Source organism: Rhodobacter viridis, from assembly GCF_003217355.1.
Lineage (GTDB): Bacteria > Pseudomonadota > Alphaproteobacteria > Rhodobacterales > Rhodobacteraceae > Rhodobacter > Rhodobacter viridis.
The window spans coordinates 1-57,671 of the sequence record NZ_QJTK01000017.1 but is presented as its reverse complement, the minus strand read 5'-3'; the positions used below and the strand labels follow the sequence as shown (position 1 = coordinate 57,671).

Below are 57,671 nucleotides of genomic sequence, written 5' to 3'. Positions count from 1 at the left end.
CTTGCAACGGCACAGCTTGCCGCCCTCAGCATCGATCAGGTCGCGGCGCTGGCCAGCGCGGCGGTGGGCGGTCTGGGCTCGCTGCAGATCGTGGCCCTTGATACCGCACAGATCGCGGCCCTTTCGACCGCAAGCTTCGCAGCCCTCAGCACGCTTGCGCTGAAGGGCCTGTCGACCGCCGATATCGTCGCGCTGACCGGCGATCAGATGGCCGCGATGACCTCGAAACAGCTCGCCGCACTGAGCACGGCGCAACTGCAGGCGATTGAGGTCGACGATCTGATCCGGCTCTCGACCTCGGCACTGGTCGGACTGGGCTCGACGCAGTTGCACAGCCTGAGCGGGGCGCAGATCGGCGTTCTCGGCACGGATCTCATCGCCAGCCTGTCGAGCACCGCCATCGCCGGTCTCAGCACCGGCCAGATTTCGGGCCTGACCACAGATCAGATCGCCGCAGTCTCAAGCGCGGCCGCTGTCGCGCTGACCTCCGGGCAGATCGCGGCGCTGAGCACCGCGCAGATCGCGGCCTTCAGCACTGACGCGCTGGCGGCGTTGGGAACCTCGGCGCTGAAGGGCCTCGGCACGGCGGCCATCGCGGCGCTGACCGGCGCTCAGGCGGGCGCGATGACGCTTGCACAAGTGGCCGCGCTGAGTTCGACGCAAATTGCGGCGCTGGAGACCAGCGATCTCGCACAGCTGTCGACCGCTGCCATTCCGGGGCTTGGGTCGAACCAGGTCAAGGGCTTGAGTCTGGCGCAGATCGCGGCCCTCGGCACGGAACAGGTAGCCTTGCTGAGCGGCACCGCCATCGGCGCGCTGAGCACGACGCAATTCGCGGGCTTCAGCGCCGATCAGCTCGCCGCTCTGTCCAGCAACGCGGGCACGGGCATCGATTCCGCCCAGATCAACGCCCTTTCCACGACGCAGATCGCGGCGCTGTCGACCGCTGCCCTCGCCGCCCTGGCCACGACGGCTCTGGCCGGGTTCGAAACGTCGGATATTGTCGCCCTGACCGTCGACGAGGCCGCGGCTCTCGGCTCGCGGCAGATCGCGGCCCTGACGACCCAGCAGATCGCAGCTTTCGCGACCGACGATCTGGCACAGGTGTCGAGCACGGCGATCCGCGGTCTGACCTCGGCACAGGCGCAAGTGCTGTCGATCGCGCAACTCGACTGTCTGTCGAACGATCAGATTGCCGCGCTGGCCAGTGCGGCCCTTGCCGGGCTCAGCACGGCGCAATTCGCCAGCCTGTCAGGGGATCAACTGGGGGCGCTGTCCTCGGCGGCGGCGGCTGGCCTGACTTCGGCGCAGATCGCGGCCCTCTCGACCACGCAGATCGCGGCCTTCTCGACCGCCGCGCTGAGCCGCCTTGGCACCGCCGCGCTGGCCGGGCTGGCGACGACAGATATCGTCGCGCTGAGCGGCGAAGCCGTGGCCGCGCTCACCTCCTCGCAGATCGCGGCCCTGAGCAATGCGCAGATCGGCGCGATCGAGACGACGGATCTCGGCCAGCTGTCCGCCACGGCCATCGCTGGTCTGGGGTCGCGCCAGATCGCCGGGCTGAGCACAGCCCAGATTGCCGCCCTGACCGAAGATCAGGTGGCCCGGCTGAGCACCGCGGCCATCTCCGGGATGAGCACCGCACAGCTGGCTGCGCTGTCGATCGAGCAGATCGGCGCGCTCTCGACCGCGGCGGCCCGGACGCTGAGCGCGCTGCAACTCTCGGGGCTCACGACCGATCAGATTGCGGCACTCGGCGCGCTCGCCGTCGGGGCGCTGGGGACCGCCGCCCTGGCCGGTCTTGGCACGGCCGCCATGGTCGCGCTGAACGACAGCGCGGTTGCGGCGCTGACCTCGAGCCAGCTCGCGGCGCTCAGCGCCACCCAGATCGGAGCGCTCGAAATCGACGACTTCGGACGATTGTCCAGCACGGCGGTGGCCGGGATCGGCTCGGCGCAGGTGGCGGGGCTGAGCACCGCACAGATCGTCGCTCTGGGGGCCGCCCGGTTCGAACGCCTGTCAACATCGGCGGTCGCGGCGCTTTCGACACAACAGCTTGCGGCCCTGACGACGGATCAGGTGCAACTGCTCTCCGGCGTGGCGGCAAAAATGCTTGGCTCGAGCCAGATTGCAGCTCTCACCTCCGCGCAGATCGCCGCGCTGAGCACCTCGGCCATCACCGCGCTGACCACGACCGCGCTGCAGGGTCTTGCCACCGAAGACATCGCCAGCCTGACAACGGCACAGGTGGGGCGACTGACCTCGACGCAGCTGGCGGCGCTTTCGACCACCCAGATTGCGGCCTTCGAGGCAGAGGATGTCACGCAGATCGCCTCTTCGGCGCTGCTGGCCCTGAGCTCGACGCAGGTGGCCGCGCTCTCGACCGAACAGGTGGCCGCGATATCGACCGCAGCCTTTGGCGCGCTGACGACCGCGGCCCTGCGCGGCCTTGCGACCGAGGATATCGCCGCGCTGACCACGGCCCAGGCGGCGCGATTGAGTTCGCTGCAGCTCGCCGCACTCAGCACGACGCAATTGGCGGCCCTTGAAACCGCGGATATCGCGCAGCTTTCGCTCTCGGCGATCAGCGGGATCACCTCGACGCAGATGGCAAGCCTTGCCACGACGCAGCTGCGGGCGCTGACCTCCGCCCAAAGCGCGCGCCTGACGACAGCCGCGATCCGCGGATTGACGACGCAGCAGATCCTGGCGCTGACAACGGGGCAGATTGCGGCGCTTTCCAGCGTCGCTGTCTCGGCGCTCGGATCGGCGCAGATCGCCGCCTTCCGCAGCAACCAGATTGCCGCCCTGAGCACGACCGCGATTGCCGCCCTGAGCACGACCGCGCTGGCCGGGCTCACCACCGCGGATATGGTCGCCCTGACCGGCGCACAGCTCGGGCGCCTGACCTCGACGCAGATCGCCGCGCTGACCACAGCACAGATCGCCGCGATCGAAAGCGCGGACATCCCGGAGATCTCGGACGCGGCGATGCCGGGTTTCGGGTCGGCCCAGATCGCAAGCCTGTCGACCGCCCTCCTGGCCGGTCTGACCGAAACCCAGATCGCGCGGCTCTCGCTGGCCGCGATCTCGGGCCTGAGCACGGCGCAGATCGCGGTTCTGACGACGGGGCAAGTGCGGGCGATCGCCGCCTCCTCGGTGCAGGCCCTCACCTCGACGCAGCTGGCCGCTTTCGGCACGGCGCAGATTGCAGTGCTTGCCAGCAATGCGATCCCGTCCTTGTCGACGCTGGCTCTGCAAGGCCTCTCGCCGGCGCAGATCGCGGCGCTGACCCCCTCGCAGACCGCGGCGATCACCTCGCAGCAGCTCGCGGCGCTGAGCACGGCGCAGGTCGCCGCCATCGAAGCCGAAGATCTGGCACAGGTGTCTGCGGCGGCTTTTGCGGGTCTCGGCTCGGCGCAGATCGCCTGCCTCGACACAGCGCAGATCGCGGCCATCACTGTGACACAGATGAACCGGCTCGGCGTGGCGGCGATCACCGGATTGACGACCCGACAAGCGGCGGCCTTGAGCACGGATCAGGTGCGGGCGGTCGCGGCCACCACGATCCGTGCCATGAGTTCGGCGCAGCTTGCCGCCTTCTCGACCGCTCAGATCGCCGCGATCGGCACGGGGGCCATTTCCTCCTTGACCACGCAGGCGCTGATGGGCCTCTCGACCGCCGATGTGACCGCCCTGACCACGGCACAGGTCGGCTGCCTGACCGCAAGCCAGCTCGCGGCCTTCTCGACGCAGCAGGTGCGCGCGATCGAGACCGAGGACATCTCGCGGATCACCGCCTCGGCGATCACCGCGCTTGGAACGGCGCAGATCGGGTCGCTGGCCAGTGCGCAGGCCGCCGCCCTGCTCACGTCGCAGGTCGCAAGCCTGACCACGGCGCAGATTCATGCGCTGAGCACAAGTTCCGTCGCCGCGCTGAGCACGCAGGCGATCTGGGCCTTGCGGACCAACCAGATGGTCGGCCTGACGACGTCGCAAATCGCGGCCTTCACCCTCGATCAGGTCGCGGCGCTCGAAACGGCCGATATCAAGGCCCTGAGCGGCACGCAGGTCGCGGCCTTCTCCGACACCCAGCGCGCCGTGATGACGACGGCGCAGATCGCGGCGCTTTCGATGTAAGGGGATGCCTCAGACCACCGGACAGGCGACCTGCGCAAGCCGCCCCAGCAGGTAGCGATGCCGCTTGCGATCGAACCCGAGGATCGTCAGCCCGGCGTCAAAGGCGGTCTGCAGGCTGGCACGCAGCTGCAACCGCTCGGTCAGCGCCCGTTCCGGATCGGCGAGCAAGAGCGCGTCTATATCAGCCGGGATCACCGCCTCGAGATTGGCAAAGGGCGTCGGCAGCACTTGCCCGGCCGCCCGGGCGACGACCCGCGGTGCGTCGAGCTGCCAGACCGCCATCACGCGATCGGAGGGCAGCCCCGCATTGATCCCCGGCATTTCACCATAGTAATCCGGCAGATACTCGCGCGCTGTCGCGCCCAGAACCGCGATGTTCAGCCCCGCATTGATCGCGCGCAAAGGATCATAGGTCCAGCGCACGAGCCGGATGCCGCGCGCCAGACACCAGTCGCGCTGAAACCACTTCAGCCGCGCGCCAAGCCCCAGCCCGCGCGCCTTTTCCGACACGGCCAGCCGGTGCGAATGCTGCACCCCGGGCGTGGCACTCGGAAAGCCGAAAAGAAAGCCGAGCATCTGATCGCCCGCGAAAGCCCCCGCCACCAGCGCGCCTTCGTGCTGCAGCGCCAGCATGATGTCGCTGTTGTCGGGTCGCTCGCCCTCGCCCCAGACCTCGACCTGAAAGCGCTCGGCCTGCTGCAATTCCGCGACGCCGTTCAGCTCGCGCAGGATCACCCCGGAGGTCATGGGCGAAACTCCTCGGTCGAACGGGTGACACTGTCGAGGAACGGCCGATCGAGCGTGACCCCGATTCCCGCACCGTTCCGCGGCACCGGCATCAGCCCCTCCGTCGCTTCCAGCGGTTCGGCGATGATGTCGCGATGGAAATAGCGGCTGGCCGAGGAGGTATCGCCCGGTTTGGTGAAATTCGGCAGCGTCGCCAGATGGATGTTATGCGCCCGCCCGATCCCGCTTTCGAGCATGCCGCCGCACCAGACCGGGGCGCCGAACGCCTCGGACACGTCATGGATCGCCTTGGCCGCGGTGTAGCCACCGACCCGGCCAACCTTGATGTTGATCACCCGCGCCGCCCCCGCCGCAAGCGCCTTGCGGCAATCGGCAGGCGTTCGGATCGATTCATCAAGGCAGATCGCGGTCGCAATCTCGCGCTGCACCAGCGCATGATCGTGGATATCGTCGACGGCGAGCGGCTGCTCGATGTAATCGAGATCGAAGCGGTCCATCGCCCGCAGCGTCGCCAGATCGGCCAGACCATAGGCCGTATTCGCATCCACCGTCAGCTTGACGGCGGGAAAATCGCGCCGGACCGCTTCGAGAAGCTTCAGGTCATGGCCCTGCGCCACCTTCAGCTTGATGCGCTTGTAGCCCGCAGCCTCGGCCTCGGCGATGCGCGCAAGCGTGCGGTCGATCGGCGTGATGCCCAGCGACACCCCCACCGGCACGGCATCGCGCACGCCACCCAAAGCCGCGCAAAGCGGCAGGTTCAGCGCCTTCGTCCACAGATCCCAGAACGCCAGCTCGACCAGCGCCTTGCTCATCCTGTGCCCGCGCCAGGGCGCCAGCAGCGCCGTCAGCTCGGCCGGGTTGCCGATCCGCTTGCCGACGATCTGCGGCAGGATCAGATCACGCAGGAAGGCGAGGGCCCCGGGCAGGGTTTCCTCGAGATAGTCGGGATAGGGATCCATCACCCCCTCGCCATAGCCCTCGATGCCGTCGGCGCGCAGCGTCAGCAGCGGAAAGGTCTTGTCGGTCAGGGTCTGGTTCGACACGGTGAAGGGGGTGATCAGCGGCAGGTGCACGACGCGCAGCTCGGCGCTGTCGATCGTCACCCCGGGAAAGGCTTGGGTCATGCGAAGTCTCGGCGGGTTTTGGAGATGAAACGGGCGAACACCTCGGTTTCGGGGTGGTCAAACAGCTTCTCGGGCGGGCCCTGTTCGGCGATCCGGCCCTCGTTCAGGAAGACGACCTCGGTCGAGACGTCGCGGGCGAAGGCCATTTCATGGGTGACGACGATCATCGTGCGCCCCTCGGCGGCCAGATCCTGCATCACCTTCAAGACCTCGCCCACCAGTTCCGGGTCGAGCGCCGAGGTCGGCTCGTCAAACAGGATCACGTCGGGCTCCATCGCCAGCGCGCGCGCAATCGCCACGCGCTGCTGCTGCCCACCCGAGAGCATCGCCGGATAATGGCCCATCCGGTCGGCCAGACCGACGCGGGCCAAAAGCCCCTCGGCCAGATCGCGGGCCTCGGCTTTCGGCATCCGCTTGACCTGCACCGGGCCTTCCATGACGTTTTCCAGCACGGTGCGATGAGTCCAGAGGTTGAACTGTTGAAACACCATGCCCAGATGGCGGCGCAACCGTTCGATCTGCCGCTGATCGCCGATGCGGCCATTGCGAAAGACGATTTCCTCGCCGTGCACAGCGACGGAACCGGAATTCGGAACTTCCAGACAGTTCAGGCAGCGCAGAAAAGTTGATTTTCCGGATCCGGAAGTGCCGAGGATCGAGATCACATCATGATTGCGCGCGCCAAGGGTAATGCCCTTCAGCACCTCCTGCGCACCGAAGCTCTTGTGAATGTCCTGCGCGCTCAGCACCAGATCGGTTGCGATTTTCGGGGGCATGGCTCAGCTTCCTTGCGTGCGGCGCATGTGGCGGGTCAGGCGGCGTTCGATCTGCCGCCACAGAAAGACGAAGACGACGGTGATCAGCAGATAGAGGGCCGCGGCTTCGAAATAGACCGAGAATTCGAAGCTGCGCGAAAAGATCTGCCGCGTGCGCCCCATCAGGTCGAAGACGGTGACGATCGACGCCAAAGCCGAGGCTTTCATCAGCAAGATCACCTCGTTGCCAAGCGCCGGCCAGGCGATGCGATAGGCATGCGGGAAGATCACCCGGGCCAGCACCCGTGCACGGGTCATGCCGATGGCGCGGGCGGCCTCGATCTCGCCCGGGGGGACGGCTTCGATCCCGCCGCGCAGGATTTCGGTCTGATAGGCGCAGGAGTTGATCACGAAGACCAGCACCGCGCAGTTGAACGGATCGCGGAAAAAGGACCAGAGGCCAAGCCCGGTCAATTCGGCGCGGAACTGCCCCGAGCCATAGAAGACAAGGAAAAGTTGCGCCAGAAGCGGCGTGCCGCGCACGAAGGAGATATAGGCGCGCAACAGCATCTTGGCCGGGGTCGGACCGAACAGGCGGATCAGCGCCAGACCGGGCGAAAAGACGGCGGCCAGCGCCGCGCCCAATCCGGTCAGGATCAAGGTCGTTTCCGCACCGTCGAGCAGTTTCGGCAGATTGGTTGAGAGGCTTTCGATCAGGCTCATCTCAGGCTCTCCGCACGCCACGGTTCGCCCGTGCTTCAAGCCGGGTCAGCACCAGCTCCGAGCCAAGACAGAGCCCCCAATAGATCAGGCAGGCGGCCAGATAGAAGGTGAAGGGCTGCTTCGTCACGCCGACCGCGACCTTCGTCGCCCGCATCAGATCATCGAGCGCGATGACCGAAACGAGCGCCGTGTCCTTGAGCAGGTTGAGCCAGAGGTTCCCCATGCCCGGCAACGCAAAGCGCCACAATTGCGGCAACTTGATGCGCCAGAACACCTGCCGCCCGGTCATGCCGATGGCCAGCCCGGCCAGCACCTGCCCCTCGGGCACGGCCTGAAAGGCGCCGCGCAAGACCTCGGCCGCGAAGGCAGCAAAGACAAGCGCCAGCGCGATCACCCCGGCGGCGAAAGGGGGGAAATCAACCGCGCCGATCTGCGGTGCGAAATGGTCGAGGAGGCGGTTCAGCCCCAGCCCGAGCCCGTTGTAGACGATGAAGAGCGTCAGGATTTCCGGCATCCCGCGCATCACCGTCGTGTACCCCCAGCCCATCGCCCGCAAGACGGGACGGCGCGACAGCGAAGCCGCCGCCACCACGAAGCCCAGCAATAGCCCCACGGGAAGGGTGGCCGCGGCAAGCCGCAGCGTCACCCAAACCCCCGCAAGGAGTTCGTCGCCCCAGCCTTGGGGGCCATATGAGAACAGCGTTTCCATCATCTGCCGCCTCGGCCGGGGCCGCGATCACTTCATCGAATAGATGTCGATCGAGAAGTATTTGTCGTTGATCTTCTTGTAGGTGCCGTCGGCGCGGATCTCTGCCAGCGCCTTGTTCAGCCGCTCGCGCAGATCATTGTCTTCCTGCCGCACGGCGATGCCCACACCTTCGCCGACAAAGGCCGGATCGGTGATCGGCTCACCGGCGAGCTTGCAGCACTTGCCGTCCTCGGTCTTTTGCACGAAATCGAGCAGCGGCAGCATGTCGCCCACCATCACGTCAAGCCGCCCCGAGGCCATGTCGAGGCTTGCCTCGTCCTGCGTCGGGTAAAGCCGCACGTCGGCATCGGGATACATCTTCACCGCATAATCGGCTTGCGTCGTCCCCGATTGCGCGCCGACCACCTTGCCCGCAAGCGTTTCATTCGTAAATTCGGTAATTTCCGAATCTTTCGGAACGACATGCGTCATCGCCGCCTTGTAGTAGGGGTCGGTGAAGGACACCTGCTTCTTGCGTTCCTCGGTAATGAACATCGAGGCGATGATGAAGTCATATTTGTTCGCGATCAGCCCGGGGATGATGCCATCCCAATCCTGCGCGACGACCTCGCAGTCGGCGCCGATGCGCTTGCACAGCTCCAGCCCGATATCGAGATCGAAGCCCGCGATCGTGCCGTCAGGCTGCACGAAGTTGAAGGGCGGATAGGCGCCCTCGGTGCCAAGGCGCAGTTTCTCGGCCTGCGCGGTGCCCGCCATTGTCAGAAGGGCGATCGCACAGGCCAGAAGTTTCGAACGAAGTGTCATGTCTTTCCCCTGTTGGTGGTGATTATTGCGCGACCGGTGTCAGCGGATTGCCGACATGGCCACTAAACGCGCCGTAAAGCCGCGCGATTTCGTTCAGACGGGTCTCGGCCCCCTCGCCGAGCGTCAGGAAGATGTCGTTGATCATCAGATTTCCGAGCAGCGCGAGATGCGCGGTCGAGTCCCAGAACTGGTTCACCTCGGTCGCCACCATGAAAACCTCGTCGGCGTGATCGGCGCCCCAGTTGCAATAGCGGTCGGTGAAGAGCGTCACCGCAATGCCGCGCGCCTGCGCCTCGCGGGCCAGCACGAGCGCCTGCCGCGCATAGCGACGCGCTTCGAAAATCGCGAGACAGGTCTCCTCCGGCACAACCGGCTCCGTCAGCACTTCCGAGAAATTGCCCGCCGACAGGTCCACGACCTGCACGCCCGGGCGGACATATTGCATCTGCGCCGCGAAATATTGCGCGAGGCCCCGCTCGGTCTGAAACCCCGCCACCAGCACCCGCCGCGCCCGGGCAAACCGTTCCGCCACCCGTTGCCAATCCTCGGTCCGGGCCAGTTCGTAAACGCCCACCAGCGCCGCGATCTCGGCCTTCAGCCCCTGCGACAGCCGTTCGTCGCGCTGATCCGGGGCGCGGCGCAGCGCATCCAGCCGATCCTTGATCAGCCAGGGTTGATCGCCGATGTCATCCTTCAGATGCTCTTTCAGGTCCTTGAAATTCGCGTAGCCGATCGCCCGGCAGAACCGCCCGATGCTGACCTCGCTGACCTGCACCTTGGCCGCCAGCGTCGCCGCCGTCTCGAAGGGCAGATCCTGAAACTGCGCCAGCATGAAATGCGCAATCGCCCGCATCGACGGCGAGCCGGTCTCGGCGGCCGTGGCAAGCCGCGCACGCAGGGGCTGTTGGTCGGTGTCGCTCAGGATCGGCTCCGCGAATCAATGTCAGCTTTCTGTCACAGAGACCCGGATTGCATTTATCTTGCAAGCGCCAAGCCGGAACCGGGGTCAAAAAACCGGGATCATCCGCGGCCTGTGCCGCGATTGCGGGCAACGACACAGCATTTCGCGCAACCGCCGCAGCCGGTTCTCCCGCACAGGGCGAGGAGAAAATATCGCAAGCGGCGGAGGTTGACCTTCCGACGCATGCCTCCGATGCTCTCGGCCGGGCCGCGGCGCGGAGCCCCTCGCTTCCGATCCAGACCGCAGGACCCGACCGGGATGGTTTCCACCCCGCTTTTCCCGGCCTGCCGCACCGCAGCGACGGCCGGTCCGACACGAAAGGAAGGCAGATGCCCGCACTCGATCACCCGGCATCCGCGATGCTCGACCTCGATTCCGCCCGCCGACTGGCCTGCGGACTGGTCGCGCCGCTCAGCGGCATCGAAACGCTCGATCTGGCGCATGTGGCGGGGCGGACCTCTGCCACCAGCCTGCGCGCCGAAATCGCCCTGCCCCGCGCCGCGCGCTCGGCGATGGATGGCTTTGCCCTGCGCTCGGCCGATCTGGCCGCAGGTCTGACGCTGCCCATTGTCGGCACGGTTGCCGCCGGAATGCAGGCCCCCGCCCTGCCCGAAGGCGCCGCGCTGCGCATCTTTACCGGGGCGCAGATCCCCGAGGGCGCCGATGCCGTCGTGCCGGTCGAAGACGTGACCGAGACCGGAACTGAGGTGCAGCTGACGACCGTCCCCGCGCCGGGAACGCATATCCGCGCGGTGGGGTCGGAACAGCCCGAAGGCGGGCTGCTGCTGCGCCGCGGCACGCGCATCCGGGCGCATCACATTGGCCTGCTTGCCTCGAATGGCGTGACGCAGCTTGAGGTCGTGCGCCGCCCGCGTCTGGCGATCCTCTCGACCGGCGACGAGTTGCACCGGCCCGGCGCCGAGAGCGGCTCCGCGGACACGATGCCCGATGTGAACCGGCCGATGCTGATCGCGCTGGCCCGCGGTGCCGGGGCCGAGGTCGATGATCACGGCATCCTGCCCGACGATGCCGAGGCGACGTTGGCGAAGTTCCTCAGCCTGCAGGGCCAGTATGATCTGATCGTGACCTCGGGCGCGGTGTCGATGGGCGGGCGGGATCACCTGCGCCCGGCCCTGCTCGCCGCGGGGGGCCAGATCGACGGCTGGAAAGTCGCGCTCAAACCCGGCAAGCCGGTGATGTTCGGACGTCTGGGCAATGCCGCGGTGACCGGGCTGCCGGGCAATCCCTTCTCGGCGCTGGTCGGCTTCACGCTGTTCGTTTCGGCGCAGATCGCCCGGTTGAAGGGCGCGGTTCCGGTGCCGCTCTTCCATTGCGCCGGGCGGGCTGGCTTCGACTGGACCCGCAAGCCGGGCCGCGCCGAGATCTTCCCGATCCGGCTTGGCAACCGCGAGATCGATGGCCTGCCGGTGGTGCATCGCCTGGGCGAAGGCGCATCGGCGACGCTGTTCCCGCTGGCCGAAGCCGATGGTCTGGGCTTCGTCTCGGCCGAGACAACACGGGTCGGGGTCGGCTCGCCGATCTGCTGGCAGACGTTCGAGGCGGGCGCGCGCTGACCCCTCAGCCCGCCCGACGCAAGGCCCGGGCGGCGGCGGCCATCAGCGGCAGGTCAAGACGCGCCAGCGCGCCTTGACCGGGGCCGGGGCTGGTCAGGGACAGGCTGCCGCCCAGCGCCGCAAGCGTATTCGCGCACCAATGCAGGCCCAGCCCGCCGCGCTTGTCGGTGCGGGTCGAAAAGCCACGCTCGAAAAGTCGCGCCCCGGTCGGCTCGTCGAAGCCGTCACCATCGTCGCGCACCAGCACCACGCAGCGCCCAGTCCCCTCGGTCGGGCTTGCCGTGATATCGATCCGGCCCGCCGTGCGTCCGGTGGCCCTGATCGCCTCGGTCGCGTTGACGACAAGATTTTCCAGCACCTGCGCCAACAGAACCCTGTTGCCACAGACCTGCAGATCGGGCGGGCATTCGATCGTCAGGTCGATCTTCGGACCATCGGCAAACCGCGCCGCCGTCGCCGCATGAGCCAGCGCCCGCGACAGATCGCACTCCTCGTTGCGGTTCACCTTCTCCGGGTCGCGCGGCGCGCGCATCGCTTCGAGTGCCTCGGACAGGCAACGCCCGGCCTCCTGCAACAAAGCCCGCGCCTGTCCGGACCGGTCCGCGCGATCGGCTTCAAGCGCGTCGAGATAGGCCACCAATCGGCGCCGACGCTCGGCGGCGGTTTGCGGATCGGCCAATTCGGCGCGGGCCCGCTCGGCCTCGGCCGGCAGGATCGCGCCCAGATGGCGTTCGAGATCGGACAGGATCACCCGCACCGGGCTGAGACTGTTGCGCAAATTGTGCAAAAGCCCGATCGCATTCTGCTCGCGGCCGAGCGCAAAGGATTGCGCAGCATGGCTGAGCCGCAGCGCCTCGAGCTCGGCGGCCATCGCATTGAATTCCCATTGCAGCGCGCCGATTTCGTCTTCGCGCGGCGGCCCCGAAAGCGGCACCAGCTCACCCTCGTGCCGGATCCGACCCACATGTTCCCGAAAGGCAAGCAGCGGGACCATGACCTGGGTGGACAGCCTGCGCCCCAAAAGGGCAAGCAGCGCGGCGAGCAGAGCGAGCATCGCCAGAACCGTCAGATCGCGCAGACGCTCGCCCGCCACCAGCATCTGCCGCGGCAAGTCGAAACGCAGCATGGCAACGGGCGGGCCGGTCGTCGTCGCCACCGGAACCGAGACGTGCAGGACCTTGCCCGCCTCGACAAGCTGCGGCGTCGCGCTCAATTCGGCAAAGTCCAGCCTGACCGGAACCTGCAGGGCTTCGGCCAGGGGAAGCGCGTCGATCCGATGCAGAAAGGCCAGCTTACCTTCGGGAGAGCCGGACCCGTCGCTGCGCAGCACCGGCGTGCTGGCAACGGCGAAAAGCTGCCCGTCATGGGACCAATAACCCACCCGCGAGCCCTTGCGATTGCGTGACGCTTGCAACGGGATCGCCCTGAAACTGCGGGCAAACGCTGCGGCCAGTTCCGGGTCGGGCTCGTCACTGTCGGCGTCGAAGCAGAAGCTGCGCTGCCCGCCGCCATCGAATCGCATATAGGCGGCGCAACTGATTTCGGCATTGACGAAAGAGCCGGCATTGAAGTTCCGCGCTTCGTAGCCGGCGTTGAAATCTTTCAGATAGTCATAGGTCTCGTCCCAGATTCCCCAGTCGAGCACATGCGCTTCGGTTGCGGCAAGATCGGCGGCGAGAGCGGCACGGGTCCGGTCGACGTTGCGGGCGACATCGGCAGCTTCCAGATCACCGAAGCTGTGCCGGATCATCAGGCTGACCACCGCAAAGATCAGCGCCGCGGCACTGACACCGATCACCGCCAGATCGAAGATCAGCGCGGCACGCAGGCTTGTCGGGCGGAGCCGGGGCAGGCGCATGTCGCCCCCTCAGCCCGCCACGCTGCGGGCCGGTGCCACCGCGATCGCGCTGGTCGACAGCACATGCTCGATCGACTCACCATGTCCGAACAGGAAACCTTGCAGATGCGAACAGCCGAGTTGGCGCAACACATCGCGTTGCGAGACGCGCTCCACGCCCTCAGCCACGATGTCAAGTCCGAGACCGGAGGCGAGATGCGACAGCGCGGTGACGATCGCCGCCGAAGGCCGGTCGCTGTCCATGCCGTCGATGAAACTGCGGTCGATCTTGATCGCGTCGACCGCCAGATCCTTGAGATTGGCGATGCTCGAGGCGCCAGTGCCGAAATCGTCGATCGCGACCCGGAAGCCCTGCGCGCGCAGATCATCGACGATCTTGCGACTTTGCCGGGCATGCGAGCGCAGCGTGCTTTCGGTCACCTCGATCTGGATGTGCGCGGGCGGAATGCCGTTCTGACGTGCCTCGGACACGAGCCGTGTCACGAAATCAAGGCGTTGGAACTGGCGGGGCGAGAAGTTGATCGCGGTGAACTTGTCGGGCCAGCCGCGGGCGTCGCGCAGCACCCGTTCAACGACCCAATCGCCCAGAAGCAGCGTCACCGGGCTTTCCTCGGCGATCGGCATGAAGACGCCGGGCGGAACGGCGCCGTAATCGCGGCTGTTCCAGCGCAAGAGCGCCTCGTATCCCGCGACTTCCAACGTATCCGAGGTGACGATGGGCTGGTAATGGATCGACAGTTCCTCGCTTGCCAAAGCGTAGAACAGACCGGCCTCGATCCGCTGTCGGAACTGCTGGCTGGCGTCGAGTTGCTTGTCGAAGACCCGCACGGTCTGGCCGCCATCCTGCTTTGCGGCGAACAGCGCCAGATCGGCGAAGCGCATCAGGTCGGCGGCGTCGCAATCGGGGTGGCAGGAGCAATCGACCAAACCGCAGGAGGCCCCGATGAAGACCGAATTGCCGAAAACCGAGAAATCCCCCGAGCAGGTTTCGAGCATCCCGTGACAGGTGGCCAAAGCCGCGTCCCGGTCCATCCCCGTCAGCAGCACGCCGAATTCATCCCCGCCGAGCCGGGCGACCATCGTGCCCTCGGGCGCGCGGGCAACGAAGGCGGCGCAGGCCATCTTGATCACCTCGTCCCCGGCATCATGGCCGAAGGTGTCGTTCACATGCTTGAAGTGGTCGAGATCGAGAAAGGCCACGAACAGATCGCCGGCCCCGGCGTCGAGCCGTTCGATCAGCGCGTTCTGAAAGGCCATCCGGTTCGCGGCCCCGGTCAGGAAATCATGATTGGCGATGTGCTGGGCACGGGCTTCGCTCGCCGCAAGCTCGGCGACCTTCGCGCGCAGAAAGCTCAGCTGCCGGGTGTCATTGTCCCACCGTTCGCTGAGCGCCCGGGCCATCTGGCGCACTTCGTCGGGTTCGAAGGGCTTGCAGATATAAAAGATCTTGTCCGCCGGACCGGCGACGGCGGCAATGTCGGTCACCGAATGATCCGACCAGGCCGAGACGATGACGATATGCAGGTCGGGGTCGATCGCGCGCAACCGACGCGCGGTTTCCTTGCCGTCGATGCCGGGCGGCATCCGGACATCGACAAAGGCGACCTTGAAGGGGGTTCCCGCCTGCAAGGCGCGGGCGGCAAGCTCGACCCCTTCCAGCCCCTGCGCGGCGAAGCTGACCTCGAATCCCGTTGCGGCTTCGGTCCGTGGCTGCACGGGTGCAGCGCCGAACAGCTCCTCTGCCAAAGCATCGGCGCGCGACACCGGGCGGGTGGTCTCGGGACCGGAGAAGAGCAGGCGATAGGCATCGCGAACGCTGGATTCGTCATCGATGACGAGAATGGTCATGCGGCCCTCCCGAAGGGTTTGGGCCGAAACTAGCCGCAAGTCGTTAAGGATCGGTTTTTCCGATTAAGCCCCTAACCGGCGAGAACCTTGCGAAACCGGGCCAGAACGATCGTCACGGCCACCGTCGCCATGCCCGCCATCATCGCCATTTCCGGCCAAACGAGCTCCAGCCCCGCGCCGCGATAGAGCACCGCCTGCGCGAAGATCACGAAATGCGTCGCGGGCGAGACCGTGCGCATCAGCACCTGTAGCCAGTCGGGCATCGATTCGAGCGGCGTCATCCCCCCCGAGAGCAGGATCATCAGCACGATCACCGGAATGACCAGAAGTCCGAATTGCCCCATCGTCCGGGTGAAGGAGGCGAGAAGCAGCCCAAGGCTCGCCACCGCCACGACATAGATCGCGGCCCCCCCGGCATAAAGCGCCAGCGAGCCCGCCACCGGCACGCCCATCGCCCCTTCGACCACCACGACCAGACTGAAGAGCGAGGCCGCAAGGATCACCGCCCCCGAGGCGAGGATCTTGGCCGCGACGATCTCGTGCGGGCGGACCGGCATCACCAGCACATGTTCGATCGTGCCATGCTCGCGTTCGCGGATCATCGAGGCCCCGGAGAGGATCAGCATCAGGATGGTGACATTGTTCATCAGCTGCATCACCGCGCTGAACCAGCTCGAGGTCAGGTTCGGATTGAAGGCGTTACGAAAGACCACCGTGACCGGATCGGAACTGACGGCCCGCGGCGCGAGCGCGGCGGAAAGCTCCTGCGCCAGCGTCTGGCGCAGGAAACTGGCGCCATTGCCCGCCTGCGCCACCGCCGTCGCATCGACAAGGATCTGCAAGGTCGTCTGATGCCCGGCGTGCAGGTCGCGCTCGAAATCGGGCGGGATCGTCAGGACAAGAATGGCCTTGCCCGCCCGTTGCGCCGCCGCGGCCTCGGGGGCGGTCATCGGCACCGGCTCGGCGAAAAGCGGCGGGCGGATCGCATCGGTCAGCCGGGCGGAAAGCTGGCTGCGATCCTCGTCCACCACGGCGGTGGCCAGATGATCGACCTCGGTGCTGGCGGCATCCGAGACCAGCCAGACCGCCAGCGTGAAGACATAGGCGATCAGCACCAGCATCACCCGGTCGCCGCGGATCGCCCGCAGCTCCTTGCCGGTCAGCCACAGGATGTTGCGAAGACTGCGCATTCACCGCTCCTGCTTCGGAAGGGAAAGGATCGCCAGAGCCAGATAGCCAAGGGCGAAGACGCCAAGCACGGCGGCGGCCGAAAGTGCCTCGGGCCAGCCGAAGCCCTTCAGGAAGGCTCCGACCGAGACCGGCTGGAACCACGCGCCGGGGAAGGCCAGACCGAAGATCCGCCCGCCCTCGCCCAGCGAGGAGACCGGAACGACCAAGCCGGAAAAGTTCACTGTGGGGATGATCGCGACGACGGCGGTGGCAAAGACCGCCGCCACCTGCGTGCGGGTGAAGGCCGAGATCAGCTGGCCAAAGCCGGTCGTGGCCGTGACATAGACCAGCGCGGCAAAGGCCAGCGCGGCAAGGCTGCCCGACAGCGGCACGGCAAAGACCGTCACCCCAAGCGCGATCAGCACCCAGAAACTGACCCAGGCCAGCGCCAGATAGGGCAGTTGCTTGCCCAGCAGAAACTCGATCCGGCTGACCGGGGTGGCGTGGAAGTTCGCGATCGTGCCGGTTTCCTTTTCCCGCACGACACTGACCGCCGCCATCACCGCCGGCACCAGCATCAGGATCAGCATCAGAACCGAGGGCACCATCGCATTCGCACTCTCAAACGCCTGATTGAACAGGTAGCGGGTCTCGAAGCCCACCTTGCTGGTGGTGCCGATCCCCTCCTCAGCTGCGATCTTTTCGGTGAAATCCTGCAGCACGCCAAGGGCATAGCCCTGCGCGGTCTGGGCGCGAAACGGCATCGCCCCGTCAAAGGTCAGACCGATTTCCGGCACGTCCCCACGGTGCAGATCGCGCCCGAAGCCCTCGGGGATATCGAGCGCCAGCGTCACGCCCCCCAGCCCCATCCGGGTCTGCAACTCGGTCGGGCTGGCAAAGGGGGCGGTTTCGCCAAATTGCGGGATCGCGCTGAACCCCTCGGTCAGGCGGCGGCTTTCGGCGCTTTGATCCTGATCCATCACGGCAAAGGAGAGCCGATCGACGTCAAAGGAAATCCCGAACCCCATCGCCAGCATCAGGATCACCGGACCCAGAAGCGCGAAGAACAGCCGAATCGGATCGCGGGCCAATTCCAGCGTCTCGCGCCAGGAATAGGCATAGGCCCGGGTGAGCGCCGCCGAAAGCCTGCCCCGCGGGGGGCCGGGTGCGGGCACGGGCACATCGGCGCCGCTCTCGACACTCTCGGCCTCGGCCTCCAGCGCGGCGATGAAGGCAGCCTCCAGACTGTCGGCGCCGCGCCGGGTGACGATTTCCGCGGGCGTGCCCACCTCCAGCACCCGGCCCGCATGCATGAGCGAGATCCGGTCGCACCGCGCCGCCTCGTTCATGAAATGGGTCGAGATGAAGATCGTCACGCCCTTCTCGCGCGAGAGCCGCATCAGCACCGCCCAGAACCCGTCGCGCGCCACCGGATCGACGCCCGAAGTCGGCTCGTCCAAAATCAGGATCGGCGGTTCGTGGATCATCGCGACCGCCAATTGCAGCCGCTGCCGGATGCCCAAAGGCAGGCTTTCGGGCATCGCCTCGGCCACCTCGGCCAGATCGAATTCGGCCATCACCTCGGCCAAACGGGCCAGCCGCCGCTCCGGCGCGACCCCGTAGAGCCGCGCATGCAGGATCAGGTTTTGCCGCACCGTCAGCTCGCCATAAAGCGAAAACGCCTGCGACATGTAGCCGATGCCAAGCCGCGCCGTCATGTCGGAGCGGCCGAGTTCGCGCCCGAAGAGCCGCGTCACCCCCTCGGTCGGGTCCAAGAGCCCGGTCAGCATCTTCATCGTCGTCGTCTTGCCGCAACCGTTCGAGCCCAGAAAGCCGAAGATCTCGCCCTCGGGGATCGAAAAGCCGACATGATCGACCGCGGTAAAGGCGCCGAAGCGTTTCACCAGCCCCTCGGCCTCGATGGCGATGCGGCCGCCGGTGTCGCGCCGGGGCAGGACCGGCACGGCGGCGTGACCGGCGCGGACGGCCGCGGGCAAAAGCGCGACGAAGGCCTCTTCAAGGCTCGCCGCCCCGGTGCGGGCGCGCAGATCGGCCGGGCTGCCGGTGGCGATGACCCGGCCCGCCTCCATCGCGGCGATCCAGTCGAAGCGGTCGGCCTCCTCCATATAGGCGGTGGCGGTCAGCACGCTCATGCCCGGCCGGGTGGCGCGGACGCGGGCGATCAATTCCCAGAACTGCCGCCGCGACAAGGGATCGACGCCGGTCGTGGGCTCATCGAGGATCAGAAGATCCGGGTCATGGATCAGCGCCGCGCACAGGCCGAGCTTCTGTTTCATCCCCCCCGACAGCTTGCCCGCCGGACGGTCGGGAAAGGGCGCAAGGTCGGTGGCGTCCAGCAGCATGGCGATGCGGGCATCACGCTCGGCCGCGCTTTGGCCAAAGAGTCGTCCGAAGAACTGCAGGTTCTCGACCACGCTCAGCGTCGGGTAAAGGTTCCGCCCCAACCCCTGCGGCATGTAGGCGATGCGCGGGGCCACGGCAGCGCGGTGATGGCGCTCGGCCATCGGCCCGCCCAGAACCTCGACCGCGCCCGCCTGCCCGCGCCGGACCCCGGCCACAAGGGCGAGCAAGCTTGATTTGCCGACCCCATCCGGCCCGATCAGCCCGGCCATCACGCCTGCGGGGATCTCAAGGCTCACCGCGTCAAGCGCCGTCACCGCGCCGTAGCGATGCGAAACACCACTGAGGCGGGCCACCGGTTGCATCGGTCTACTCGGGCAGCTTCACCGCCAGATCGGCGGGCCAAGGTGTTTCGGGCGTCGCCCGCACGAAGCCGATGCCGCGCACGCCGACCTTGACCCGATCGGCAAAACGCACCAGCAGATCGCGCGGGATCGCCAGCTTGACGCGGAACACCAGATCGGCGCGCTCGGTGCTGGTTTCGACCGATTTCGGGGTGAACTGCGCCTGCGGGGCGACGAAACTGATGCGCGCGGGCACGACATATTGCGGCACCGGATCGAGCACCAGCCGCGCCGCGTCATTCAGCGCCAAAGTGCCCACGACCGAAGCGGGCAGATACAGCACCATGTAAACGTCGGTCAGATCGAGCAGCGTCACGACGGGGGTGCCCGCCGCGATCACCTCGCCCGGTTCGTGCAGCCGATAAAGCACCCGACCCCGGATCGGCGCCCGGATCACCAGATCCTCAAGCGCGTTTTGCGCCTGTACCCGGTTTGCCTCGGCCGCGGCGATCAGCGCTGCCCCGTTCTGCACCTGCGCCTTCGCCGAGGCGAGCGCGGCCTCCGCCGCCGTCGCCGCATTCACCGCATCATCAAGCTGCGCCTGCGCCGCATGGCCTTCGCCATGCAGCACCGTCACCCGGTCTCGGCTGGTCCTGGCCACATCAAGCGCGCTTTGCGCCTGCATCACCGCCGCTTCCGCCTCGGCCTTCGCCGCTTGCGCCTGCAGGACCGAGGCCTCGGCCGCCAGCAATTGCGCCTGCGCGTCGCGATCATCGAGCCGGGCCAGCACCGCGCCCGCCTCCACCATCTGCCCCTCGGAGGCCGTGACCTCGGTCAGGCGTCCGGCATATTTCCCGGCCACATCGATGCTTTGTGCCTCAAGCCGCCCGTTCGAGGCCGTCACGCCGGTCTGATCCCCCGCCCCCTCGATCCGCGCCAGAAGCCCGGCAAAGGGCGATTCCGCCGCAACAGGCGCGGCCAGCGCGACAAGCACGGCGAGCGACAGCAAAGGGACAGACGGCAGGGACATCGCGGACCTCCGGATCGAGTCTGAACCGAATGGTTCACCTTTGCCGGACGAAGGTCAAGCGCTACCCGCGGGGCGCCCATCGCAACCGCGTGATCCGACGGCGGTCAGAGCGCCTTGATCCCCTGCCGCAGCGTCTCGGCCGCGCGCGCCAGAAGCCCCGCATCGATGCCGATGCCCAGAAAATCGACGCCGATCTCCAGCGCCATCTTCTGCATCACCGGATCGGTGGTCAGGATGCCCGCAGGCTTGCCCGCCGCCTGAATGCGCTTGAGGGTCTCAAGCACCTTCGCCCGCGCATCGGGATGGGCCTGATTGTCGCCAAAGCCAAGCGAGGCCGACAGGTCCGCAGGCCCGACGAACAGCGCATCGATCCCCGGCACGGCGGCAATGTCCTCCAAAGCGTCCAGCGCCGCGACGGTCTCGATCTGCGCGATGACGCAAAGCTCGTCCGCACAGCGCGCCATGTAATTCTCGATCCGGCCAAAGCGGGTCGCCCGGGTCAGGCCCGACACGCCGCGCACGCCCTCGGGCGGGTAGCGGGTGGCGGCCACGGCCGCCTGCGCCTCGGCCACGCTGTTCACCATCGGAATGAGCAGCGTCTGCGCCCCGGCATCCAGCATCCGCTTGATCAGCGCGGTGTCATTGACCGCCGGGCGAACCCAGGCCGAGACCTCGGGGTAGCCGCCAAGGCATTGAAGCTGCGGCAGGATCGTCAGCGGATCCCCGGGGCTGTGTTCGGTATCAAGGCAGAGCCAGTCATAGCCCGCGCCCGCGACAACCTCGAGCGCGAAGCTGGTCGAAAGCGTCGTCCAAAGCCCGATCTGGCAGCGCCCGGTGCCCAATGCCCGTTTGAAGCGGTTCTCGATCATGCTGGCCCCCTTGACGTGAAAAGGGCGACGGCGAAGCCTGCGCCCAAGCCGGGCTTAGCACGTCGCCGTCGCCGATGTCGACCGCCGCGGGCGGAGGGGTCAGGCCGCCCCCGCCTTGCGCCGGGAAAAGGCCGCATTCGTCAGCCGGAAGAAGAGCGGCACGAAGAAGATCGCCAGCCCCGTCCCCGAAAGCGTGCCGAAGAGCGTCGTGTAGCCGATCGCCTCGCGCGCCCCCGCGCCTGCGCCCGTCGACAGAAGCAGCGGCACGACGCCCAAGGTGAAGGCGAGCGAGGTCATCAGGATCGGGCGGAACCGGAGCCGCGCGGCCTCGACCGCCGCCGTCAGGGCATCTTCGCCAAGCGTCCGCATCCGCTCGCGGGCGAATTCGACGATCATGATGCCGTTCTTGCCGGTCAGACCGACGACAGTCAGCAGTCCGACCTGAAAATAGACCCCGTTCGCCTGCCCACCGAGCCACGAGCCGACGAGCGCGCCGATGATGCCCACGGGCATCGCCAGAATGACCGCGATCGGGATCACCCAGCTTTCATACAGCGCCGCAAGGCACAGGAAGACTGCGGCCAGCGAGAGCGCATAAAGCGCCATGGCGCCGTTGCCCGCTTCCTTTTCCTCCAGCGACAGGCCCGACCATTGCAGGGCAAAGCCGGGCGGCAGTTGCGCGGCAAGGCTTTCCATTTCCGTCATCGCCGCGCCCGAGGACAGACCCGGCACCGGCGAGCCCTGAATCTCCATCGCGGGCAGCGCGTCATAGCGCACGATCTGCTGCGGGCCGTAGACCCATTTCTCGGTCGCGAAGGTGGACAGCGAAACGAAATCGCCATTCGCATTCGGAACCCGCCAGAGCGCGAAATCGGCGGGCGTCGAGCGCGCCCAGGGCTCGCCCTGCACATAAACGCGCTTGACGCGGCCTTCGTGCAGGAAGTCGTTGACGTAAGCCGAGGACCAGATCGTGGACAGGAAATCACCGACATCCGCCGCCGTCAGGCCAACGGCCCCGGCCTTGGCCCAGTCGATATTCAGCCGGAACTGTGCCGCATCTTCGACCCCGTTCGGGCGCACGGCCATCAGTTTGCCGCTTTGCCCCGCCATGCCCAGAAGCTGGTTGCGGGCGGCCAGCAGTTCCTCATGCGTCTGGCCCGAGCGCGCCTGCAGGAAGGCGGTGAAACCGTTCGAGTTGCCCAGCTCCAGCACCGGCGGCGGCACGATCGGGATCACGATCGCTTCCTTGATGCCGCCCATCAGCGGCCCGAAGGCCCGGCCCGCAATCGCCTGCGCGCCGTTCTGCGGCCCCTGCCGCTCCTCCCAATCCTTCAGCTTGATGAACATCATCGCCATGTTCTGGCCTTGGCCCGCAAAGGAGAAGCCGACGACCGAAAACAGCGCGTCGATATTGTCGGCTTCCGCCTTGCGCCAATAGCCCTCGACCTGCTCGACGACCTTCTTCGTTTCCGCCGCGGTGGTGCCCGAGGGGGTCTGAATGAGCGTCATCAGCACGCCCTGATCCTCGTCGGGCAGGAAGGCGGTCGGCGTGCGGACGTAAAGCACCCCCATCGCGGCGACGAGGCAGGCATAGACGACCAGCCCCTTGACCGGATTGGCCACCACCCAGCGCGTGATGCCGCCATAGCCATTCGTCAGCCGCCCGAAACGGCTTTCAAACCGCGCCCCGAACCAGTTCGCAAAGCCGCCCTTGGCCTCGGCATGGGGTTTCAGGATCGTCGCGCAGAGCGCGGGCGTGAAGACCAGCGCCACCAGAACCGAGAGCACCATGGCCGAAACGATGGTGACCGAGAACTGCTTGTAGATTTCCCCGGTCGAGCCGCCAAAGAAGGCCATCGGCACGAAAACGGCGGACAGCACCAGCGCGATGCCGACCAGCGCCCCCGAGATTTCCCCCATCGACTTGCGGGTGGCCTCGCGCGGGGACAGGTGTTCCTCGGCCATGATCCGCTCGACGTTTTCGACCACCACGATGGCGTCATCGACCAGAAGCCCGATGGCCAGAACCATGGCGAGCATGGTGAGCGTGTTGATCGAGAAGCCAAAGGCCGCCATCACCCCGAAAGTGCCCAGAAGCACCACCGGCACGGCGAGCGTCGGGATCAGCGTCGCGCGCAGATTGTGCAGGAAGACGAGCATCACCAGCACCACCAGCACGATCGCCTCGAAGAGGGTCTTGATCACTTCCTCGATCGACAGCGTGACAAAGGGCGTCGTGTCATAGGGAATGACGTAATCCATCCCCTTCGGCAAATAGGGGGCGAGTTCCGCCAACCGGTCCTTGACCAGCTTTGCGGTATCGAGCGCATTCGCCCCCGAGGCCAGCTGGATCGCCATCCCCGCGGACGGCGTGCCGTTGTAGAAGGCATCGATGTCGTAGCTTTCGGCGCCCAGTTCGACTCGCGCCACATCGCGCAACAGCACCAGACCGCCATCGGTATCGGCGCGCAGCACGATGCGCTCGAAATCCTCGGGCGTCGTCAGCAGCGATTGCGCGGTGATCGTGGCGTTCAGAAGCTGCCCCTCGGGCGCAGGCAGTGCGCCGAACGACCCGGCCGAGATCTGCGCATTCTGCCCCTTCACCGCGGCGATCACTGCGGCCGGGGACATGTCATAGGCCTTCAGCTTGCGCGGATCGAGCCAGATCCGCATCGCATGTTCCGAGCCGAAGACGGTCACAGCCCCCACCCCCTTGAGGCGCGAGAAACTCTCGACCATCGAGGCGTTCATGTAGTCCGAAAGCTCGACCGAAGACCGCGACTTGTCGGGCGAAATCAGCGCCGCGACCATCAGGAAGCCAGTCGTCGATTTCTCGACCGTGACGCCTTGCCGGGTGACGGTTTCGGGCAGGCTCGCCTCGGCCTGCGCGAGCTTGTTCTGCACTTGCACCTGCGCGATGTCGGGATCGGTGCCAAGCGCGAAGGTCAGGGTGATCGTCGCCCGCCCGGTCGCGGTGGTGTCGGATTTGATGTAGCGCAGCCCGTCAAGGCCGGTCATCTGCTTTTCGATCACCTGCACCACGGTATCGGTGACGGTCTCGGCCGAAGCGCCGGGATAGGCCGCGGAAATCACCACGGCGGGCGAGGCGATCGAGGGATATTGCGACACCGGCAGGCGCAGGATCGAGAGCGCCCCCACCCCCATGATCACCAGCGCGATGACCCAGGCGAAGATCGGCCGGTCAATGAAGAAACGCGCCATGTTACTGCGCCTCCGCCGGAACGACGGCGCCCGGAACGACGGCCACCGGCGCCCCCGGCCCGGTCTTCTGGAAGCCCGAGGTGATCACCTGATCACCCTCCTTAAGCCCCGAGGTCACGATCCAGTCCGTCCCCGAAGAGGTGGCGACCGTCACCGGCTTTTGCGCCACCTTGCCCGCTTCGACGACCCAGACATAGGCTCCGCCCGAAGGCTCGCGCATCACCACATTCTGCGGCAGCGCGAAGGCGCCCTTGGCCAAAGCCTGCGGCAGGTCGACCTCGACATACATGCCGGGCAGAAGGATGTGATCGGGGTTCGGGAAGCTCATGCGCAGTGTCACCATGCCGGTCGTCGGCTCGACGCGCGGCTCAGCCGCCTGCAACCGGCCCTTCATCGGATAGGCGGAACCATCGGCGAGGATCAGCCCCGCCTCGCCCACGGCCCGCATCGCCCGCCCCTCGGGGGTCGAGGTCAGGCGCAGGATGTCGGTCGCCGATTGCGTCACGTCGACATAGACCGGATCAAGGGCGCGGATCGTCGTCAGCGCCGTGGTCTGCTGCGCCGCGACCAGCGCGCCGGTCGTGGCCTGCGTCAGCCCGATCACCCCGGCGATGGGCGCGCGGATCGTGGTGCGATCGAGCTCGATCGTCGCGCTTTTCAGCTGCGCTTCGGCCGCCTGCACCGCCGCATCGGCCGCCGCCCGCGTCGCCACCGCGGAATCGCGGTTCTGCGCCGATCCGGCATTCGAAGCGAAGAGGTTCAGCGCCCGCTTCTCTTCCAGCACCGCCAGATCCCGGTTGGCCTTCGCCTGCGCCACGGCCGCCTTTGACGCGGCGACAGCCGCCTGATAGGTCTCGTCTTCGATCTTGTAGAGCGGCTGGTCCTGCGTCACCGGCGCGCCTTCCTCGAACAGCCGACCGCGCAGGATGCCCGAGACCTGCGGGCGCACCTCGGCTTCGATCGAGGCCTTGATCCGGCCGGGCAGACGCGCCGTCAGCGGCACGTCCTTGGCATGGGCGACAACAACGGTGACAGGCGACGGCCCCTGCGGGCCTTGCTGCGCGACGGCGGGCAGCGGAAGAAGCAGAGCGATCAGCCCGAGAGTTTTCGACAAAGACATGGGAAACCTGTCTGAAAGGGGGAGGGTCAGCGAATCCCGCCTGCGGCGGCAACGCTGAGGGTGATGAAATCGACGGCGCGCTGACGTTCGGCCGCGGCCTGACTTTGTTGTGCGGACAGATAGCTGCGCTCGGCATCGAGGACGGTCATGAAGTCGCCCTCGCCCAAGCTGTAATTGGTACGCGACAGCTCCAGAGTTCCGGCGCTGGTCTCGACCAGATGCGCTTGCGCGGCGATGTTGCGGCCATCGCGGTTATAGGCGGCCAGCGCGCTTTCGACATCGTCGATGGCGGTCAGCACGGCCTGCTCCCAGGCGAGCTTCGCCGCAACCGCCCGCGCCTCGGCACCGCGCAGGTTCGCGCGATTGGCGCCGCCGGTGAAGATCGGCAGGTTGATCGAGGGACCGACTGCCCAATAGCGGATGTTGCTCGCATCGCGCACATGCGTCGGGGTGACCGACCCCGAGAGCGTGACGGAGGGATAGAAGGCCGCTTTCGCGACGCCGATGTCATAGACCGCGGCAGCATAGCTGCGCTCGGCCTTGCGCACGTCGGGGCGGGCGCGCAGCACATCGGCGGGCACGCCGACACTGGCCTTGTAACGCGGCCGCAGCTGGCCTGCGCCCCTTGCGACCTGCGCCCGCAGCGCCGAGACCGGCTGCGCGGTCAGCGTGGCAAGCGTCACCAGCGCCTGATCATAGCCGGTCTCATAGCCCGGCAATTGCGCCTCGCCCTCGGCCACCAGCTGCTCGGCCTGCAACAGTTCGAGCCGCCCGGCGGTGCCGCTGTCGACCTGGGCGCGCGTGAGGTCCAGGCTCTTGCGGCGGCTTTCGAGGGACTTGCGGGTGAGCGCGATCGACGCCTGCTGATAGCGCAGATCGGCATAGGCTTGCGCGATCGCGCCCTCCATCACCAGCCGCGCCACATCGACCGAGGCATAGGCCGCATCGAGCCGCGCCGAAGCCGCCGCACGGCTGGCGCGGTTCGCCCCGAACAGATCGGCCGTCCAGCCCACGGCGAGCGCGCCGGAACTGGTCTCGCGAATGCCCGCGCCGGTGGTGTCGCCCCGCGTCGCGCTGGCCGTGCCCGTCAGCTGCGGCAGATCGGCCGCGCCCGTTGCCGAGACGCTCGCCCGGGCTTCCTCGATCGCGGCAACCGCCTGCAGCACGTCCAGATTGCGCGCCTGCCCCGCCGCAATCAGCTGATCGAGCGTCTTGTCACGGAAGGCCGACCACCACGGCCCCTGCTGCGCACGACCGGGTGCGGCGGCATCGAACCCCGTCGGAACCTTGGCCGCGGGAGCCTCGTAACTGACCTGCGCGCAGCCGGCGAGCGCCGCCGTCGCCCCCAGAAGAAAACCCCGCCGCCCGATCCGCATCATGCTCTTGTCCTTCGCGCTTTCGATCCGACAGGCCGGACCGTTGGAAGCGGATTTACATACATGCGCGTTTGTTTGTAAAGAGGGCGGACACGAAGCTTGACCAAAATCGCGCAAGGCGAAACAAGGCAGGCAGGAGCGGCGGGTCAGGCCCGCCGGGGAGGCGAGCCGACATGCGGCGCAGCAAGGCTGACGCGGAACAGACGCGACTGAACATTCTGGACGCGGCGGAACGTCTGTTCTGCACGCGCGGCATCGCACAGACGACGCTGGAACAGATCGCCCGCGAAGCCGGCGCGACGCGCGGCGCTTTCTACTGGTATTTCAAGGACAAGTCGGATGTGCTGAGCGCGATCTATCAGCGCTACAAGTCGCCGCAACTGTGCCGGATCGAGACCGCCGTCGCCGGGGAATTGCCCGAAGATCCGCTGGAAGTGCTCGAAGTGACGGGCTCGGAATTCCTGCAGATGCTCGAAACCGAGCCGGTGCAGCAGCGGCTGCATCTGATCCTGATTTCGGGCACGCCGAATGACGATGCCGCGAAATGGCGCGAATCGAAGAACGCGGAAATCTACCGGCTGCTGCTTCGGATGATGGAACGCGCCCGCGACGAGGGGATCCTGAGCGATGATCTGACCCCGGAAGAGGCGACGATCGCGCAGATGGTGATGATCAACGGCCTGATCGGCGAATGGTACCGCTCGGGGCAGGCGTTTTCGCTGCATGAGACCGGCACCAAGCTGTTACGCCACCTGAGCAGCTCGCTGCGCAAGAAACCCGCCGAGGGCGCGGAAGGAACCAGGACATGACGATTTATGTCGATGCCGACGCCTGCCCGGTCAAGGCCGAGGTCGAGCGGGTGGGCACACGGCACCGCCACCCGATGGTGATCGTCTCGAATGGCGGCATTCGGCCCTCGGTCAATCCGCTGATCGAGACGGTGATCGTCGCGGCCGGGCCGGACGAGGCCGACAAATGGATCGCCGAACGCGCCGGCCCGAGCGATGTGGTGATCACCGCCGACATCCCGCTTGCCGCGAAATGCGTCGCGGCGGGGGCGCAGGTGCTCAAACACAACGGCGAGCCGCTGACGGCCGACAATATCGGCAACGTGCTCGCCACCCGCGATCTGATGGCCGATCTGCGCGCGGCCGACCCGTTCCTGCAAGGCCGCGGCGGCGGATTCACCAAGGCCGACCGCAGCCGGTTTCTGGACGCGCTCGAACGCGCGCTGCGCCGCATCAAGGGCTGAACGCCCAACCGGGGCGCACATTCCACTTGCCCGACTCCGGCTTTGGGGTGCCTTTTCTCCATCGATATCGTGAGTGATGGCCATGGCGCATTTTTCCCAAGGTGCCCGCATGGGTCAGTTGACGACGGGTCCTGGAGAGGACGTGCCGGTCCTGCAGCGATTTTCCGGTACCGAGCGGCTCAACGCCCTTTTCGATTGGCGGGTGGATTGTCTGGCAATCCAGCCCGACCTCGATTTCGACGCGCTGCTGGGCACCCATGCGACGGTGGCGATCGACAGCGTCTCGGGGCGGCGCTTGGGGCCGTGCTGTCCTCGGGGATGCCGGTCAGCGAGATGATGAAGACGGTGATCGAGACGTTTCAGGCCGACACGATCGGGCTCGCGCGGTCCGAACAGATCGGGCTCTTCAAGAACATCATGGTCGGCGCGGGGCAGAACACGCTGGTCGGCAAGAAGCAGTTCACGAAGATCGGCGAGGAATACACGCCCCATGCCGGCAAGGGCTCGGCCCATTCCTCGGGCAAGCTCTTCCAGATCTCGGTCGAGGAAAAGTTCGAGGGCACGGCCAAGGGCTGGGAGATCAAGACGGATGACACGCTCTTGCTGTCGGCGCCCGACGGCTATGTCGAGATTTCGAAATCCGGCGTGCGGATCCGCGGCCTGACGGTGGTGGTCGAGGGCGATGCGATCGACTTCAGGTCGGGCGGCCCGGGCGAGGGGTCGAAATGCCTGCGCGCGATGGCCGCCTCGGCCACGCCCTTCGTGCGATAGGCGGGGATCATGGGCGATCCGCTGCAGGATATCGTGTTGCAGGAGGCAAACGGCGCAACCCCGGTTCTGGCCGTGCAGGATGGCGCGCAATTCGACGATCTGCCCAGGGCGCTGCTGCTGGGCGGCTTCGACGCGCCCGCGCTTTATCTCGATCGCGGCGACAATGACCCGGCCCGCCTGATCACCGCACCGCAACTCGTCTGGCTGGACGAGAGACCGGTCAGAGGCAACGGCCGCCCCCCCGAAGCGACCTTGCCCGCGCTGCTGGCACTGATTGAAAACCGTCCGGCCGCGGTGTTCTGGCGCTGTGCCGCGGGCGGGGATGCCTTGTTCCGGCATCTGCGCGGGCTGAACATGGTGATGATCCCGAAGACGGCGGCGCGGCTTTTCGGTCCGGCCGAGGCGATCGTGTTCTGCCCCGACCCCGACTGGCTGCCCGAGGGCACCAAGGCGCCGCTGCGCTATGCGCGCCGCCCCGACTGGCCTTTGGCGCAGCCCGGGATGGCGCGTCTCAGCCCGGAGACGCTGGCCCGGATGCAGGCGCTGCGCGAGGCCCGCACGAGCCGCCGCGTCGCGGCCTATCTGTGCAGGGTTGCGCCCGACCAGACCGCGGCGCGGGACGATACCCGGCTGGCCGCGGCGACGGCGCATCACATCACCGAAGCGCGGGGGCTTGGCGTGCGTTCCGAAGCCGCGCTGGGACGCCGGTGCTTCTTGCAACTGCTCTGCGGCGGCAGCCTCGGGGCAAGCCCGGGAGGGACCGCGACGAATACCCGCCCGCCGTCTTCACCCAGGGCGGTCCGGGCGCTTCGCTGCGGCTGATCCCCTCTTCCGACAACCGCAGCGCCGGGGGCAGATGTCCGCGCAATTGCGCGGTGCCCGACCGGGTTGCACCATCACTTTGACTGTGGGGCCATGAATGATCCTCGACGATGTTCCGATGACTGTCGATTACACGCAGATCCTTGTTTACGGGATCAGCCATCCCAGCCCGAGCCTGCTCTGGACCGACGAGCATGTCGCGCAGGGCTTCGCCTGGTCCGAGGGGCTGGTCTCCTTCGGCGTCCCCGATCACGACGGGCAATGCCGCTTGCAGGTCGTCGAGGAAGACAGCCCTGGCCCCGATCCGGCCGCGCTCTGGGCGGTGCAGGTGCCCTTTGCGGTGAACGAGCCCCTCGCCATCGGCTCGGTCTTCGAAACCCGCGAGGTGCAGGTGCCGCTTGGCCCGCATGCGCTCGTGTTCGAGGGGATGGCAGGCACGGAGGACGATGCCTATTTCCTGCGCCTGCGCTTCGTGCCGATGCAGCGGCCCGGTTTTGCGGTGTTGAAAACGGGGCCTGGGGTCACCTCGCCCGTGGTCTTGCGCGATGACGCCGAGATCGCCCAGTAGACCCGCGGCCGGGGCGGTTCTCGGCGCCGCCGCGGTGGGTGCGATCGACCACGATGGCCGCCGGATCCTTGCCAGCCAGACGGAAAACGCCGAGGCCGACAAGACGCGGGACAAGGCGAAGGACAGCGGCCGACGCCAACCCTAAAGATCGGCGGCCGCGATGGACGCGACACAGAAATTCGCTTCCCGTAACCTGACCGGAGCGCGGCATGGACCCTTTCAACGCCTTCATCCCCGATTGCGATGCGCTCGACCCCGCGGCGCTTCAGCGGGCGGATCTGGCCTTCGCGCCCCTGCCCGAACTTCCGGGCGACGAGGCGCTTCTGGCGCTTGCCGCCGCCCTCGGGCCGACCGAGGCGACCTTGTGGAGTTACGGCCACAAGCAGGAACCGCAGGTCTTTGCGGGGCTCGATGCAGCGCAACTGGCCGATCTCGCCTTTGACGAGGGGCACAACAACCTTCTGATCGGGTTTCAGCCGCCGAATGCTGGCTCTGGCAGCCGATGGCGCATGACTTCTGCGTGCTGGCGGCCCCCTTGCCGGTCCTCAGGCCTCTGCTGGCGGGGGGTCTTTTCCCCTGTCGCTTCGCGGATTATTGCGCCGAGCCGAGTTTCTCGCCGCGCAAGCAGGCGGCCGTGGCCGCGATCGGGCAGAAATACAACGGTCTCGCGCTGTCGGCGCGGGGCTGAGGGACCGCGCCGAGGGCGCAACAGCAGACAGGAGGGGACCATGCCGAAGCCGCATTTCGGCGCGCCGGTGGTTGATCCCGGCCAGACGCTGGTGCGCTTCAACGGTCTGCCTGTCGCGGTGTTCGCTGGCAGTTGCTTTTGCACCGGCAAACCCGACCGCGGCGACAAGCCGACGATGGGCGTGCCGACCTTTACCGCCGAACAGGGCTCAGGGCTTCCAGCGATCCTGCACCCGCAGATGCTCGTGCGTATGAGCCCGCGCACCGTGCAGGTGAAACTCGATCTCGGTCTTGACCGGGATCAGCGCGGTCTGCCCATGCAGCACCCCGCGTTGCAGAAACAGCGAATTGGCATAGGCCTGAACCGAACCGACCGTGCCGCGCATCACCGCCACCTCGACCGCGGCGTGATGATCGAGCGGCACCGACAGCGCGGCGATCGTGGTGTCGTGGTGGCGCTGGCGGCTTTCGGGCACGGCCCGGCCCAAATCGCGCTGCGAGGGGTCAAGCGCATAGGTGATCACGCCGACGCATTCGGAGGCATCGGGCGCATCCTCGGCCAGAAGCCCGCGGCGGACCAGATCGCGCAGCGCCTCGGACCGGTTCGAAGCGCCCGAGCGCGCCATGAACCCGTCGAGCGCGGCCAGAAGATCGTCTTCGATGGTGATGGTGATGCGCTGCATGGGGTCCCTCCGCACCCGACCCTTGCATGGGCGTGCCGCGTGCACAAGCGGGCCGTCCGTCCACCGCCCGGCCTCGAGCACGACGACATGATCGGCGAGCCGCGCCGCAATATCGAGATCGTGGGCGGACAGGATCAGCCTGCGCCCCGGATGTGCCGACGGCCGAGGCATTGAGGCCAAGTTAGCCCGCGAGCCCCGCAACGATCACCTGCCGCCACCCACCCGGAGCCGCGCATGCCAAGCCGTCAGACCGCCGAGGCGACAAGCGGCCCGATCACCGCCATGTTGAAGCAAGTCGCGCCAAAGGCGGTGATGCCCCATCGCCGAAGAACACCGCCGGAATGAGCCGCGCCACCGAAATCGCCAGCACCGCGGCCGAACGGCCCGAGAGGATCGCGGTAATGCCAAGCCCGACCGCATGCGCCGTCGTCCCCCCGGGGATCGGCAGGTTGAACATCATGATCACGAAGCTGAAGGCCGCGACGAGCGCGACCAGCGGGATCGTCCGCGCCTCCTCGAACCGCTCGATCTTGCGCATCGCCCCGACCCAGAACGGCAGCGTCGCGGCAAGGGTCACCGCACAGGTGGTCGGGCTGAGATAGCCGTCCGGAATATGCATCGCGAGGATCCTGTCGATGCTTGGCCCGGACGGCACCCTGTCGCGCCATCCCTCCGCGGGAGTCGGTATGATTTTTTACATCCTTTCGTCATAATCCCCGCCTATCAAGGACGTGAGGCGGGCCGCCGCGTTTTCCGGCAAGCACCGGGCGCAACAGCAGGTTTCCTGACCAGAGCTCACGCGATGGCGCGAGAAATCAGCGCGTTGCCAAAAGAGAGAATGAAAAAGGCTTTGGCGCCCCACGATCTTTCAACTAGGAATTGCAATAGAGATGGGGGTAACAATGACCAATTCGCCTCCCGCAGGCCTGCGGTTCGACGCCAAGTGGTATGCGGAAACATATCCGGATGTTGCCCGGGCCGTCCGCTCGGGCGGTGTCCGTTCGCTTGTTTCTCACTATCTAGACCACGGATCACGCGAGGGACGCCTGCCTTTTCCGCCGGAACCGCAGAACGACCGCGTCTTCGTCTATGGCTCTTTTGGCTCGAACAATGTCGGCGACGAGGCCATTCTGGAAGGCGTCCGCACCCTGTTTCCCGCCTGTCACCAATTCTACCTGAACAAGAAACGCAACGGCAACGGCAGCTTCCCGCACAGGGCCTTGGAAAACCCGGACTTCTTCCGCCCGAATGACCTGCTGATCCTTGGCGGTGGCGGGCTGCTTTATGATCGCCCGACCGTGCAACTGATGCTCGACCTTGCCCGCGCGGCGCGGGCGCGCGGGGCCGAGGTCGATATCCAGAGGCTTGGCTGCGAAGCGGCAAGCCCGGACTATCACGACGTGATCCGCGATCTTTTCGCGCTGGCCCGCTTTGCAACAGTCCGCAGCACGATCTCGCAGCGGATCATCCACGACATCACCGGACGCCTTTGCCCGGTCGAGATGGATTTCGCCTTCAACCTGCAGCGGCAAGTGCCGTCGATCCCGCGCTTGGTACAAGAAGATCTGACGATCGGCATCGTCACCGCCTCGATGGGCGAAGCGGACCGGGCGAGCGTTACCGCATTCCTGCGCCACGAAACCCGCCATCGAACGCCGGACGGGCTGCGCTTCGTGCACATTCCGCACTCGCGCTCCTATTTCAACGCGATGAACAACGACTGCATCCTTGGCGAGCAGCTCTGGTGCGGCGCGCATATGCAGAGCGCTTGGGCCGAAGATGCCTTTGCGCTGTGGCCATTCCAGCAAGATCCTTCGGGCGCTTTGGCACAATACCGCAAGCTCGACGGGGTGATCAGCTTTCGCTACCACAGCATGATCTTTGCGCGGCTGTGCAATCTGCCGACGCTCGCGGTCGGTGCCGAGTTGCCGAAAATCGCAAGTTTCGTCGATGACAACCCGTCGCCGCTGCTGCACGCCACCGCGGCAGACAACCTGCAAACCGCCTTTGCGCCGTTCCTGCAACTTGTGCGCGCGGAACGATCAAAAATCAAACCGCGATAGAGCGCGGCCACCGCCGCTTTCCTCTCGGGTCACGCGCATTTTGCGGGCACACGCTTAAATTGTTTGTATGTAATTTATTGTAATCTATGGTTGCATTAAATGCGCCCCGAAGCTTAGTCTCAATCGACGTGAATTTCGCACTCCCCTTTGTCCACAGAATGGTCTGAAAGCTGTGCTCGGATTTCCATCATTCAGAAGAATCAACGAAAAGCTGGTGTTCTCCCGCGAAGACGGAGAGCCCTGGATCAAGATGCGATACGAGGATTTCGAGGCGATCCTGCGCGACATGGTTGCGACGATCGCCATCGACGAAGACTGGTATCGCGCGACCTACCCTGACGTCGATCAGGCGATCCGCGACGGGGTCATCACCCGTGCCCAGGAACATTACATTGCCAGCGGCTATTTCGAGGGGCGTCTGCCCTGCGCCGTGACGGTGGATGAAGCCTGGTATTTCGAAACTTACCCGGATGTTGCCGCTGCCCATGCCGCCGGAGAGGTGTCCTCGGCGACGCAGCATTTCCTGCTCTACGGCTATGCCGAAGGACGCAAACCGCACGGGTAACCCAAGCGACGCAGCATCGCCACAGAGGGAGGAGCACTGGATGATACCTTCGCTGAACCATGACGTGGTGATCGTCGGCGATGTCATGCTGGATCGGTTCGTCTATGGCTCCTGCGGGCGGATCTCGCCCGAAGCGCCGGTGCCCGTCGTGCGCAAGACCCGCGAAGTGTCTATGCCGGGCGGGGCGGGCAACGTCGCGCGCAACGTGGCGGCGCTCGGCGGGGCGGCGCGCCTGATCGGGCTCGTTGGCACGGATCGGGTCGGCGTCGAACTGGTCGATGCGATCGGACCCGCCGCGCAGCTGGTGCGCAGCCCGGACTGGCAAACCATCGTCAAGCTGCGGATCATCGCACAGAACCAGCAGATCGTGCGGATCGACGAGGAGACGCCCCGTCCCGCTTCGGCCACGGAAACCGATGCGCTGATTGCGCGCCTGCGCGGTCAGGTCGAAACCGCCCGGGTGCTGGTGCTGTCGGATTACGGCAAGGGCGTGCTGACGCCGGACATCTGCAGTCATGCGCTGGCGCTCGCGCGGCGGGAGGGGGCGATTTCGATCGTCGATCCGAAGGGACGCGATTTCGACCGCTATGCCGGGGCGGATTTCATCACCCCCAATGCCTCCGAACTGGCCGAGGCGACGGGCCTTCCGACGCGCACCGATGCCGAGGTCGAAACCGCCTGCCGGATGATGCTCGCCCGGGTGGAGATCGGCGCGGTGATCGCCACACGCAGCGAAAAGGGCATGATGATGGTCAGCCGCGCCGGTCAGGTCGTCAGCGCACCCGCCACCGCGCGCGAGGTCTTCGATGTTTCGGGGGCGGGCGACACGGTGATCGCGACGCTGGCGCTGGCGCTGGCCGCGGGAACGCCGGTGACCGAGGCGATGCGGCTCGCCAATCTGGCGGCCGGGGTCGTGGTGGCAAAGCTTGGCACCGCCACCTGCAGCCATGCCGAACTGAAGGCGGCGGACCGGGCGGCGCTTGTGGGCACCGGCGGCGTCTTGATGAGCCCCGAGATCGCGCTGCAAGCCGTGCAGGGCTGGCAGGCCGAGGGGCTGCGGGTCGGCTTCGCGAACGGCTGTTTCGACGTGCTGCACGCCGGACATGTGCAGATGCTGCGCGCCGCGCGGCGTCATTGCGATCGGCTGATCGTGGCCCTGAACGACGATGCCGGGGTACGGCGGCTGAAGGGGCCGAGCCGCCCGATCAACCCGCTCGAAGACCGGGCCGAGGTGATCGCGGGGCTTGATGCGGTCGATGCCGTGACTGCCTTCGCCGAGGATACGCCGCTCGAGCTGATCCTGAAGCTGCAGCCCGACCGGCTGTTCAAGGGCTCGGATTACACGATCGACACCGTGGTCGGCGCGCGCGAGATCGAAAGCTGGGGCGGGCAGACGGTGCTTCTGGACCTGCTGCCCGGGCGCTCGACGACGGGGATCGTCGCCAAGGCCACGGCGGGCGCGCATGGGCTCTAGCACCGCGCTGCGCCCTGCCCTGTTTCTCGACCGCGACGGCGTGTTGAACGTCGATCATGGCTATGTCGGCCGCTTCGCCGACTTCGACTGGATCCCCGGCGCGCCCGAGGCGATCGCGCGGGCCAATCGCGCGGGCTATCTCGTCTTCGTCGTCACCAATCAATCCGGCATCGCGCGCGGGATGTTCGACACCGCCGCTTTTGAGACCCTGATGGCCGAGGTGCGTGCCGATCTTGCCCGGCGCAGCGGCGGCCGGATCGACGACATCCGGCATTGCCCGTGGCATCCCGAGGCCGCGCTGCCCGAATGGCGCCGCGACAGCGACTGGCGCAAGCCCGGCCCGGGGATGCTGCGCGATCTGATGGCCCAGTGGCCGGTGGACGCGCCCCGCAGCCTGATGATCGGCGACAAGGCGATCGACCTGCAGGCGGCCGCCGCTGCCGGGGTTGCGGGGCATCTTTTCCCGGGCGGCGATCTCGACGCTTTCGTGGCGCCGCTGCTGAAGATGCAGGCCGTGCCATGAGACTGCGCGCACTGGCGACCGAGATCGAGATGCTGACGCGCTGGCTGCTGGACCGGGCCTTGCCGCTTTGGTCCGAGACCGGCTGCGACCCTCTTCGCGGCGGCTTTCACGAAAAGCTGGCGCCGGACGGAACCCCGGTCGAAGAGCCCCGCCGTGCCCGGGTCGCGGCGCGGCAGGTCTATGTGTTCTCGGTGGCGGCGCGGCTTGGCTGGCCCGGGGACAAGGCGCGTCCGATGCTCGATCATGCGCTCGGGTTTCTGTTTCGCCATCACTTGCCCGAAGACGGGATCGTGGTCGCGAGCGTCACCCCCGAAGGCCGGGTGCTGCGCGCCGATTTCGATCTTTACGATCATGCCTTCGTGCTCTTTGCCCTCGCCGAGGCGGGCCGTGTCGTCTCCGATCCCGGCCCGCTGGCGGCGCGGGCAAGGGCGCTGCGCGAGACCATGCGGCAGGGCTGGGCGCATCCGCTTGGCGGTTTCGAGGAAAGCCAGCCGCCCAGCCTGCCGCTGCGCTCCAATCCGCACATGCATCTGCTCGAGGCAGCCCTCGCCTGGGAGGAGGTCAGTTCCGATCCGGGCTGGTCGAGGATGGCGGATGCCCTTGTCAGGCTCAGTCTGGCGCAGTTCTTCGATCCGCAGACCGGGGCGCTGCACGAGTATTTCGACGCCGACTGGGCTGCGTTGCAATCCCCGCCCGAGGATGTCGTCGAACCGGGGCATCAGTTCGAATGGTCCTGGCTTCTGGCCCGCTGGGCGCGGCGGCGTGGCGATGTGGCGACGCTGGAAAAGGCCCACCAGCTCGCGGCGCTTGGCGAGCGGTATGGGGTCGATCCGGCGCAGGATCTGGCGGTGAACGAACTCAACGCGGATCTGTCGGTCCGCGACGGGCGGTTCCGGCTCTGGCCGCAAACCGAACGGCTCAAGGTCCATGCGCAGGCGATGGCGATGGCCCCCGACCCGTCAGGGCGGGCAGCCGCCGCGGCACTGGCCGCCCGGTCCGCGCGCGGCCTGCGCCGCCATCTCGATCACCCGCTGGCAGGGGCCTGGTGGGAGCATCTGGGCCGCGATGGAACGGCTTTTGACCGCAGCGAACCGGCGCGGACCTCGAGCCTTTATCACATCGTCTGCGCCATCGCGGAGGCCCGCGATCAGCTGGCGGCACTGCAACCCGGGGCCGCGGTCGCGGACAAGCCCTCAGCCTCCAGAAATGTGATCGCCTTCCGGCGCAACCGGACCGCGCAGGGCTGAGAAGTCGAGCGCTTCCTCGTGGATCAGGAACGGGCGCGCGTTCAGCGGATCAAGGCGCTGGCGCAGGTCCGTCGTCGGTTCGGGCAAGGCCGACTGCCCGGGCAGCGGCCGCAGATGCAGACTGGAAAACTCGATCACCGCAAGCAGACGCAGCGCCAAAAAATCCTGCGCCGTTCCGCCCAGCGCCGCGGCGCGGGCATGGCTTTCGGCCGCCTCGGCCTGCGGCAGCGGCCGCCAGTGCCCGGCAAACTGCGGCACCCGCACCAGCAGCCCCGCGGCAATCAGCACCCCGGCGGCGGCCGAGAGGCTGAGCATCGCCGCCCCCTGCCCGCGCAAAAGGCCGCGCAGCTGGTCTCGTTGCGCCTCGGTCCGCTCCGGTTCGGGCAGATCGGCCGCATCGCGCAGCCGTCCCTGCGCGCCATCCGGCCCGGTGACAAAGGGCAGCAACCGACAGGCCGTGGGCATGTAGCTGCGCAGATAGCTGCCATCCTCGGCAAAGACCGGACGGCGCAGCTCTTCGCTGCGCAGCATCGCGGCCACCATCGGGCCCGCAGGCTGGTCGATCACCGTCACCGCCAGATGGCGCGCCAGTTGATACAACTCAGCCGTGACCACCGGACAGACCCGCAGATGGCGCAGCCGATCTTCACAGCCGCGATCGGGCCAGCGCGCGAGCAAGCTCTCGGTCAGCGGCTCGGCCCCATCGATCAGCGGCAAATCATCATACCAGATCATGCCGTCCCCTCCGGCAGGGCCGAAATCAGCCGTGCCATCATGTAAAGTGACATCCGTTGCGCGGCCAGAAACCGCGCCACCGTCAGCCAATGCGTCGCGGGGATCGACCGGAAAATCGGCACATCCTCCGGAAAGGCAAGGGCGCTGAACATGTCGGGCAGCTCCAGCCGCTCCTGCAGCGTGCCGGGCAGCCGCACCGGCTCGACCAGACCATGGTGGAACAGCTCGGCGGTCAGGCGCGCCCGCAGCCCGATCTCTTCGCCCCAGAGGTCAAGCGCCCGCAGCTTGAGATCGGTTCCGGGCGGAAAGCCGCCGCGATCGTCGAAGATATAGGCCCCGGCATCGCGTTCACGCATCGGCGCCGTGCGGTCGAGCCCGATTTCGCCGCCGCTTGTCAGATCGCGATACCGAAAGGGATAGGCCTGCAGCAGAAGTGGCAGCGAGGTTCGGCTCTGGCTGTGCAGGCCCGGGACTTCGGCGCCCGGCTGCAGCCCGCGCAACACCACCAGATCGAACTCGCCCGAGGCATCGCGGACCCAGAGCACAGGCCAGCGCTCGGCCAGCGCCGGGGCCTCGGAAAGGCAGATCGGCACGGCACGCTCTGTACTGGTGACGCGATAGGAAAACGGATCGAAAATCCGCTGCGCCGAAGTTCGAGCCGCCTCCAGACTTTCAAAACCATTGTACATATCGAGTCCCCCAATCAACTTGTGTCTACATTCAAGTTATGTTCCTGTCGTTAAAGTTGTAAAACCGGGAAACCGCATGAAGGTGTCATCCATTTTCCAGAGCATGAAGGGAAAGTATCTTCAGATCTGGTTTCACAGTGTCTTCATCGCTCTGCTGGCCCTTGTTCCCTTCATTTACATGCTGCAGGTCAGCACCCGCGTCTACAACAGCCGGAGCTGGGAAACGCTGTTCTTCCTGACCGCGCTGACGCTGGCCTTGCTCATGATCTGGACGGTGTTGCACCATTTCCGTGGCCGGGCGCTCTTCGCGATCGGGCTGTCGATCGATGCGGACCTGCGGCAGGGGGTCTTCGACGCCGTGCATCGCGGCAATACCCCCGAGGCGTTCCGCGCCTATGCGGATCTGGGCACCGTGCGGCAGGTGCTGACCGGCCCGCTGATCGAGCTGCTGATGGATGCGGTGCTGGCACCGATCTTCATCGCGGTGCTGTTCGTGCTGCACCCGGCCTTTGGCGGGCTGGCGCTGCTTTACATCGCGGCGCTGGCGCTTTTGGGAACAAGGGCCCGCCGGATCGATCACGAGATGCGCAAGTGCGCGCGCGCACACGAGGATCAGGCCTTTGCCTTCGGCATCGCGACCGCCGCCCGCCGCGAGGCGATCCGGGCGCAGAACATCCTGCCCGGCGTGCGGCGGGAATGGATCAACCTCGAGACCAAAGCCGCCAAGGTCAGCCTCGAGGGCGAACAGCGGACCGGGGTTCTGGAAAGCGCGATCCATGTGCTGCAGCAAAGCCAGATGGTTCTGACCATGGGGCTTGGCGCGGTGCTGTACCTGCTCGACAAGGTCAGCCCGGCCGATGGCATGGCGGCCTTTCTCGTGATGACGCGGGGCATCGGCCCGGCACTGTCGCTGGCGCGCAACTGGTCGATGATCAACGAATTCCGCGTCGCCACCACCCGCATATCGGCGCTGCTCGCATCGGTGCCGCCCAGCGCCGATCTGGCGCTGCCGCCGATGGTGGGCCGGGTCAGCTGCGAAAACCTCGGCCTTGCGGGCAGTGATGGCAAGCCGATCCTCTCGGGCATCCGCTTCGACGTGCCGGCCGGCTCTATCGTCGGCGTCATCGGCCCGAGCGGCGCCGGCAAATCCAGCCTGCTGCGCGTGCTGTCGGGTGCGATGCGGCCCGACACCGGCACGGTGCGGATCGACGGCTTCCCGATCGAGCAATGGCCCGAGGCGCAGCACGGTGACGCCACCGGCTATCTGCCGCAGGAGATGGACCTTCTGCCCGGAACGATCTGGCAGAACGTGACCCGCTTCGCCCCCTTCGATCCGAGCCGCTCCGCAGAGGTGACCGAGGCGCTGCGCCGCGCCGGGGCGCTTGACATCGTGCAGGCGCGCGGTCGCGGTCTCGGCTTTCAGCTGCAAGATGGCGGGGTCCCGCTGTCGGGCGGCCAGCGGCAACGGATCGCGCTGGCCCGGGCCTTCTACGGCAAGCCCCGGGTGATCATTCTTGACGAACCGAACTCGGCGCTCGATGCCGAGGCGGAGGCGCGGCTGATCGAAACCATGCTTGATCTGGGTCGCTCGGGCTCGACGATCTTCTTCAGCACGCACAAGTCCAACATGCTGGGCTGCTGCGACTACATCCTCGTGATCATGGATGGCTACATGCATTCCTTCGCCACCCGCGACGAGATCCTGTGGCGGCTGCGCGCGGCGGGCAATCCCTTGCTGCAGATGCCGCCGCAAGATGCCCCGGGCCCTGAGGTGCTGCCATGAGCGGTTCGGAAAGCCCCGTCCAGTCCTTGTACATGACCCATGCGACCCGGGCGCTGCGGGCCTCGGTGGCGACGATCTTCCTGACCTTCGGCGTCTTTGGCGGCTGGCTCTCGATCGCGCGTCTCGACAGTGCGGTGGTGGCGAGCGGGGTGCTTGAAAACGCCAACACGACCCGGCTGATCCAGCATCTGGAAGGCGGGATCGTGAGCGAGTTTCACGTCCACAATGGTGACACGGTGAAGGCGGGGGATCTGCTGCTGCGCCTCGACCCGACGCAAAGTGCTGCGACGGCGGATCTGTTGACGACGCAGTTGCTGACCGACCGGGTGCAGATGGAGCGGTTGCAGGCCGAAATCTCCGGCGGAACCGATCTGACCTTCTCCGAGGATATCCGTCGGCGTGCCGACACCAATCCGGCGGTGGCGCTGGTGGTAGAGCGCGAAAAGCAGCAGTTCGACATGCACCGCGCCGAGGTCGAGAAGGCGCATGAACTGCTGGAAACCTATGTGCGGCAGGCCGAGGAAGAGGTGCATGGCAACGAGGTCCGCCGCGACATCAGCAACCGGCAGGCCAATCTTCTGCGCGCGGATCTGCAGGATCAGAAGGCCCTGCGCCTGAAGGGGCTGACCAGCCAGCCGCGGGTGACCGAACTCGAGCGCCTGCTGCTCGATACCGAGCAGAGCATTGCGCAATCCGAAATCGACATCGCCCGGATCCGGCAGGCGATCGCGGGCTACCGGCTGCAGATGGTGCAGCAGGAACAGGACTTCAGCCGCCGCGCCGCCGATCAGGCCGAGGCGCTGTCGCGCGACATGAAGACCCGTGAACGCGATCTGATCATCGCCTCGGATTCGCTGCGCCGCGTCGAGGTCCGCGCTCCGGTCGATGGCACGGTGCAGGAAAGCATCCTTGGCACCATCGGCGCGGTGATCCGCCCCGGCGAGACGATCCTGAAAATCGCCCCCCGCGACGACCAATACGTTATCTCGAGCGAGGTGGCACCGAATGACATCGACGGCGTCAAGCCGGGCGGTGCGGCGCTGATCACCTTTCCCGCCTTCCAGTCGCTGAAGCTGGCGCCCTCGCGCGGGCGGGTGCTGTCGATCTCCAAGGACCGGATCGTCGATGCCGCGCGTCACGCGAGCTATTACGAAGCGCGGATCGTGCTCGACGAAGCCACGCTGCCCGAAGCCCAGCGCAAGGATCTGGTGGCGGGGATGACGGCCACCACGATCATGCCGACCGGAGCCCGCTCGGCCCTTGCCTATCTTGTCGGCCCGATGCTGCGCCGCCTTGATGGCGCGATGCGCGAAAAATGATCGATCGGAGACCAGAATGCGGGAACTGCTGACGCTTGCACCGGGGATCTTGACGCTGACCTTCGTGCAGCCCGAGGGGATGCTGGCCGATGCGGTGATCCGCCCGGTGGTTCCCGCCGAGAGCCTGGGCCAACTGACCCTGATGTTCGAGGCAGGCAATGCGAGCGGCACTCTGAGCCGCCCCGGAGAGATCTGCATCATCCGCTGCAACCGCGAAAGCCGTCTCGCGGTCGACATCACCGCCGCCTCGGGGGAGGGCAAGCCGGTGGGCGGCCTTGAACTCGTGTATCTGTCTCAAGACAATTGCGCAAAATGCGACCGGATCGACGCGCTGGTGCGACGGCAGGATGGCCGGATCAGCGCCGTGCAATTTGGCGAACCGGCCCCGACCCGGGGGTCGGATGCCCCGATCACCGGGCTGTGCCTCGCCCTGCCTCCGGGCCAAGCGCGCCTTCGGGTTCAGGACATGGTCAGCGGGCGGATCGCTGCTCCGGGCAACTGGCTGCACGCCGCCCGCGGCAATCACCCTTTCACCGACCTCAAGATCTGGGTTGAGCAACGCAAGGAGCCGCAAGTTCTACGCATCACCGCCGATTTCGCCCAGGCAGGCAGGATCGAGGCCGAGGGCACGGTTCTGCGCCTGCGGGGCAATGGAACCGATGATCCGCTGCTGCGAATCGGCCTTGCGCTGCTGCCGGAAAGCCCCGTTTCGGGCGGGTCGATGACCGCCGCGACAGAGCAGCGGGGCGCTCGCAAATACAAGGTTTACGGGGCTCCGAAGCCATCCCGAAAAAACAACCTATGATTGTTCAATCTGTAATGAATTATCTGTTTACGATAGCTGCCTCCTTGTCTTAGTGTCTGCGGCACCTGCTCGGGATCCTCGATCCGGCAGCCCCTCTCCCGGGCAGAGCGCCCGGTAAGTTCCTTTGCCGAAGTGAATTCAAGGAGATCCACATGGCTGTTGACGAGTATACGTCAGTCACCGAAGTGAAGCATGGCCTTGCCGCGCTCGGCGTGCCGATGCAGTGGGCAGGCAGCATCGTTGATGCTCTCGGAACACCGCCGGAAACCATCACCGTCGCGCGTCTTGACGCCAACGATCCGCGCCCGCGTTCGGCGGAAGTGGTGGTTCGCGAAGCCGACGACGGCACTCTGACGATCACCACCACCGGCTCTGCGGACAGGGTCCTGATCGGCACGCGGGGGGCCAACGAACTGATCGGCGCGGCGGGCGATGATTCCATCTCGCTGGGCGCAGGAAACGATGCCGGTAGCGGTGGCCGGGGCAACGACCTGATCTGGAGTGGCACCGGCGCAGATACTGTGTCAGGCGACATCGGCAACGATACGGTGCTTGGACAGGCCGGAAACGACTCGCTGCTGGGCGGCGCCGGAAACGACATGCTCAACGGCGGCACCGAAAATGACACGCTGCTGGGCGACGTCGGCAACGACTTGCTGGACGGGGGCGACGGCGACGACTCGCTCGATGGCGGCACCGGAAACGACGTGCTTGATGCCGGCATGGGCAGCGACATGCTGAGCGGGGGCGACGGCGACGACACGCTCCTGGGCGACGAGGCCGCTGACACGCTCTTTGGCGGCGCAGGCCTCGACACGCTGTCGGGCGGGACCGGCAACGACTCGCTTGACGGCGGCACCGGCAACGACTCGCTCGACGGCGGCACGGGCAACGACACGCTCTCGGGCGGCATCGGAGCGGATACGCTTCAGGGCGGCGCGGGCACGGATCGGCTGCTTGGCGGCACTGGTGATGATGTCATGTGGGGCGGCGCGGGCGCGGACACGCTGACCGGCGGGGCAGGTGCCGATGTGATGCGCGGCGACGCGGGCAACGACCAGTTCATCGCGACCGCAGGCGACACGATCTGGGGCGGCGCCGACACCGATACCGTGCGCATCGATGCCAACTTCGACGATGTCACCGTGCGCGTGATTGGCGGAAAAACCGTGATCACCTTCGGCGACGGCTCGACCGTGACGGTCCGCGAGGTCGAAGGCCTCAAGTTCAACGATCACGACGTGCACCTCTGACCGTAACGACGACTGCCACCCCCCCAAGGCGGGCGGCAGTTTCTCGCGGCGGACAGGACAGACATGCATCAAGGGCCATCACATCGCGGGGAAAACAGGAGTGTTCCCGAAGCCGCGGATCGCCTGATCCGGCTGCACCATGCCCTTGATCGCACCCGCGCCCCTGCCGCCAGCTTCTTTCTTGAACGCGCCTTGGCGCTGACCCATCTGGGCGAAACCGATCTTGCCCTGCGCGATCTGGATCTGGCGCGGTCGATCGACCCGGAGGATCCGACCCTCCTCGCACTGCGCTGCAAGCTTGCCGCCGATCGCCCCCCCACAGCCGAGGACCGCGTCGCCGCGCGCGAGCTGATCACCCATCCCACGGCATCCGCCGCACTGCGTCATCACGCCCTGCCCTGTCTCGATCCCGCCGATCTGCCGAAGGTCGCGACCCATCTGCACCCGACCTGTCTGCGGGTCATCGTGCTCAAACGCCCCGAGGACGAAATCACCCTGCAGGGCAGCGATGCGGACGACCACCTCGACCTGCTGCGCGCCCCGGGCTCTGCAAAAGTCGACTGCGTCGACCTGGTGGTGGCGCGACGCGCGGGGCAAGATCGCAGCCTGACCCTCGGCGTGCGAGGCCAAAGCCAGCGGATCGAGGTGCCGGCCCTCCCCGCTCCGCAACCGGCGCCGGTTCTCGGGACGGGGGATCCCGCCTGGCTCTGGATCGTCATGCCGCTGCACGACGGCGGCGATGCCCTTGCGGCCGCGCTGAGCTCGGTTCTGGCAGAGCTCAAGACCCATCCTGCGGCGCGGCTGATCCTCGTCGACGACGGCTCGCATCGGCCCGAAACGGCGGCGCGACTGAAAGACTGCATGGCCCGCGCGCCCGGGCAGGTTCAGCTGTTGCGCAATGAGGTCGGGAGCGGCTTCACCGCCGCCGTCAATCTGGGGCTTTCCGCGATCGGTCCCGGCCCGGTGCTCTTGCTCAACTCCGATGTCTGGCTGCCCGCGGGCACGCTGGCGCGTCTGCGCGCGCATCTCGACGATCCCGAGATCGGCACGGTGACGCCGCTCTCGAACAGCGCCGGCAGCTTCAGCCTGCTTGGCCCCGGGGTTCTCGCCGCAATGCCCGCGCCAGCGCTCTGCGACCGCCTGGCGGCAGCCGCCGCCCGGCTCAACCCCGGCCTTGCGATCGACGTCCCCTGCGGCAACGGTTTCGCCCTGCTGATTTCCGAGGCCTGCCTGCGCGCCGTCGCCCCGCTTTCGACCGTCTATGAAAGCGGCTATTACGAGGATGTCGATCTCTGTCTGCGCGCCTCCCGGCTCGGCTGGCGCCATGTGGCGGCGGCGGATTGCTTCGTCGGCCATGTGGGCAGCGTGACCTATGGCGCGCAGAAACGCGCCCTTGTGGCCCGCAATCGGCGGCGTCTGCATCAGCGTTTTCCCGATCATGCCGCGACCTATGCCCGGTTCACCGCGCTCGATCCGCTGGCCGAGGCCCGGCATCGGCTTCTCGCGGCGCTTGCCCCTGACTGGGTGCCACACCCGCAGCCCGAACCCGCGCGGGCCGAGGGCGTGCGGCAGATCCGTTTGCCCGATGTCGCGGGCGGCCCGGTGCTGCTGCCCAGCCTGACACCCCTGCCCCGCGTCCTTGAGACCGCGCGCTTTGCCCGGCTGCGGCCGGTGCCCGCGACCGCCCTCGTCGCGGCGGGGCTTGCCATCGACCCCGACCATTCCTTGCACCTGACGCAAGCGCCGGATGGTCACGCGATCCTTCTGACCGACACGGCATCCAGGGCGACACTCGCCGCCCTGCCGCTCGGCCCGTTTTCTGCCGCGGCCAGCCGCGCCTTCGAGGCGCAGGTTCTGGCGCATCATGGCTCCCAGAAAGGGAAAACCCGATCCGATGCGGTTTCAACATGACCTGTCCCTGATCGCTCCTGCGCTTTTGCAAGGGCGCCTGTTCGCCCCGCAAGAGCCGGGGCGGCGCTGGCACATCGGCCTGTTCGTCAACGACCGGTTTCAAGGCGCCGTGGCCGCCGATCTGCCACTGACCGCCCCCCCTAGCGCCGCAGCCGACCCGGGCGAGGGCTTTGCCCTCACGCTCAATCTGGCCGCCTTGCACGACGCCGACCTGATCCGGCTCGAGGTTCTGGGCACCGACCACGTCCTTGCCGAAAGAACGCTGGCCGACCTGCGCGGGGGGCGGGCGGCCCCGGTGACCGCCCCCGGCGCCGTCTGGGCGGTGCGGGGCCTGACGCTGGCCGGACGGCTCGAGGATGGCGTGACCTCCCTGCCCGCCTACGAAATTCTGGCCTTCGAAGAGGATCGTCTGGTCGGCCGCAGTCGGGTCTGGCGCTGGCAGCATGTGGGCGAACCGCAGGACCCGATGGGCAAGGCGATCGCCTTTGATCTGTTTCTCGATCCGGCGCTCGCCGACGGGCAGCTGCATGCGATCCATGTCGCGACCTCGACCGGACAGGTTCTGGACGGCAGCCCGGTCGAGGTGATCGCCTGGCCGAATGCGCTGGTGGCGCAACTTGACCGCGGGCAGGTGCCCGGAACCGAGGCGCATCAGCGTCGGCTCGATCGCGCTTGGGAGGGTCTGCTTGGCAACAGCATGGGGCTGGAGGGCTACGGTGCGCTTTACCCGGAACTGTCGGAGACGGCGGATTGGCCCGGCAGCTTTGATGTTGCAGCGGACGGCATCGCTTACCCGATCCCGGGCAGCGGTTGGGTGCTGCTGGCGCATCGTGACATCCGCCCGCTGCCCGCCTTTGCCGAGCGGATGCTGGCCGCCTTGCCGCGCATGCCGGAGGCCCGCGCGGTCTTTTGCGATCTGGCGCTGCGCGAAAGCGATGGCACGCTCTGGCCGCTGCTGATGCCCGCCTTCGACTGGGAGAGGCTGCTCGAACAGGGGCATGCCGCGCTTTGTTTTGCCCTGCCCGTGGCGGCGCTGCAAACGCCCGCGGCCTCGCTCGCGGCGCTGCTTCTGGCCTGGCTTGCCCCCGCGGGGCAGGCCCCCGATCGGCGGCAGATCTGGCATCTGCCGCATCCGGGCGGCATCGCCGAAGCTGCGGCGCTGCGGGCCAGCTGCGCGGCGCGTAGCGCGGCCCTTGCGGCGGCGCTGCACGCGCCGGGGCTGCTGCCCCCCGGAACCCGGGTGCAGGAGAGCCCGCGTCCCCGGGCGCTGTTTCCCGCGCTGCATCTGAACCGGCCGGCGCGGCACAGGGCGATTTCGGTGATCGTGCCCAGCCGCAACAACGCCGCCCTGCTCGACGCGGCGATTGCCGGGCTGCGCACGCAGAATCCCGGCTTCGATCTGGATCTGATGATCGTCGATCACGCCTCCGACGCGCCCGAGGCGCTGGCGCTGTTCGACCGGCTGGAAAGCGACGGCGCCCGCATCCTGCGCGTCGAAGGCGGCTTCAACTTCGCCCGCATGAACAATTTCGCCGCCGCGCAGGCACGGCACGCGCAGCTCTGTTTCATGAACAACGACGTCGATTTTCCCGTCCCCGGCGTGCTGGCCGAATTGTCCGGGCGGCTGGCAGAGGACAGCACCGGGGCGGTCGGGCCGCTGATGATGCGGGCAAGCGAGATCATCCAGCATGGCGGCGTCACGCTCGGGCCCTGGGTGGGCGCGGTGCATGCCTTCGAAGATCGGATGCGCGGCGATCCCGGCTATGCCGAGATGCTGCGCTGCGCCCATGAACCGGGCGGGCTGACCGCGGCGATGCTGCTGACGCGGCGTGACCTGTTCGAAAGGCTCGGCGGCTTCGATGCCGAGCGCTTCGCGGTGAATTTCAACGATGTCGACTACGGGCTGAAGCTGCGCGCGGCGGGCTACCGGCTGGTGCTGAGCCCGCATGCGGTGATCCGTCATCACGAGTCGCTCAGCCGTGGGCGCGAGCGCGGGACACCGGCGGGGCTGCGGATGCAGCGCGAACTGGCCAGCCTGCGCGCGAAATGGCGCGAGGCGCTTTTGAACGACACGCAATTCCATCCGCTCTTCGCGCTCGACGGCCTGCCCTACCGTGGCCTGTCGCTGCGGCATCGCGATCCCGCACCGCGATGTGCGGGATATCCGATCGCCCGTCCCCTCCCCGACGGCTTCTGACCGCTCTTTCAGGAAAGACATGAGTTCGATGCAGGACCAGACACGTCAGACGCTTTTCAACATGGGATCGGGGCCGCAGCGGCTGTTCGAGCTGCTGCCCGATCCGGCGCCCTTTGCCGACTGGCGCGAGATCCGGGTCGACATCAACCCGGACTGTCGCCCCGATATCTGCAGCAATCTCGGCGATCTGCGCCCGGTCATCGCCGATGGCGCGGCCGATCTGATCTATTGCTCGCATGTGATCGAGCATTTCCATGATCACGAGGTCGATGCGGTGCTGCGCGAATTTGCCCGGATCCTGCACCGCGACGGGATGCTGATGCTGCGTCTGCCCGATCTGGCCGCAGTCGTCGCGCAATTCGATCCCGCAGATCCGGCCCGACCGCTTTACGGCTCGCCCGCCGGGCCGATCTCGGCGCTTGATGTGCTTTACGGCCATCGCAGCTCGATCGCCCAGGGCAATGTCTTCATGGCCCATCGTACCGGCTTCACCGAGGCGTCGCTCGCCAGCCGTCTGCTCGAGGCCGGGTTCGACGAGGTGCGGACCCTGCCCGGCCCCTCGGTGGAATTCTGCGCCATCGCCAGCCGCGGCGCACTGTCCTTCGGTCCTCAGCTCGAAGCGCTGATCGGCTGGATGATGCGATGATCTGCGCGAAAGCCCCCGCCCCCTGCCTTTCCCCCTCTCGTCGCGGTCGGCCGTTTCGGTGCTGCACCGCGCCGATGCGATCAACCTGCGAGGTTCCATGACCACCACATCCCCGGCCCCCGCTCCCTTCTCCGCAGCGCCCGTCGATCCGTGCCGGATCTGGCTTGATGTCGCGCGAGTCTTCGAAACCCGGCAGGATGCCGAGGGCCGCAAGCATATCCGCAGCGGTCGGGTTTCCGGCTGGATCCTTGGCCCCGAGCCCTTCGTGCGGATCGACGTGCTTCTGGGCGAGACCCGCGTGGCCTCGGCCAGCCTTGGCAAGTATCGACCCGATGTGGCGAAGCTCTTCCCGCATCTGCCGCATGCCGAATATGCCGGTTTCGAGGCGCGGCTGACCGCAGGCCCCCTGCCCGACGGCCCGGCGCAGATCATCCTGCTTGCCGTGACAGGCAGCGGTCAGCTTTTCGTCAAGCGGGTGATGCTGGCGCTGCCCGATGCGCGGCAGGGCATCGACGCGCTGGCCATGCACACCCATGTCGAGCGTTGCGACATCGATCCGCGCGGCATGGTCGCCGTCTCGGGCTGGGTGGTGTCGCGAACGCCGATCCTGTCGATCCAGCTGATGTCGCAGGGCCGCAAGCTCGCGGGCGTGTTGCCGACGCTGCCGCGCCCGGATGTGGCCGCGGAATACCCCGACTACCCGAATGCCGAACGTGCCGGGTTCTGGCTTGGCGCCGATCTGGCGCAGGACCCGAAGGGCACGGTGACGATCGAATTCATCGCCCGGGACGGCACCTTGCGGCGGATGGTGACGACGCCGAACCCGGTCGCCGAACTGCCCGCGGCAGAGAAGGCGGCCCCCGCCGGAACCGCGCTGTCCCTCCGCCCGATGCCCACGAAGACGACGGCGGAGCCGCCGGGGATCAAGCTGCACCGCGACATGCCGTTTCACTGCGATTTCGTCACGCTCACCCGCGACGGGCAGTTCCGCGCGGCGGGTTGGCTGCTGCCGGAGGGGCCGGTGCGGCGGCTCTCGGTCGCGCATGGGCAGACGCGGCACGGCACGGCGCAGACCGGCCGACCCCGCCCTGATGTTGCCATGTCCCATCCCGATGTGCCGGGCGCGATGAATGCGGGCTTCGAGCTGAAAGCGCAGCTTCCGGCGCCGCTCGACGGGCCGCAAAGGATCGGGCTGGTGGTCGAACTGGAGGATGGCAGCGAACAGAGCTTCGAATTCCTGATCGACCCGGTGGAGGGCGGCGCCGCGACGGCCCCCGGTCAGCCCGCACCCGAGGCGGTGCTGATGGCGGTGGACGGGATGAAGATCAGCGCGAACCATGCCCAGCGGCTGATCACCGGCGCCTTCAACCTGCAGGGCTGGGCGGTGGCGAAGAACGGGGTCGACCGGGTCGAGGTCTATCTGAACGACCGGCTGCTCGGGCGGGCCTATCACGGGTTGCGGCGCGAGGATGTGGGCGCGGCCTATCCCGACCATCCGAATTCGCTTCTGGGGGGCTTTGCCTTCCCGGTGGCGAAGCGGAATCTGCAAACCGGCCGCGCGCAGGTGCGGCTGGTCACGACCGATCGCAAGGGGGGCAGTGCCAGCTTCGAGTTCAGCGTCGACATCGATCTGGCGCAGGGGGAAACCGCGCAGAGCCTGCTGCGCCGCAAGATGCCCTGGGCCGAGGCCGAGACCGGCCTCGCGGCGCTGGCGGCGCGCGGACCGCTGCCCGAATGTGTCATCGTGCTGCGCGTCGATGGCCGCAAGGACAGGGCGGACCGGGCGCTGGCAACGCTGCGCAGCCTGAGCGCACAGGTCTGGCCGCACTGGCGGGTGCTGCTGGCCGGAGCCGAGGCCGAGACGATCCGGGCACAGCTCGTGGCGGCCGGCGCCGGGGGGGCGGAGCGGATCGGCCTCCTCGACAGCACCGCGGCGCTGCCGCCCGAGGCGCTGGCGATGGTGCTGAATGCGGGCGACATTCTGGCGGTCGACGGGATTTTGGCCCGGCTTCTGGATGCCTCGGGCACGGATTTGATGATCTACGGCGATGACCGGCGCCCGGACCCGACCCAGCCCAAAAACCTCATCCCCTGTCTGAAACCGGGGTGGTCGCCCGATCTGCTGCTGTCGCAGAACTACATCGGCCGGGCCTGGCTGGTGCGGGGGGCCTTGCTGCAGCGGCTGGGGATGAGCCTGGCCGATCTGGAAGCGGCGGGCGATCTCGGGGCGCTGCTGCGCCTGACCTCGGCCGTGGCGGCAGGCAGCATCCGTCATGTTCCGGGGCTGATGCTGGAACAGGGCGGTCTGCCCGAAACCCATGCCGCCGAGCGGCGGGCGCTTGTCGCGCATCTGCGCGCCAGCGGTCTGGCCGCGCGCGTCCTGCCCGGGGCCGCCCCCTTCCTGCATCGCGTCGCACGGACCCCGCCGCCCGCGGCGCGGGTCTCGGTGATCATCCCGTCGATCGGGGCGGGCGGCCATGTCGAACGCTGCGTCGACAGCCTGCGCCGGACCTGCACGACCACCCCGGTCGAAATCGTGATCGTCGACAACATCCGCAAGCGCGGGCTTGGCGCCGAGGGGCGACACTGGAAGCAATGGTTCCGCACCCATGCCGATGTCGTCCTCGAGGTCGACGAGCCCTTCAACTGGTCGCGGCTGAACAATCTGGGCGCGGCGGCGGCAAGCGGTGATTTCCTGCTGTTTCTCAATGACGATACCGAGGCCTTGCAACCGGACTGGCTCGAAGTGCTGACCGCCGAGGCGGCCCGGCCCGAGGTGGGTGTGGTGGGCGCGCAACTGCTTTACCCCGACGGCCGGGTGCAACACGCGGGCATGTTCCTGTCGCGCCATCAGGCGGGCGTCGCCCGTCACGCCTTCCGCTTCCTTGCGGGGACGGACCCGGGCTATTTCGGTCTCACCCTGAGCCAGCGCAACGTGCTGTGCCTGACCGGCGCCTGCATGATGACGCGCCGCGAGGTCTTCGAGGCGCAGGGCGGTTTCGATGAAAACCACAGCGTGGTGAACAACGACGTCGACTTCAGTCTGCGCCTGCACGAAGCCGGTCTGGCCGTGCTTTACACCCCGCATGCGCGGCTGACGCATCACGAACTGGCCAGCCGCGCGGCGCTCTCGGACGATTTCGACACGAGCGGATTTCTGGCCCGCTGGGCCGATCGGCAGGCGATGGGCGACCCCTATCTCAACCCCGGCATCGGCAGCGAAGCCGAAGATTACGCGCTGGAGGAAGAGCCGCTGCGCGTTGTCCACGCGGGCACGCCACTTGGTCGTCGGGACCGGATCGCACGCATTTTGGCGGTGAAGCTCGATCATATCGGCGATCTGGTGACCGCGCTGCCCGCGCTGCGGCGGCTCAAGGCGCTGTTCCCAGAGGCGAAGCTGACCGCGCTGGTCGGCAAGTCGGCGCAGGGCATTGCCCGGATGGAGCCCGCGATCGACGAGGTGATGCCCTTCGAATTCTTCGATGCCCGCTCGGGGCTGGGGCGCAAGAAGCTGAGCAAGGCCGATTACGCCGCGCTGGCGGCCGAGCTGACCACGCGGCGCTTCGATCTGGCGGTCGATCTGCGCAAGCTTGGCGACACGCGGCATATCCTGCAGCTGAGCGGGGCCCCGCTGCTGGCGGGCTATGACCACGACCAGAGCTTCCCCTGGCTCGACATCGCCCTCGAATGGGAGGGGGACGCGCAGCAGATGGACAAGCGCAACCATGTCGCGACCGATCTGCTCAATCTGGTCGAGGCGGTCGGCACCGCCTTCACCGAGGATCGGCGCACGATCTCGACCCCGCTTGACCTTTTGCCGCCTCTGTCGGAGCGGCTGCGCAGCGACTTTGCCGATCTCTTCGCGCATCGCTATGTCATCGTGCATCCGGCAGCCGGGACACCGTTGCGGCAATGGCCGACGGCGTCCTTCGCGCGTCTGATCGATCTTCTGGCCGAGCGCGAGGACTTGCGCATCGCCCTGATCGGCGGGCCGGACGAACGCGAAATTGCCGACAAGGTGCTGGCGCAGGTGCAGCGACAGGATCGGGTCTTCGATCTGGTCGGGCGCTCGAGCCTGTCGGAACTGCCGCGGATCATCGCGCAAGGCGTGCTCTTCGTCGGCAACAACTCCGGCCCGAGCCATATCGCCTCGGGGCTTGGCGTGCCGACGGTGGCGGTGCATTCCGCGCTGATCGCCTCGGAGGAATGGGGGCCTTTGGGACCACAGGCGGTGGCGCTGCGCCGGGACATGACCTGCGCGCCCTGCTATATTGTCAGCGCCGCGCAATGCCCGCGCGCGCTGGCCTGCCTGACGCGGATCACCCCCTTTGACGTGCAGGCGCTGTGCCAGCGCTATCTGCCGCCGGCGTGACGTCGCCCCTCGGCTTTGACACGGATGAGCGGGGACCGAACCGGTCCCCCGGTCGCAAAGTGGGGTCACGGGACCGAAGCGCAGCCGCGCTGCGTCACGACGCAGGCCGCGCGAGTGAAATGATCGCAAGCTTTGCTCGCGCAGCCGAACCGGGAGCTCGGTATCACCCCCAAGACCGTTGCGAAGTGGCGCAAGCGCGCAACGGTCGAGAATATGAAGACCGGGCCGTCAGAGCCGCGATCCACCGTCTTCGCTGAATCCGAAGAGGCGATGAACGTGGCATTCCGGCGCCAAACCCTGCTGCCGGTAGACGATTGTCTTTACGCTCCGCAACCTTCGATCCCCCATCTACACCTGCCCGGCCGGCAACGAACTCATCTCTCGCTATACCCGTGAGGAAGGAGGCCTGCAGCTCCGCCGCTACTGGATCAACGGCTGCCAGACCTGCCCCGTGAAAGGCCGTTGCACCACCGGCACGGAGCGCCGGATCACCCGCTGGGAGCACGAGCCTCTGATCGAGGCCATGCGCGAGCGGTTGAGCCGCGACCCGGATCCGATGACGCTGCGGCGCTGCACGGTCGAACACCCAAGAGCGGCGGGTGGCTTGACGTTTCAGGGTGGAGCCCGCTGCGATCCGCGTTTGCGCCGGAGCCCCCAGCCGTGCAGGATGCGGGCAGGACGGTATCCGTCACGAGGCCCGGATTGCGCCCTCGGCAAGGGGCTGCTGTTTCCGGCAAAGCAGGATCAGCCCCGACAGGTACAAGCCCGGAGGACGGCGGAGACGTCCCGTCCGGCGGGGAACCGGGCGGGACGGGCTCTTGTCAAACGAAGATGATGTCGCTGCCCGACAGGCTGAAGCTGGCCGCGGTGAAGCTGCCCGTCAGCCAGATCGTCAGATCCGCCCCGGCGGTGCCGTCAAGCCCGATCGCCAGCGTCGTCACTCCGCCCGCCGACGAGACTGCGACCTGCCCGGCGCCCAGCGTCGTGCCTGCGCCGTCGCTGATCGCGCTCAGCGTCACCCCGTAAAGCCGCATCCGGTCGCCGCTGGCGCCATCGGCGATCGTGTCAACCCCGCAGCCGTAAAGGTTGGTGAACTGGAACAGATCCGCCCCCGCGCCGCCCAGCAGCGTGTCGTTGCCGTCGCCGCCGTTCAGGATGTCGTTGCCGGTACCGGTGCTGATCCGGTCGTTGCCGCCAAAGGTGTAGATCCGGTCGTTGCGGGCCGAGCCGGTGATGCTGTAGGTCTCGAAGTTGTTGAAGGTGGCATCGTAGCTGCCATCGGTGGCATAGATGTGGTAGGCGCCGTTCGAGACGTAATCCGTCCGCAGCCCCGACGTCGCCAGAGAGGCGTTCAGCGTCAGGCTGTCAGTGCCCGCCCCGCCGTCCGCCCATTCCGACCAGCCGCGGCCCAGATTGACGGTGTCATTGCCCTCGTTCGTCGCCACCGCGTCGTTACCGCTTCCCGCCGAGAGGTTGATCGTGTCGGCATTCTGCCCGGTGGTCAGCGACACCGCCTCGATTCCGGTCAGCACCGTGCCCGCCCCGGTCACGGTGGCCGCGCCTGCCGCATTGAGCGTCAGCCCGATCGCCACCGTCACGCCCGCATAATTGGCCTGCCAGGTATCCACCCCCTCGCCGCCGTTGATCCGGTCGGCCCCGGCCGCGCCATTGAGCCAGTCGTTGCCCGCGCCGCCGCTCAAGGTGTCGGCCGCCCCGGCGCCGATCAGCGTGTCGGCCCCGGCCCCGCCGCTCACGTTGAAGCGCTCGACGTTGATGTAGTCGGTATAATGCGCGTCGCCCTGTTCGCCGTAGCGGTTCCAGCCGTTCGAGGTGTAGCGGCTCTGGATCGCCTCGGTGCTGGCGGAATAGTCGAGGATCAGCAGATCGACCCCGACGCCGCCGTCGAACCCGTCCTGGCCAAGCCCGAGCGAGACGGTGTCATTGCCCGCATTGCCCGCAAACCAGTCGTTGCCGCTTTGGCTGGTCGTGTCGACCAGATCGGCTCCGGCCCCGCCCGTCAGGCTGACCTGTTCGATGTTGCGCACGTCGCAACCCGAGCCGGTCGCCTGCGCCGCGGTCTGGCTGGCCGAGGCACTGAAGCGCAACCCCGCCGAGATCGCCGACAGATCGGCCCGCCACAGGTCGGTGCCCGCGCCGCCGTCGATCACCGCCCGCCCGGCGCCGCTCTCGAGCGTGTCATTGCCCGCGCCGCCGCGCAGGGTGTCGTTCATCGTGCCACCGACCAGACTGTCATGGCCCGCGCCGCCGGTCATGTCGTAATGCTCGATGTTGATGAAATCGACCTGATCGCCGCTTGTCGAACTGAAGCGATACCAGCCGTTCGAGACATAGCTGTAGGTGATCCCCTGCGTCGCCCCGGCGATGCCCGACCAGTCGAGGATCAGCGTGTCCTCGCCCTCGGCGCCATTGACCGCATCGACACCGCGCCAGACCGTGGCACTGTCATTGCCCGCGCCCAGGTAGAGGTTGTCGTTATAAACGCCGCTGCGGGTGGTGATGAGGTCGCGCACCGCGGTTCCGGTGTAATTCAGCCGTTCCAGCCCGCTGATCGCCGCGCCGTAACTCGTGGTCTGGGTCTGGAAGTTGATGGTGACGTTGGTCTCGTGTTCGGAGAGGTTCGCCTCCCACAGATCGACGCCGTCACCCCCGGTGATCACGTCAACTCCGCCACCGCCCGACAGCGTGTCGTCACCGCCATTGCCGACCAGCCGGTCGTTCAGCCCCGCGCCCAGAAGATAGTCGCCGCCCGCGCCGCCGGTCAGGTAGAAACGCTCGAAGTTGATGTAGTCAAGACGGTCGCCGCTGGCGGCGCTGAAGCAATACCAGCCGTTCGAGACATAGCTGCGGCTGATCCCCTGAGTGGCATCAGTGATGCCCGACCAGTCCATCACCAGCAGATCCTCGTCCGCCTCGCCATTGGCGCTGTCGACACCGCGGCCGGTGGTGACGGTGTCATCGCTCGCGCCCATGGTGAAGCTGTCGTTGTAGCTGCCGGCCAGCGCGACGACGGTGTCGTTAAAGGCCGAGCCGGTGTAACTCAGCCGCTCGATGCCGCTGATCACCGCGCCAGTGTTGGTGGTTTGGCTGATCAGGCTGACCGAGGTGTTCGCCTCGCTGTCGGAAAGATCGACCTGCCACAGGTCGATCCCGGCGCCACCCGCGACGGTATCGGCCCCGGTACCACCGATCAGCGAATCGTTGCCACCATTGCCGGTCAGCCGGTCAGCCAGCGCGCCGCCCGACAGTCCGTCGCTTCCCGCGCCGCCCGTCAGGAAGTAGCGTTCGAAATTGATGTAGTTCACCTGATCGCCGCTGAGCGCAGAATAGCGATACCAGCCGTTCGACACATAGGAATTGCGGATTGCGAAGCTCGGATCGGTGATCGCGGACCAGTCGAAGGCCAGGATGTCGGTGCCCGCCCCGCCATTGACCCAATCGACGCCGCGCCCGCCGTCGACCTGATCGTCGCCATCGCCCGTGGTGATGTTGTCGTTGCCGACAAAGGCCGAAGTGTTGATCACATCATCGCCGATGCCGGTGGTGATCGTGAGCGTTTCGATCTGGGCGAAGCGGGCGCCGGTGGCCGCGACAAGCTGGGTGATCGCGGGATCGACGGAAAGCGTGATCAGCACGTTATCGGTGACACTTCCGTAATCCGCGGTCCAGCGGTCGAAGCCCGCACCGCCGTTGATCGTGTCGGCCCCCAGCCCGCTGGTCAGGCTGTCGGCCCCGGCGCCGCCATAAAGCTGATCGACGTCATTGGCCCCGCGCAGGTCATCATCCCCCGATCCGCCGCGCAGATTGAACCGCTCGAAGCTGTAGAAGTCGATGCTGGACGATAGATAATCGGTGAAGCGATAATAGCCGTTGCCCGCATATTCGTAGATGATGTCGCTTGAAAGCGCCGCATAGTTCAGAACCAGCGTGTCGACACCCCCCCCGGCATCGACGCTGTAGATCCCCGTGGGCGTGACGGTGACTGTGTTGTTGTCACCGGTGACGGGAAGTCCAGTAATAGGCATGGTCTCCTCCTCTTTCGTCCGCTGCGCAGCACGACGTAAGCCGGAATTGGCCTTGTCCATTGGCACACGGACGACAGCCAGATGGTACACCCGCTCCCCGTCGCCCCAGCTGCGACAAGATTTCCGTTCCGGTCCGCAACACCTGTCTTTTGGGGCAGGCCTGCCGCTGTGGCGCATCGTTTTGCGGGCGGCCTGCGTACCCGTCCCTGAGGTGATCTGGTGGACTGCCCTTCCACCTCCCGCCCCCGAGGCCTTCCGGGGCTGCCGCAGCATGTCCGCCATCCGCAGCCATGGAACCGTTTGGGACGATTGCTTCGCGGAGGGTTTGCGGCTCATGTTGACCCCACATGGTGAGGTGGTCCCCAGCCAGCGGACAGTTTGCTAAGCTTGCCGCCAAGGAAGACGAGGACGAACAGCGTGGCTGGCAAACGGCAGAACTACAGCGCGGACTTCAAAGCGAAGGTGGCGCTTGAAGCCATTCGTGGCGAGGCGACGATCGCCGAGCTGGTGGTGAAGCACGGCGTGCAT

The 57,671-nt window shown here is 67.0% G+C and carries 44 protein-coding genes and 2 pseudogenes (1 of these 46 running past the window's edge); 25 read left to right on the top strand and 21 right to left on the bottom strand.

All coding sequences use genetic code 11. The annotated features are described in order from the left end of the window. On the top strand, positions 1 to 4,140 hold the 3' portion of the coding sequence (locus C8J30_RS16165) for a beta strand repeat-containing protein (RefSeq protein WP_110806874.1). The gene continues 2,706 nt to the left of window position 1, outside the view; 4,140 of the gene's 6,846 nt are visible here — the last part of the coding sequence; its start codon lies beyond the left edge, outside the window; its stop codon occupies positions 4,138 to 4,140. A 9-nt stretch (positions 4,141 to 4,149) separates the two neighbouring features. Here the strand turns inward: C8J30_RS16165 and C8J30_RS16160 are convergent, their stop codons facing one another. From C8J30_RS16160 to C8J30_RS16130, 7 genes are read right to left on the bottom strand one after another with little or no spacing between them, the layout of a single operon-like run. Next, positions 4,150 to 4,887, bottom strand: a complete 738-nt coding sequence (locus C8J30_RS16160; RefSeq protein WP_110806873.1) for a GNAT family N-acetyltransferase — start codon at positions 4,885 to 4,887, stop codon at positions 4,150 to 4,152. Further along, positions 4,884 to 6,011 (bottom strand): o-succinylbenzoate synthase, encoded by a 1,128-nt coding sequence (gene menC, locus C8J30_RS16155; RefSeq protein ID WP_110806872.1) that lies wholly within the window; start codon positions 6,009 to 6,011, stop codon positions 4,884 to 4,886. Before menC ends, C8J30_RS16160 begins: the two co-directional genes overlap by 4 nt. Then, positions 6,008 to 6,787, bottom strand: coding sequence for an ABC transporter ATP-binding protein (locus tag C8J30_RS16150; RefSeq protein ID WP_110806871.1), 780 nt, complete (start codon positions 6,785 to 6,787; stop codon positions 6,008 to 6,010). Before C8J30_RS16150 ends, menC begins: the two co-directional genes overlap by 4 nt. Positions 6,788 to 6,790: 3 nt before the next feature. Next, positions 6,791 to 7,489: an ABC transporter permease gene (locus C8J30_RS16145; RefSeq protein WP_110806870.1), complete on the bottom strand. Its 699-nt coding sequence runs from the start codon at positions 7,487 to 7,489 to the stop codon at positions 6,791 to 6,793. A 1-nt stretch (position 7,490) separates the two neighbouring features. Beyond that, on the bottom strand, positions 7,491 to 8,201 hold the full coding sequence (locus tag C8J30_RS16140; protein ID WP_220033802.1) for an ABC transporter permease: 711 nt from the start codon (positions 8,199 to 8,201) through the stop codon (positions 7,491 to 7,493). Positions 8,202 to 8,225: 24 nt separating this feature from the next. Then, positions 8,226 to 9,002 carry an ABC transporter substrate-binding protein gene (locus tag C8J30_RS16135; RefSeq protein ID WP_110806869.1) on the bottom strand — a complete coding sequence of 259 codons (777 nt, stop codon included), beginning with the start codon at positions 9,000 to 9,002 and terminating at the stop codon, positions 8,226 to 8,228. 22 nt (positions 9,003 to 9,024) lie between these two features. Next, positions 9,025 to 9,855, bottom strand: a complete 831-nt coding sequence (locus tag C8J30_RS16130; RefSeq protein WP_110806868.1) for a MurR/RpiR family transcriptional regulator — start codon at positions 9,853 to 9,855, stop codon at positions 9,025 to 9,027. A gap of 437 nt (positions 9,856 to 10,292) precedes the next feature. On the opposite strand from C8J30_RS16130, the gene C8J30_RS16125 reads away from it, so the two are divergent. After that, positions 10,293 to 11,537, top strand: coding sequence for a molybdopterin molybdotransferase MoeA (locus C8J30_RS16125; RefSeq protein ID WP_110806867.1), 1,245 nt, complete (start codon positions 10,293 to 10,295; stop codon positions 11,535 to 11,537). A 4-nt stretch (positions 11,538 to 11,541) separates the two neighbouring features. Here C8J30_RS16125 and C8J30_RS16120 read toward each other — a convergent pair whose 3' ends face one another. The 9 genes from C8J30_RS16120 to C8J30_RS16080 all read right to left on the bottom strand — a co-directional run bounded on the left by C8J30_RS16120 (position 11,542) and on the right by C8J30_RS16080 (position 26,738). After that, a complete protein-coding gene (locus C8J30_RS16120) occupies positions 11,542 to 13,395 on the bottom strand; it encodes a sensor histidine kinase (RefSeq protein ID WP_110806866.1) in 1,854 nt (617 codons plus the stop codon). Positions 13,396 to 13,404: 9 nt separating this feature from the next. Beyond that, positions 13,405 to 15,243 (bottom strand): putative bifunctional diguanylate cyclase/phosphodiesterase, encoded by a 1,839-nt coding sequence (locus tag C8J30_RS16115; protein WP_110806865.1) that lies wholly within the window; start codon positions 15,241 to 15,243, stop codon positions 13,405 to 13,407. Between the two features lie 71 nt (positions 15,244 to 15,314). Next, positions 15,315 to 16,433, bottom strand: coding sequence for an ABC transporter permease (locus tag C8J30_RS16110; RefSeq protein ID WP_110806864.1), 1,119 nt, complete (start codon positions 16,431 to 16,433; stop codon positions 15,315 to 15,317). Continuing rightward, on the bottom strand, positions 16,434 to 19,139 hold the full coding sequence (gene rbbA, locus C8J30_RS16105) for a ribosome-associated ATPase/putative transporter RbbA (protein ID WP_110806863.1): 2,706 nt from the start codon (positions 19,137 to 19,139) through the stop codon (positions 16,434 to 16,436). A 4-nt stretch (positions 19,140 to 19,143) separates the two neighbouring features. Then, positions 19,144 to 20,148, bottom strand: coding sequence for an HlyD family secretion protein (locus C8J30_RS16100; protein ID WP_110806862.1), 1,005 nt, complete (start codon positions 20,146 to 20,148; stop codon positions 19,144 to 19,146). A 104-nt stretch (positions 20,149 to 20,252) separates the two neighbouring features. Continuing rightward, positions 20,253 to 21,017 (bottom strand): HpcH/HpaI aldolase family protein, encoded by a 765-nt coding sequence (locus tag C8J30_RS16095; RefSeq protein ID WP_146227942.1) that lies wholly within the window; start codon positions 21,015 to 21,017, stop codon positions 20,253 to 20,255. 99 nt (positions 21,018 to 21,116) lie between these two features. Beyond that, entirely contained in the window at positions 21,117 to 24,239 is a 3,123-nt protein-coding gene (locus tag C8J30_RS16090; RefSeq protein ID WP_110806861.1) for an efflux RND transporter permease subunit, read from the bottom strand. 1 nt (position 24,240) lies between these two features. After that, entirely contained in the window at positions 24,241 to 25,359 is a 1,119-nt protein-coding gene (locus C8J30_RS16085; RefSeq protein ID WP_110806860.1) for an efflux RND transporter periplasmic adaptor subunit, read from the bottom strand. Positions 25,360 to 25,385: 26 nt separating this feature from the next. After that, positions 25,386 to 26,738 (bottom strand): efflux transporter outer membrane subunit, encoded by a 1,353-nt coding sequence (locus tag C8J30_RS16080; RefSeq protein ID WP_110806859.1) that lies wholly within the window; start codon positions 26,736 to 26,738, stop codon positions 25,386 to 25,388. Between the two features lie 170 nt (positions 26,739 to 26,908). Here C8J30_RS16080 and C8J30_RS16075 point away from each other — a divergent pair, with 170 nt between their 5' ends. The 7 genes from C8J30_RS16075 (at position 26,909) to C8J30_RS16045 (ending at position 30,836) form a co-directional block, all read left to right on the top strand. Beyond that, positions 26,909 to 27,544, top strand: coding sequence for a TetR family transcriptional regulator (locus C8J30_RS16075; RefSeq protein ID WP_110806858.1), 636 nt, complete (start codon positions 26,909 to 26,911; stop codon positions 27,542 to 27,544). Then, entirely contained in the window at positions 27,541 to 27,987 is a 447-nt protein-coding gene (locus tag C8J30_RS16070; RefSeq protein WP_110806857.1) for a YaiI/YqxD family protein, read from the top strand. The genes C8J30_RS16075 and C8J30_RS16070 overlap by 4 nt, the downstream gene beginning before the upstream one ends. Positions 27,988 to 28,290: 303 nt before the next feature. Then, positions 28,291 to 28,758 carry a hypothetical protein gene (locus tag C8J30_RS16060; protein ID WP_220033796.1) on the top strand — a complete coding sequence of 156 codons (468 nt, stop codon included), beginning with the start codon at positions 28,291 to 28,293 and terminating at the stop codon, positions 28,756 to 28,758. A 584-nt stretch (positions 28,759 to 29,342) separates the two neighbouring features. Then, a complete protein-coding gene (locus tag C8J30_RS19480) occupies positions 29,343 to 29,663 on the top strand; it encodes a NucA/NucB deoxyribonuclease domain-containing protein (protein ID WP_110806875.1) in 321 nt (106 codons plus the stop codon). A gap of 14 nt (positions 29,664 to 29,677) precedes the next feature. Further along, positions 29,678 to 30,148: a competence protein ComJ gene (gene comJ, locus C8J30_RS16050; RefSeq protein WP_110806855.1), complete on the top strand. Its 471-nt coding sequence runs from the start codon at positions 29,678 to 29,680 to the stop codon at positions 30,146 to 30,148. Beyond that, complete coding sequence (locus C8J30_RS18730; RefSeq protein WP_181420918.1) at positions 30,126 to 30,293, top strand: hypothetical protein; 168 nt, start codon at positions 30,126 to 30,128, stop codon at positions 30,291 to 30,293. Before comJ ends, C8J30_RS18730 begins: the two co-directional genes overlap by 23 nt. A gap of 357 nt (positions 30,294 to 30,650) precedes the next feature. Then, positions 30,651 to 30,836, top strand: coding sequence for a hypothetical protein (locus C8J30_RS16045; RefSeq protein WP_110806854.1), 186 nt, complete (start codon positions 30,651 to 30,653; stop codon positions 30,834 to 30,836). Positions 30,837 to 31,044: 208 nt separating this feature from the next. Here C8J30_RS16045 and nikR read toward each other — a convergent pair whose 3' ends face one another. Further along, the gene (gene nikR / locus C8J30_RS16040) at positions 31,045 to 31,518 is read right to left on the bottom strand and encodes a nickel-responsive transcriptional regulator NikR (RefSeq protein ID WP_110806853.1); all 474 of its coding nucleotides are present in this window, start codon (positions 31,516 to 31,518) and stop codon (positions 31,045 to 31,047) included. A gap of 274 nt (positions 31,519 to 31,792) precedes the next feature. Beyond that, positions 31,793 to 32,137, bottom strand: coding sequence for an energy-coupling factor ABC transporter permease (locus C8J30_RS16035; protein ID WP_245909868.1), 345 nt, complete (start codon positions 32,135 to 32,137; stop codon positions 31,793 to 31,795). Between the two features lie 283 nt (positions 32,138 to 32,420). Here C8J30_RS16035 and C8J30_RS16030 point away from each other — a divergent pair, with 283 nt between their 5' ends. From C8J30_RS16030 to C8J30_RS16010, 5 genes are all read left to right on the top strand, one after another. Beyond that, positions 32,421 to 33,581, top strand: coding sequence for a polysaccharide pyruvyl transferase family protein (locus C8J30_RS16030; RefSeq protein WP_110806852.1), 1,161 nt, complete (start codon positions 32,421 to 32,423; stop codon positions 33,579 to 33,581). Between the two features lie 214 nt (positions 33,582 to 33,795). After that, positions 33,796 to 34,146, top strand: a complete 351-nt coding sequence (locus tag C8J30_RS16025; protein WP_110806851.1) for a hypothetical protein — start codon at positions 33,796 to 33,798, stop codon at positions 34,144 to 34,146. Positions 34,147 to 34,186: 40 nt separating this feature from the next. Then, positions 34,187 to 35,620 (top strand): D-glycero-beta-D-manno-heptose-7-phosphate kinase, encoded by a 1,434-nt coding sequence (gene rfaE1, locus C8J30_RS16020; protein WP_110806850.1) that lies wholly within the window; start codon positions 34,187 to 34,189, stop codon positions 35,618 to 35,620. After that, positions 35,610 to 36,143 (top strand): D-glycero-alpha-D-manno-heptose-1,7-bisphosphate 7-phosphatase, encoded by a 534-nt coding sequence (locus tag C8J30_RS16015; protein WP_110806849.1) that lies wholly within the window; start codon positions 35,610 to 35,612, stop codon positions 36,141 to 36,143. The genes rfaE1 and C8J30_RS16015 overlap by 11 nt, the downstream gene beginning before the upstream one ends. Further along, entirely contained in the window at positions 36,140 to 37,390 is a 1,251-nt protein-coding gene (locus C8J30_RS16010; RefSeq protein ID WP_110806848.1) for an AGE family epimerase/isomerase, read from the top strand. The genes C8J30_RS16015 and C8J30_RS16010 overlap by 4 nt, the downstream gene beginning before the upstream one ends. Here the strand turns inward: C8J30_RS16010 and C8J30_RS16005 are convergent. Both C8J30_RS16005 and C8J30_RS16000 read right to left on the bottom strand, forming a co-directional pair. After that, a complete protein-coding gene (locus C8J30_RS16005; protein ID WP_110806847.1) occupies positions 37,337 to 38,125 on the bottom strand; it encodes a SapC family protein in 789 nt (262 codons plus the stop codon). The genes C8J30_RS16010 and C8J30_RS16005 overlap by 54 nt on opposite strands. Next, the gene (locus C8J30_RS16000; protein ID WP_110806846.1) at positions 38,122 to 38,814 is read right to left on the bottom strand and encodes a SapC family protein; all 693 of its coding nucleotides are present in this window, start codon (positions 38,812 to 38,814) and stop codon (positions 38,122 to 38,124) included. Before C8J30_RS16000 ends, C8J30_RS16005 begins: the two co-directional genes overlap by 4 nt. Before the next feature lie 76 nt (positions 38,815 to 38,890). Between C8J30_RS16000 and C8J30_RS15995 the strand changes: the two genes are divergently transcribed. The 10 genes and pseudogenes from C8J30_RS15995 to C8J30_RS19405 form a co-directional block, all read left to right on the top strand. Next, positions 38,891 to 40,597: an ATP-binding cassette domain-containing protein gene (locus C8J30_RS15995; RefSeq protein ID WP_110806845.1), complete on the top strand. Its 1,707-nt coding sequence runs from the start codon at positions 38,891 to 38,893 to the stop codon at positions 40,595 to 40,597. Between the two features lie 32 nt (positions 40,598 to 40,629). Then, entirely contained in the window at positions 40,630 to 41,916 is a 1,287-nt protein-coding gene (locus C8J30_RS15990) for an HlyD family type I secretion periplasmic adaptor subunit (RefSeq protein ID WP_181420917.1), read from the top strand. 16 nt (positions 41,917 to 41,932) lie between these two features. Further along, on the top strand, positions 41,933 to 42,721 hold the full coding sequence (locus tag C8J30_RS15985; protein WP_110806843.1) for a hypothetical protein: 789 nt from the start codon (positions 41,933 to 41,935) through the stop codon (positions 42,719 to 42,721). A gap of 152 nt (positions 42,722 to 42,873) precedes the next feature. Further along, the gene (locus C8J30_RS15980; protein ID WP_110806842.1) at positions 42,874 to 43,974 is read left to right on the top strand and encodes a calcium-binding protein; all 1,101 of its coding nucleotides are present in this window, start codon (positions 42,874 to 42,876) and stop codon (positions 43,972 to 43,974) included. Between the two features lie 63 nt (positions 43,975 to 44,037). After that, the gene (locus C8J30_RS15975) at positions 44,038 to 45,885 is read left to right on the top strand and encodes a glycosyltransferase (protein WP_110806841.1); all 1,848 of its coding nucleotides are present in this window, start codon (positions 44,038 to 44,040) and stop codon (positions 45,883 to 45,885) included. Further along, positions 45,869 to 48,082 (top strand): glycosyltransferase, encoded by a 2,214-nt coding sequence (locus C8J30_RS15970; protein WP_181420916.1) that lies wholly within the window; start codon positions 45,869 to 45,871, stop codon positions 48,080 to 48,082. Before C8J30_RS15975 ends, C8J30_RS15970 begins: the two co-directional genes overlap by 17 nt. A gap of 19 nt (positions 48,083 to 48,101) precedes the next feature. After that, on the top strand, positions 48,102 to 48,728 hold the full coding sequence (locus C8J30_RS15965; RefSeq protein ID WP_110806839.1) for a class I SAM-dependent methyltransferase: 627 nt from the start codon (positions 48,102 to 48,104) through the stop codon (positions 48,726 to 48,728). 97 nt (positions 48,729 to 48,825) lie between these two features. Further along, positions 48,826 to 53,100: a glycosyltransferase family 9 protein gene (locus C8J30_RS15960; protein WP_146227940.1), complete on the top strand. Its 4,275-nt coding sequence runs from the start codon at positions 48,826 to 48,828 to the stop codon at positions 53,098 to 53,100. 159 nt (positions 53,101 to 53,259) lie between these two features. Then, positions 53,260 to 53,451: pseudogene (locus tag C8J30_RS19125) on the top strand (IS481 family transposase); the annotation flags it as partial. Further along, positions 53,447 to 53,689, top strand: a pseudogene (locus C8J30_RS19405) (transposase); the annotation flags it as partial. The pseudogenes C8J30_RS19125 and C8J30_RS19405, both read left to right, overlap by 5 nt. Before the next feature lie 232 nt (positions 53,690 to 53,921). Here C8J30_RS19405 and C8J30_RS15945 read toward each other — a convergent pair. Further along, the gene (locus C8J30_RS15945) at positions 53,922 to 57,143 is read right to left on the bottom strand and encodes a calcium-binding protein (RefSeq protein WP_181420915.1); all 3,222 of its coding nucleotides are present in this window, start codon (positions 57,141 to 57,143) and stop codon (positions 53,922 to 53,924) included. A gap of 417 nt (positions 57,144 to 57,560) precedes the next feature. Between C8J30_RS15945 and C8J30_RS18385 the strand changes: the two genes are divergently transcribed. Continuing rightward, positions 57,561 to 57,671: transposase (locus C8J30_RS18385; protein ID WP_146227936.1), on the top strand; the 111-nt coding region annotated here is incomplete at its 3' end.

What these genes read in the sequence shown, in the direction of transcription:
- C8J30_RS15995 (WP_110806845.1), top strand. Translation starts at nt 38,891, where the DNA reads ATGAAGGTGTCATCCATTTTCCAGAGCATGAAGGGAAAGTATCTTCAG.
- C8J30_RS16130 (WP_110806868.1), bottom strand. Translation starts at nt 9,855, where the DNA reads ATGCGGGCGATTGCGCATTTCATGCTGGCGCAGTTTCAGGATCTGCCC.
- C8J30_RS16010 (WP_110806848.1), top strand. Translation starts at nt 36,140, where the DNA reads ATGAGACTGCGCGCACTGGCGACCGAGATCGAGATGCTGACGCGCTGG.
- menC (WP_110806872.1), bottom strand. Translation starts at nt 6,011, where the DNA reads ATGACCCAAGCCTTTCCCGGGGTGACGATCGACAGCGCCGAGCTGCGC.
- C8J30_RS16005 (WP_110806847.1), bottom strand. Translation starts at nt 38,125, where the DNA reads ATGATCTGGTATGATGATTTGCCGCTGATCGATGGGGCCGAGCCGCTG.
- C8J30_RS15980 (WP_110806842.1), top strand. Translation starts at nt 42,874, where the DNA reads ATGGCTGTTGACGAGTATACGTCAGTCACCGAAGTGAAGCATGGCCTT.
- C8J30_RS16015 (WP_110806849.1), top strand. Translation starts at nt 35,610, where the DNA reads ATGGGCTCTAGCACCGCGCTGCGCCCTGCCCTGTTTCTCGACCGCGAC.
- C8J30_RS16120 (WP_110806866.1), bottom strand. Translation starts at nt 13,395, where the DNA reads ATGCGCCTGCCCCGGCTCCGCCCGACAAGCCTGCGTGCCGCGCTGATC.
- C8J30_RS15945 (WP_181420915.1), bottom strand. Translation starts at nt 57,143, where the DNA reads ATGCCTATTACTGGACTTCCCGTCACCGGTGACAACAACACAGTCACC.
- C8J30_RS18730 (WP_181420918.1), top strand. Translation starts at nt 30,126, where the DNA reads ATGACGCCGAGATCGCCCAGTAGACCCGCGGCCGGGGCGGTTCTCGGC.
- C8J30_RS16110 (WP_110806864.1), bottom strand. Translation starts at nt 16,433, where the DNA reads ATGCGCAGTCTTCGCAACATCCTGTGGCTGACCGGCAAGGAGCTGCGG.
- C8J30_RS16035 (WP_245909868.1), bottom strand. Translation starts at nt 32,137, where the DNA reads ATGCATATTCCGGACGGCTATCTCAGCCCGACCACCTGTGCGGTGACC.
- C8J30_RS16000 (WP_110806846.1), bottom strand. Translation starts at nt 38,814, where the DNA reads ATGTACAATGGTTTTGAAAGTCTGGAGGCGGCTCGAACTTCGGCGCAG.
- C8J30_RS16080 (WP_110806859.1), bottom strand. Translation starts at nt 26,738, where the DNA reads ATGATGCGGATCGGGCGGCGGGGTTTTCTTCTGGGGGCGACGGCGGCG.
- C8J30_RS16095 (WP_146227942.1), bottom strand. Translation starts at nt 21,017, where the DNA reads ATGATCGAGAACCGCTTCAAACGGGCATTGGGCACCGGGCGCTGCCAG.
- C8J30_RS16145 (WP_110806870.1), bottom strand. Translation starts at nt 7,489, where the DNA reads ATGAGCCTGATCGAAAGCCTCTCAACCAATCTGCCGAAACTGCTCGAC.
- C8J30_RS16045 (WP_110806854.1), top strand. Translation starts at nt 30,651, where the DNA reads ATGGCGCATGACTTCTGCGTGCTGGCGGCCCCCTTGCCGGTCCTCAGG.
- nikR (WP_110806853.1), bottom strand. Translation starts at nt 31,518, where the DNA reads ATGCAGCGCATCACCATCACCATCGAAGACGATCTTCTGGCCGCGCTC.
- C8J30_RS15960 (WP_146227940.1), top strand. Translation starts at nt 48,826, where the DNA reads ATGACCACCACATCCCCGGCCCCCGCTCCCTTCTCCGCAGCGCCCGTC.
- rfaE1 (WP_110806850.1), top strand. Translation starts at nt 34,187, where the DNA reads ATGATACCTTCGCTGAACCATGACGTGGTGATCGTCGGCGATGTCATG.
- C8J30_RS15990 (WP_181420917.1), top strand. Translation starts at nt 40,630, where the DNA reads ATGACCCATGCGACCCGGGCGCTGCGGGCCTCGGTGGCGACGATCTTC.
- C8J30_RS16090 (WP_110806861.1), bottom strand. Translation starts at nt 24,239, where the DNA reads ATGGCGCGTTTCTTCATTGACCGGCCGATCTTCGCCTGGGTCATCGCG.
- C8J30_RS16125 (WP_110806867.1), top strand. Translation starts at nt 10,293, where the DNA reads ATGCCCGCACTCGATCACCCGGCATCCGCGATGCTCGACCTCGATTCC.
- C8J30_RS16135 (WP_110806869.1), bottom strand. Translation starts at nt 9,002, where the DNA reads ATGACACTTCGTTCGAAACTTCTGGCCTGTGCGATCGCCCTTCTGACA.
- C8J30_RS16030 (WP_110806852.1), top strand. Translation starts at nt 32,421, where the DNA reads ATGACCAATTCGCCTCCCGCAGGCCTGCGGTTCGACGCCAAGTGGTAT.
- C8J30_RS16075 (WP_110806858.1), top strand. Translation starts at nt 26,909, where the DNA reads ATGCGGCGCAGCAAGGCTGACGCGGAACAGACGCGACTGAACATTCTG.
- C8J30_RS15970 (WP_181420916.1), top strand. Translation starts at nt 45,869, where the DNA reads ATGCGGTTTCAACATGACCTGTCCCTGATCGCTCCTGCGCTTTTGCAA.
- C8J30_RS16100 (WP_110806862.1), bottom strand. Translation starts at nt 20,148, where the DNA reads ATGTCCCTGCCGTCTGTCCCTTTGCTGTCGCTCGCCGTGCTTGTCGCG.
- C8J30_RS16160 (WP_110806873.1), bottom strand. Translation starts at nt 4,887, where the DNA reads ATGACCTCCGGGGTGATCCTGCGCGAGCTGAACGGCGTCGCGGAATTG.
- C8J30_RS15975 (WP_110806841.1), top strand. Translation starts at nt 44,038, where the DNA reads ATGCATCAAGGGCCATCACATCGCGGGGAAAACAGGAGTGTTCCCGAA.
- rbbA (WP_110806863.1), bottom strand. Translation starts at nt 19,139, where the DNA reads ATGCAACCGGTGGCCCGCCTCAGTGGTGTTTCGCATCGCTACGGCGCG.
- C8J30_RS16140 (WP_220033802.1), bottom strand. Translation starts at nt 8,201, where the DNA reads ATGATGGAAACGCTGTTCTCATATGGCCCCCAAGGCTGGGGCGACGAA.
- C8J30_RS16070 (WP_110806857.1), top strand. Translation starts at nt 27,541, where the DNA reads ATGACGATTTATGTCGATGCCGACGCCTGCCCGGTCAAGGCCGAGGTC.
- comJ (WP_110806855.1), top strand. Translation starts at nt 29,678, where the DNA reads ATGATCCTCGACGATGTTCCGATGACTGTCGATTACACGCAGATCCTT.
- C8J30_RS16085 (WP_110806860.1), bottom strand. Translation starts at nt 25,359, where the DNA reads ATGTCTTTGTCGAAAACTCTCGGGCTGATCGCTCTGCTTCTTCCGCTG.
- C8J30_RS15965 (WP_110806839.1), top strand. Translation starts at nt 48,102, where the DNA reads ATGAGTTCGATGCAGGACCAGACACGTCAGACGCTTTTCAACATGGGA.
- C8J30_RS16115 (WP_110806865.1), bottom strand. Translation starts at nt 15,243, where the DNA reads ATGACCATTCTCGTCATCGATGACGAATCCAGCGTTCGCGATGCCTAT.
- C8J30_RS16150 (WP_110806871.1), bottom strand. Translation starts at nt 6,787, where the DNA reads ATGCCCCCGAAAATCGCAACCGATCTGGTGCTGAGCGCGCAGGACATT.
- C8J30_RS15985 (WP_110806843.1), top strand. Translation starts at nt 41,933, where the DNA reads ATGCGGGAACTGCTGACGCTTGCACCGGGGATCTTGACGCTGACCTTC.